Annotated in this window: 52 protein-coding genes, 2 tRNA genes, 2 pseudogenes and 1 riboswitch; of the genes and pseudogenes, 48 read left to right on the top strand and 8 right to left on the bottom strand. The window is 40.7% G+C overall.

Translation table 11 applies throughout. The annotated features are described in order from the left end of the window. The 19 genes from rplR to ACWJAF_RS10230 all read left to right on the top strand — a co-directional run. Positions 1–251 (top strand): 50S ribosomal protein L18 (gene rplR, locus ACWJAF_RS10320; RefSeq protein ID WP_448863694.1); only part of this gene is annotated, 251 nt, incomplete at its 5' end. A gap of 14 nt (positions 252–265) precedes the next feature. Then, entirely contained in the window at positions 266–775 is a 510-nt protein-coding gene (gene rpsE, locus ACWJAF_RS10315) for a 30S ribosomal protein S5 (RefSeq protein WP_006427400.1), read from the top strand. 14 nt (positions 776–789) lie between these two features. After that, complete coding sequence (gene rpmD / locus ACWJAF_RS10310; protein ID WP_006427401.1) at positions 790–969, top strand: 50S ribosomal protein L30; 180 nt, start codon at positions 790–792, stop codon at positions 967–969. Between the two features lie 29 nt (positions 970–998). After that, positions 999–1,439: a 50S ribosomal protein L15 gene (gene rplO, locus ACWJAF_RS10305; RefSeq protein WP_006427402.1), complete on the top strand. Its 441-nt coding sequence runs from the start codon at positions 999–1,001 to the stop codon at positions 1,437–1,439. Then, positions 1,439–2,755, top strand: a complete 1,317-nt coding sequence (gene secY / locus ACWJAF_RS10300; protein ID WP_296030834.1) for a preprotein translocase subunit SecY — start codon at positions 1,439–1,441, stop codon at positions 2,753–2,755. Before rplO ends, secY begins: the two co-directional genes overlap by 1 nt. A 62-nt stretch (positions 2,756–2,817) precedes the next feature. After that, complete coding sequence (locus ACWJAF_RS10295) at positions 2,818–3,462, top strand: adenylate kinase (protein WP_448863691.1); 645 nt, start codon at positions 2,818–2,820, stop codon at positions 3,460–3,462. A 4-nt stretch (positions 3,463–3,466) separates the two neighbouring features. Then, positions 3,467–4,240 (top strand): type I methionyl aminopeptidase, encoded by a 774-nt coding sequence (map, locus tag ACWJAF_RS10290; protein ID WP_448863689.1) that lies wholly within the window; start codon positions 3,467–3,469, stop codon positions 4,238–4,240. A gap of 16 nt (positions 4,241–4,256) precedes the next feature. Then, on the top strand, positions 4,257–4,505 hold the full coding sequence (locus ACWJAF_RS10285) for a KOW domain-containing RNA-binding protein (protein WP_296030843.1): 249 nt from the start codon (positions 4,257–4,259) through the stop codon (positions 4,503–4,505). Positions 4,506–4,517: 12 nt separating this feature from the next. Then, positions 4,518–4,736 carry a translation initiation factor IF-1 gene (infA, locus tag ACWJAF_RS10280; protein WP_004607275.1) on the top strand — a complete coding sequence of 73 codons (219 nt, stop codon included), beginning with the start codon at positions 4,518–4,520 and terminating at the stop codon, positions 4,734–4,736. Between the two features lie 169 nt (positions 4,737–4,905). Beyond that, positions 4,906–5,019, top strand: coding sequence for a 50S ribosomal protein L36 (gene rpmJ / locus ACWJAF_RS10275; protein WP_003022746.1), 114 nt, complete (start codon positions 4,906–4,908; stop codon positions 5,017–5,019). Between the two features lie 258 nt (positions 5,020–5,277). After that, complete coding sequence (gene rpsM, locus ACWJAF_RS10270) at positions 5,278–5,646, top strand: 30S ribosomal protein S13 (protein WP_022415191.1); 369 nt, start codon at positions 5,278–5,280, stop codon at positions 5,644–5,646. Between the two features lie 33 nt (positions 5,647–5,679). Further along, on the top strand, positions 5,680–6,075 hold the full coding sequence (gene rpsK, locus ACWJAF_RS10265) for a 30S ribosomal protein S11 (protein WP_005332330.1): 396 nt from the start codon (positions 5,680–5,682) through the stop codon (positions 6,073–6,075). Positions 6,076–6,141: 66 nt separating this feature from the next. Next, positions 6,142–6,735 (top strand): 30S ribosomal protein S4, encoded by a 594-nt coding sequence (gene rpsD, locus ACWJAF_RS10260; RefSeq protein WP_296030849.1) that lies wholly within the window; start codon positions 6,142–6,144, stop codon positions 6,733–6,735. A gap of 29 nt (positions 6,736–6,764) precedes the next feature. After that, positions 6,765–7,724, top strand: coding sequence for a DNA-directed RNA polymerase subunit alpha (locus ACWJAF_RS10255; RefSeq protein ID WP_296030851.1), 960 nt, complete (start codon positions 6,765–6,767; stop codon positions 7,722–7,724). Between the two features lie 90 nt (positions 7,725–7,814). Then, the gene (locus ACWJAF_RS10250) at positions 7,815–8,351 is read left to right on the top strand and encodes a bL17 family ribosomal protein (RefSeq protein ID WP_006427410.1); all 537 of its coding nucleotides are present in this window, start codon (positions 7,815–7,817) and stop codon (positions 8,349–8,351) included. Between the two features lie 251 nt (positions 8,352–8,602). Then, positions 8,603–10,435, top strand: coding sequence for an NAD(P)-binding protein (locus ACWJAF_RS10245; RefSeq protein ID WP_296030854.1), 1,833 nt, complete (start codon positions 8,603–8,605; stop codon positions 10,433–10,435). After that, positions 10,429–12,165, top strand: a complete 1,737-nt coding sequence (locus tag ACWJAF_RS10240) for a [FeFe] hydrogenase, group A (protein ID WP_448863677.1) — start codon at positions 10,429–10,431, stop codon at positions 12,163–12,165. The genes ACWJAF_RS10245 and ACWJAF_RS10240 overlap by 7 nt, the downstream gene beginning before the upstream one ends. A gap of 173 nt (positions 12,166–12,338) precedes the next feature. Continuing rightward, positions 12,339–14,966 carry a bifunctional acetaldehyde-CoA/alcohol dehydrogenase gene (adhE, locus tag ACWJAF_RS10235; protein WP_296030912.1) on the top strand — a complete coding sequence of 876 codons (2,628 nt, stop codon included), beginning with the start codon at positions 12,339–12,341 and terminating at the stop codon, positions 14,964–14,966. Positions 14,967–15,248: 282 nt separating this feature from the next. Next, positions 15,249–16,004 (top strand): phosphotransferase family protein, encoded by a 756-nt coding sequence (locus tag ACWJAF_RS10230; protein WP_296093828.1) that lies wholly within the window; start codon positions 15,249–15,251, stop codon positions 16,002–16,004. Positions 16,005–16,120: 116 nt separating this feature from the next. On the opposite strand, the gene ACWJAF_RS10225 is transcribed toward ACWJAF_RS10230, so the two are convergent. After that, a complete protein-coding gene (locus ACWJAF_RS10225) occupies positions 16,121–17,329 on the bottom strand; it encodes a cell wall hydrolase (RefSeq protein WP_448863674.1) in 1,209 nt (402 codons plus the stop codon). A gap of 225 nt (positions 17,330–17,554) precedes the next feature. On the opposite strand from ACWJAF_RS10225, the gene ACWJAF_RS10220 reads away from it, so the two are divergent. The 6 genes from ACWJAF_RS10220 to ACWJAF_RS10195 all read left to right on the top strand — a co-directional run bounded on the left by ACWJAF_RS10220 (position 17,555) and on the right by ACWJAF_RS10195 (position 22,352). Further along, entirely contained in the window at positions 17,555–18,136 is a 582-nt protein-coding gene (locus ACWJAF_RS10220) for a hypothetical protein (RefSeq protein ID WP_448863673.1), read from the top strand. Then, positions 18,126–18,959: a Cof-type HAD-IIB family hydrolase gene (locus ACWJAF_RS10215; RefSeq protein ID WP_448863671.1), complete on the top strand. Its 834-nt coding sequence runs from the start codon at positions 18,126–18,128 to the stop codon at positions 18,957–18,959. Before ACWJAF_RS10220 ends, ACWJAF_RS10215 begins: the two co-directional genes overlap by 11 nt. A 14-nt stretch (positions 18,960–18,973) precedes the next feature. Then, on the top strand, positions 18,974–19,801 hold the full coding sequence (locus ACWJAF_RS10210; RefSeq protein ID WP_448863669.1) for an undecaprenyl-diphosphate phosphatase: 828 nt from the start codon (positions 18,974–18,976) through the stop codon (positions 19,799–19,801). Positions 19,802–20,103: 302 nt separating this feature from the next. Continuing rightward, positions 20,104–20,892 (top strand): transporter substrate-binding domain-containing protein, encoded by a 789-nt coding sequence (locus ACWJAF_RS10205; protein ID WP_448863667.1) that lies wholly within the window; start codon positions 20,104–20,106, stop codon positions 20,890–20,892. A 34-nt stretch (positions 20,893–20,926) separates the two neighbouring features. Then, positions 20,927–21,616: an amino acid ABC transporter permease gene (locus ACWJAF_RS10200; protein ID WP_296030870.1), complete on the top strand. Its 690-nt coding sequence runs from the start codon at positions 20,927–20,929 to the stop codon at positions 21,614–21,616. Beyond that, the gene (locus tag ACWJAF_RS10195; RefSeq protein WP_448863664.1) at positions 21,606–22,352 is read left to right on the top strand and encodes an amino acid ABC transporter ATP-binding protein; all 747 of its coding nucleotides are present in this window, start codon (positions 21,606–21,608) and stop codon (positions 22,350–22,352) included. The genes ACWJAF_RS10200 and ACWJAF_RS10195 overlap by 11 nt, the downstream gene beginning before the upstream one ends. 243 nt (positions 22,353–22,595) lie before the next feature. On the opposite strand, the gene ACWJAF_RS10190 is transcribed toward ACWJAF_RS10195, so the two are convergent. Continuing rightward, on the bottom strand, positions 22,596–23,618 hold the full coding sequence (locus tag ACWJAF_RS10190) for a LacI family DNA-binding transcriptional regulator (RefSeq protein WP_448863662.1): 1,023 nt from the start codon (positions 23,616–23,618) through the stop codon (positions 22,596–22,598). Positions 23,619–24,094: 476 nt separating this feature from the next. Between ACWJAF_RS10190 and ACWJAF_RS10185 the strand changes: the two genes are divergently transcribed. From ACWJAF_RS10185 to ACWJAF_RS10160, 6 genes are all read left to right on the top strand, one after another. Beyond that, a complete protein-coding gene (locus ACWJAF_RS10185; RefSeq protein WP_448863660.1) occupies positions 24,095–26,317 on the top strand; it encodes a PTS transporter subunit IIBC in 2,223 nt (740 codons plus the stop codon). Between the two features lie 70 nt (positions 26,318–26,387). Beyond that, complete coding sequence (locus tag ACWJAF_RS10180) at positions 26,388–27,239, top strand: endonuclease/exonuclease/phosphatase family protein (protein ID WP_448863658.1); 852 nt, start codon at positions 26,388–26,390, stop codon at positions 27,237–27,239. A 58-nt stretch (positions 27,240–27,297) separates the two neighbouring features. Next, positions 27,298–28,839: a 4-alpha-glucanotransferase gene (gene malQ, locus ACWJAF_RS10175; protein ID WP_448863656.1), complete on the top strand. Its 1,542-nt coding sequence runs from the start codon at positions 27,298–27,300 to the stop codon at positions 28,837–28,839. Positions 28,840–28,993: 154 nt separating this feature from the next. After that, positions 28,994–30,187, top strand: coding sequence for a helix-turn-helix domain-containing protein (locus tag ACWJAF_RS10170; protein ID WP_296093847.1), 1,194 nt, complete (start codon positions 28,994–28,996; stop codon positions 30,185–30,187). An 81-nt stretch (positions 30,188–30,268) separates the two neighbouring features. After that, a complete protein-coding gene (locus ACWJAF_RS10165; RefSeq protein ID WP_448863654.1) occupies positions 30,269–31,639 on the top strand; it encodes an MFS transporter in 1,371 nt (456 codons plus the stop codon). A 33-nt stretch (positions 31,640–31,672) separates the two neighbouring features. Next, positions 31,673–33,682 carry a beta-galactosidase gene (locus ACWJAF_RS10160; protein ID WP_296030887.1) on the top strand — a complete coding sequence of 670 codons (2,010 nt, stop codon included), beginning with the start codon at positions 31,673–31,675 and terminating at the stop codon, positions 33,680–33,682. Positions 33,683–33,819: 137 nt separating this feature from the next. Here the strand turns inward: ACWJAF_RS10160 and ACWJAF_RS10155 are convergent. Beyond that, positions 33,820–34,230, bottom strand: a pseudogene (locus ACWJAF_RS10155) (D-proline reductase (dithiol) proprotein PrdA); the annotation flags it as partial. Positions 34,231–34,802: 572 nt separating this feature from the next. On the opposite strand from ACWJAF_RS10155, the pseudogene mutY reads away from it, so the two are divergent. Both mutY and ACWJAF_RS10145 read left to right on the top strand, forming a co-directional pair. After that, a pseudogene (mutY, locus tag ACWJAF_RS10150) lies at positions 34,803–35,837 on the top strand (A/G-specific adenine glycosylase); the annotation flags it as partial. A gap of 138 nt (positions 35,838–35,975) precedes the next feature. Further along, positions 35,976–37,655 carry an AAA family ATPase gene (locus ACWJAF_RS10145; protein ID WP_448863652.1) on the top strand — a complete coding sequence of 560 codons (1,680 nt, stop codon included), beginning with the start codon at positions 35,976–35,978 and terminating at the stop codon, positions 37,653–37,655. Positions 37,656–37,780: 125 nt separating this feature from the next. On the opposite strand, the gene ACWJAF_RS10140 is transcribed toward ACWJAF_RS10145, so the two are convergent. The 4 genes from ACWJAF_RS10140 to ACWJAF_RS10125 all read right to left on the bottom strand — a co-directional run bounded on the left by ACWJAF_RS10140 (position 37,781) and on the right by ACWJAF_RS10125 (position 41,042). Beyond that, positions 37,781–38,449, bottom strand: a complete 669-nt coding sequence (locus tag ACWJAF_RS10140; protein WP_448863650.1) for a phosphatase PAP2 family protein — start codon at positions 38,447–38,449, stop codon at positions 37,781–37,783. A gap of 141 nt (positions 38,450–38,590) precedes the next feature. Continuing rightward, positions 38,591–39,412, bottom strand: coding sequence for a glycerophosphodiester phosphodiesterase (locus ACWJAF_RS10135; RefSeq protein WP_296030893.1), 822 nt, complete (start codon positions 39,410–39,412; stop codon positions 38,591–38,593). Positions 39,413–39,488: 76 nt separating this feature from the next. Beyond that, positions 39,489–40,412, bottom strand: coding sequence for a diacylglycerol/lipid kinase family protein (locus ACWJAF_RS10130; RefSeq protein WP_448863648.1), 924 nt, complete (start codon positions 40,410–40,412; stop codon positions 39,489–39,491). A gap of 27 nt (positions 40,413–40,439) precedes the next feature. Further along, a complete protein-coding gene (locus ACWJAF_RS10125; protein WP_448863646.1) occupies positions 40,440–41,042 on the bottom strand; it encodes a TetR/AcrR family transcriptional regulator in 603 nt (200 codons plus the stop codon). 231 nt (positions 41,043–41,273) lie between these two features. Between ACWJAF_RS10125 and ACWJAF_RS10120 the strand changes: the two genes are divergently transcribed. From ACWJAF_RS10120 to ACWJAF_RS10105, 4 genes are all read left to right on the top strand, one after another. Beyond that, a complete protein-coding gene (locus ACWJAF_RS10120; protein ID WP_448863644.1) occupies positions 41,274–43,430 on the top strand; it encodes a Tex family protein in 2,157 nt (718 codons plus the stop codon). A gap of 178 nt (positions 43,431–43,608) precedes the next feature. After that, a complete protein-coding gene (locus tag ACWJAF_RS10115) occupies positions 43,609–44,505 on the top strand; it encodes a YitT family protein (RefSeq protein WP_448863642.1) in 897 nt (298 codons plus the stop codon). Between the two features lie 62 nt (positions 44,506–44,567). Beyond that, entirely contained in the window at positions 44,568–46,187 is a 1,620-nt protein-coding gene (ptsP, locus tag ACWJAF_RS10110) for a phosphoenolpyruvate--protein phosphotransferase (protein ID WP_448863640.1), read from the top strand. A 170-nt stretch (positions 46,188–46,357) separates the two neighbouring features. Further along, positions 46,358–46,518: riboswitch (FMN riboswitch) on the top strand. Positions 46,519–46,740: 222 nt separating this feature from the next. Then, on the top strand, positions 46,741–47,370 hold the full coding sequence (locus tag ACWJAF_RS10105) for an ECF transporter S component (RefSeq protein WP_448863638.1): 630 nt from the start codon (positions 46,741–46,743) through the stop codon (positions 47,368–47,370). 443 nt (positions 47,371–47,813) lie between these two features. On the opposite strand, the gene ACWJAF_RS10100 is transcribed toward ACWJAF_RS10105, so the two are convergent. After that, entirely contained in the window at positions 47,814–48,182 is a 369-nt protein-coding gene (locus ACWJAF_RS10100) for a VOC family protein (RefSeq protein ID WP_448863636.1), read from the bottom strand. Between the two features lie 251 nt (positions 48,183–48,433). On the opposite strand from ACWJAF_RS10100, the gene tsaE reads away from it, so the two are divergent. The 11 genes from tsaE (at position 48,434) to ACWJAF_RS10045 (ending at position 54,997) form a co-directional block, all read left to right on the top strand. Further along, positions 48,434–48,859 (top strand): tRNA (adenosine(37)-N6)-threonylcarbamoyltransferase complex ATPase subunit type 1 TsaE, encoded by a 426-nt coding sequence (gene tsaE, locus ACWJAF_RS10095; protein WP_296034007.1) that lies wholly within the window; start codon positions 48,434–48,436, stop codon positions 48,857–48,859. Beyond that, the gene (gene tsaB, locus ACWJAF_RS10090) at positions 48,847–49,581 is read left to right on the top strand and encodes a tRNA (adenosine(37)-N6)-threonylcarbamoyltransferase complex dimerization subunit type 1 TsaB (protein WP_296093865.1); all 735 of its coding nucleotides are present in this window, start codon (positions 48,847–48,849) and stop codon (positions 49,579–49,581) included. The genes tsaE and tsaB overlap by 13 nt, the downstream gene beginning before the upstream one ends. Further along, positions 49,574–50,608: a threonine aldolase family protein gene (locus ACWJAF_RS10085; protein ID WP_296034009.1), complete on the top strand. Its 1,035-nt coding sequence runs from the start codon at positions 49,574–49,576 to the stop codon at positions 50,606–50,608. The genes tsaB and ACWJAF_RS10085 overlap by 8 nt, the downstream gene beginning before the upstream one ends. Then, positions 50,602–51,066 (top strand): ribosomal protein S18-alanine N-acetyltransferase, encoded by a 465-nt coding sequence (gene rimI / locus ACWJAF_RS10080; protein WP_296093877.1) that lies wholly within the window; start codon positions 50,602–50,604, stop codon positions 51,064–51,066. Before ACWJAF_RS10085 ends, rimI begins: the two co-directional genes overlap by 7 nt. 140 nt (positions 51,067–51,206) lie before the next feature. Beyond that, positions 51,207–51,470 carry a hypothetical protein gene (locus ACWJAF_RS10075; RefSeq protein WP_448863633.1) on the top strand — a complete coding sequence of 88 codons (264 nt, stop codon included), beginning with the start codon at positions 51,207–51,209 and terminating at the stop codon, positions 51,468–51,470. 83 nt (positions 51,471–51,553) lie between these two features. Further along, a complete protein-coding gene (locus ACWJAF_RS10070) occupies positions 51,554–52,462 on the top strand; it encodes a ribonuclease Z (protein WP_448863631.1) in 909 nt (302 codons plus the stop codon). A gap of 10 nt (positions 52,463–52,472) precedes the next feature. Beyond that, complete coding sequence (tsaD, locus tag ACWJAF_RS10065; RefSeq protein WP_296034013.1) at positions 52,473–53,501, top strand: tRNA (adenosine(37)-N6)-threonylcarbamoyltransferase complex transferase subunit TsaD; 1,029 nt, start codon at positions 52,473–52,475, stop codon at positions 53,499–53,501. A gap of 28 nt (positions 53,502–53,529) precedes the next feature. Next, entirely contained in the window at positions 53,530–54,249 is a 720-nt protein-coding gene (gene ispD, locus ACWJAF_RS10060; protein WP_448863628.1) for a 2-C-methyl-D-erythritol 4-phosphate cytidylyltransferase, read from the top strand. A 103-nt stretch (positions 54,250–54,352) separates the two neighbouring features. Next, a complete protein-coding gene (locus tag ACWJAF_RS10055) occupies positions 54,353–54,535 on the top strand; it encodes a DUF6783 domain-containing protein (protein WP_448863626.1) in 183 nt (60 codons plus the stop codon). A gap of 165 nt (positions 54,536–54,700) precedes the next feature. Beyond that, positions 54,701–54,786, top strand: a tRNA-Ser gene (locus ACWJAF_RS10050). Between the two features lie 121 nt (positions 54,787–54,907). Next, positions 54,908–54,997, top strand: a tRNA-Ser gene (locus ACWJAF_RS10045). Positions 54,998–55,445: the final 448 nt, after the last annotated feature.

Raw genomic sequence — 55,445 nt, 5'->3', positions numbered from 1 at the left:
TGTATGCTCAAATTATTGACGATACAGTTGGAAATACACTGGTTTCCGCTTCCACTCTTCAGAAAGATGTGAAAGCAAACCTGGAGAAAACTAACAACGTTGATGCAGCAGCATATTTAGGAAAAGTAATCGCAGAAAAGGCCCTTGAAAAAGGTATTAAAGACGTTGTCTTCGACAGAGGCGGATTTATTTACCAGGGTAAAGTACAGGCATTGGCAGACGCAGCTAGAGAAGCTGGGTTGAATTTCTAGAAGGAGGAGCACACATGAGACAGGAACGTATTGATGCTAATTCATTAGAATTAAACGAAAAAGTAGTATCAATTAAACGTGTAACCAAAGTTGTTAAGGGTGGCCGTAATATGAGATTCACAGCTTTAGTAGTTGTTGGTGACGGAAATGGCCATGTTGGTGCAGGTTTAGGAAAAGCTACAGAAATTCCGGAAGCAATCCGCAAAGGAAAAGAAGATGCAGCTAAAAATCTCATCTCTGTAGCATTAGATGAAAATGACAGTGTAACACATGATTATATCGGTAAATTCGGAGGCGCTTCTGTATTACTTAAGAAGGCTCCAGAAGGTACTGGAGTTATCGCTGGTGGTCCAGCGCGTGCCGTAATCGAGATGGCAGGAATCAAGAATATCCGTACAAAATCTCTTGGTTCTAACAACAAACAGAATGTAGTACTTGCTACAATCGAAGGATTACGCCAGATCAAAACTCCAGAAGAAGTAGCTAAGCTTCGCGGTAAATCTGTTGAAGAGATCTTTGGCTAAGGAGGTAGAACAAAATGGCAGATTTAAAAATCACATTAGTAAAATCTACAATCGGTGCTGTACCTAAGCATAAGAAAACTGTTGAAGCATTAGGACTTAAGAAGCTGAACAAAACTGTTGTACTTCCAGATAATGCAGCAACTAGAGGTATGGTAAAACAGGTTTCTCACCTGGTAAAAGTAGAAGAAGTATAATTAATTTATTCGGATAAGGAGGTGTCACAATGGATTTATCTAACTTAAGACCTGCTGATGGATCAAAGCAGAGTGATAATTTCAGAAGAGGACGTGGACACGGTTCTGGAAATGGTAAGACAGCTGGTAAGGGACACAAAGGTCAGAAGGCTCGTTCAGGCGGTACAAGACCAGGTTTCGAAGGTGGTCAGATGCCATTATATAGAAGAATACCAAAGAGAGGTTTCACTAACAGAAATACTAAGACAATCGTTGGTATTAACGTAAGTGCTCTTGAAGTATTCGAGAATGATACAGTTGTTACTGTAGATACATTAATCGAGCAGGGTATCGTTACAAATCCAAAGGATGGAGTTAAGATCCTTGGAAATGGCGAACTTACTAAGAAGCTTACAGTTCAGGCTGATGCATTTAGCGCAGGCGCTGTAGCTAAGATCGAGGCGTTAGGTGGAAAAGCAGAGGTGATCTAATGTTAGAAGCATTTCGAAAGGCATTCAAGATAAAGGATATCCGTAAGAGAATCGGATATACATTCCTGATGTTAATCGTAATACGAATTGGATCACAGTTGCCGACACCAGGCGTAAATGGTGAATATATTAAGAATTTCTTTGCTCAGAACACTGGGGAAGCGTTTAACTTATTTAACGCTTTCACCGGTGGCTCATTTGAGCAAATGTCTGTATTTGCCTTAAGTATAACACCTTATATTACTTCATCCATTATTGTCCAGCTGCTTACAATTGCAATCCCTCAGTTAGAGGAGATGCAGCGTGACGGCGAAACAGGAAGAAAGAAGATTGTAGCAATTACAAGATATCTTACTGTTGGACTGGCTCTGATCGAATCTGCTGCAATGGCAATCGGATTTGGTCGTCAGGGACTTTTGGTGAAGTATAATTTTGTTAATGCGGCAATTGTTGTATTGACGCTCACTGCTGGATCAGCTTTCCTGATGTGGATTGGTGAGAGAATTACAGAAAAAGGTGTAGGCAATGGTATATCTATTGTCTTGGTGATCAATATTATCTCTCGTATTCCGAGTGATATGACTACATTGTTTGACCAGTTCGTGAAAGGAAAAGCGATTGCTTCCGCAGGTCTTGCAGTATGTGTAATTATTGCAATCATCATTGCGTTGGTTGTATTTACTGTAGTTTTGCAGGACGGTGAAAGAAGAATTGCTGTACAGTATTCCCAGAAAGTTGTCGGAAGAAGATCTTATGGGGGACAGTCTACCAATATTCCATTAAAAGTTAACACTGCAGGTGTTATTCCAATTATCTTTTCATCATCTTTGATGCAGTTTCCAATTGTAATTGCGTCATTCCTTGGAAAAGGTAACGGAAGTGGAATCGGAAGTGAGATTCTTCGCGGATTAAATCAGAGTAACTGGTGTAATCCGGAACAGCTGAAGTATTCCTGGGGACTGGTATTATATATTGTTCTGACGATATTCTTCGCATATTTCTATACATCGATTACATTTAATCCATTAGAGATTGCGAATAATATGAAGAAGAGCGGTGGATTTATACCGGGTATCCGTCCGGGAAGACCGACAGTAGAGTATTTGACAAAGATTTTGAATTATATTATATTTGTTGGTGCATGCGGATTGATTCTGGTTCAGATTGTTCCGATATTATTTAACGGATGGCTTGGAGCGAAAGTTTCGTTTGGTGGAACTTCTCTGATCATCATTGTCAGTGTAATATTGGAAACACTTAAGCAAATTGATTCAATGACACTTGTAAGAACATACAAGGGATTTTTAAATAGCTAATATTTTGACTCGCGGGAAGTATTTTTTTCGCGGGTTAAAATGCTATAAGGAGGAACCGCCAAATGAAAATAATTATGTTAGGTGCCCCAGGAGCGGGTAAAGGAACACAGGCAAAGAAGATTGCTGCAAAATATGATATCCCACACATCTCCACAGGAGATATCTTCAGAGCAAATATTAAAAATGGTACAGAGCTTGGTAACAAAGCAAAAACTTATATGGACCAGGGACTTCTTGTACCGGATGAACTGGTTGTGGATCTGGTTGTAGACCGTGTAAAACAGGATGACTGCAAGAACGGATACGTACTGGATGGATTTCCGAGAACAATTCCACAGGCTGAGGCGCTGGATAAAGCACTTGCTGCATTCGGCGATAAGGTAGATTACGCAATCGACGTAGATGTACCGGATGAAAATATTGTTAAGCGTATGGGCGGACGCCGTGCATGTGTTGGATGCGGAGCTACATATCATCTTGTATATGCACCGACAAAGACAGAAGGTGTTTGCGATGTATGTGGAAAAGACCTGATCTTAAGAGATGATGATAAGCCGGAGACAGTACAGAAGAGACTGAACGTATATCATGATCAGACACAGCCGCTGATCGACTATTATACAAAAGCAGGCATCTTAAAGACAGTAGACGGAACTGTAGATATTAACGATGTATTTGCAGCAATTGTAGAGATACTTGGAGCATAGGATCATGGCAATTACAATCAAATCAGAGAGAGAAATCGAATTGATGGCAAAAGCCGGAGTGATATTGGAAACTGTGCATAATGAATTAGAAAAAGCACTTCATCCGGGTATGAGTACAAAGGATATAGATACTCTTGGCGAAGAGATTATTCGCAGTTACGGATGTATTCCTTCATTTCTGAATTATAACGGATATCCGGCATCTATCTGTGTATCTGTCAATCAGGAAGTTGTACATGGTATTCCTGATAAACACCGTATTATCCAGGAAGGTGATATTGTAAGTCTGGACGCAGGTGTCATCTATAAAGGATATCATTCAGATGCAGCGAGAACCCATGCGGTCGGTGAAGTAAGTAAAGAAGCCCGAGAGCTTATCAAAGTTACAAAAGAAAGTTTCTTTGAAGGTATAAAATATGCAAAAGAGGGGAATCATTTATTTGATATTTCATCTGCGATAGGAAGATACGCATCTGAGAGAGGCTATGGTGTAGTAAGAGACCTCTGCGGACATGGAATCGGAACAGCACTTCACGAATCACCTGAGATCCCGAACTATGAAGTGGGAAGAAAAGGTGTGAAGTTAAGAGCAGGAATGACACTTGCAATTGAACCGATGATCAATATCGGTGGTTATGAAGTAGACTGGCTGGATGATGATTGGACGGTAGTAACCAGAGACGGCTCATTATCAGCGCATTATGAAAATACAATACTGATTACTGAGGGAGAACCAAGAATTCTGTCCTTGACCTGTGATGAAAAACAGACAGATTAGTGAAGAGGATACAGATATGGTGGTATATGAAACAGGAATGCTTGCAAGATCAAAGGCCGGACATGATAAGGCGCAGATGTATATCATAACCAGGGTTGATGATACATATGTATATCTGGCAGATGGACGGATCAGGACATTGGATCATCCGAAAAGGAAAAAAAGGATGCATGTACAGATTGTTCATACAAAGTATAATATAGAAGGCCTTGATGATGCAGGTATAAGAAAGATCATTAAGGATTGGATGAAAGAAGAGAAATAGGAGGAATTAAATATGTCAAAGGCTGACGTAATTGAAATTGAAGGAACTGTAGTAGAAAAATTACCTAACGCAATGTTTCAGGTAGAGCTGGAGAATGGACATCAGGTATTAGCTCATATCAGTGGAAAACTGAGAATGAACTTTATCAAGATCCTGCCAGGAGATAAAGTAACATTAGAGCTGTCTCCATACGATCTTTCAAAAGGAAGAATCATCTGGAGAGATAAATAAAAATAGTCAAAAAATAAATAAAAAATCTATTGACTTATATTGCATAAGAGTGCTATACTATATAAGCACGTTTTCTGGGCGTTTTTTGTGCGCATAAAACCAGTGAGTTGCGGTTTTGAAGAAAATGTGTAGCAACAAAGGCATAGCAATGGATGAAAGGAGGATCCCCGTGAAGGTTAGATCATCAGTAAAACCAATTTGCGAAAAGTGCAAAGTAATTAAGAGAAAAGGAAGCATTCGCATTATCTGCGAAAATCCAAAACACAAACAGCGTCAGGGTTAATTCCAGACAGTAGTTTGATGTAATTAGGCGGCTGATAGTGGACACGCCAGGCGGTGTGGATACTATTTCAAATATACAAGGCGCACCCGAAAGACCGGTGACGATCCTCGTATATTGCTTCTAATGCCGGCTCGTCATTACCGTATAGCTTCCAAACTAAAGCGGTGGCCGGAAAGGGCATGATACCGAACATGCCTGGGACAAACAATGTCCCCTATTAAAGACAATTATCAATGAAAGAAAATGGAGGAAATTCACATGGCTCGTATAGCAGGTGTAGACTTACCAAGAGACAAACGTGTTGAGATCGGATTAACTTATATCTACGGAATCGGTAGAACAAGTGCAACTCGTATCTTAACAGAAGCAGGAGTAAATCCTGATATTCGTTGTAGAGATCTTACAGACGACGATGTAAAGAAAATCAGTGCTGTAATCGATGAGACACAGACAGTAGAAGGTGATCTTCGTAGAGAAATCGCCCTGAACATCAAGAGATTACAGGAAATCGGATGCTATAGAGGAATCCGTCACAGAAAAGGACTTCCAGTTCGTGGTCAGAAGACTAAGACAAATGCTAGAACTAGAAAAGGTCCTAAGAGAACAGTAGCAAACAAGAAGAAATAATTTATTTTAAGGAAAGAGTAGGTTAGTTTTATTATGGCAAAGAAAGTTACAAAAAAAGTGACAAAGAAACGTGTCAAGAAAAACGTTGAACACGGACAGGCTCACATCCAGTCATCTTTTAATAACACAATCGTTACATTAACAGATGCTCAGGGAAATGCTCTGTCATGGGCAAGTGCAGGCGGTCTCGGATTCAGAGGTTCAAGAAAATCTACCCCTTATGCAGCTCAGATGGCAGCTGAAACAGCAGCTAAAGCAGCATTAGTACATGGTTTAAAATCAGTTGACGTAATGGTTAAAGGACCAGGTTCAGGTAGAGAAGCAGCAATTCGTGCCCTGCAGGCATGCGGAATCGATGTAACAAGCATCAGAGACGTTACACCAGTACCACACAATGGTTGCCGTCCACCAAAACGCAGAAGAGTCTAGTACTATTATTATTCACTACGTTAACGGATTGTATGTGTCCGAATTATATAGGAGGAAAACAAAAACATGGCAGTAAATAGAGTTCCGGTTCTTAAAAGATGTAGATCCCTTGGAATGGATCCAGTTTATTTAGGAATTGATAAAAAGTCTAACAGACAGTTAAAAAGAGCGAATAGAAAAATGAGCGAGTATGGTCTCCAGTTACGTGAGAAACAGAAAGCTAAATTCATCTACGGTGTATTAGAGAAACCTTTCGTGAACTACTTCAAGAAAGCATCTAAGATGAATGGTATGACAGGTGAAAACCTGATGGTACTCTTAGAGTCAAGACTTGACAACGTTGTATTCCGTCTTGGACTTGCTAGAACAAGACGTGAAGCAAGACAGATCGTTGACCACAAGCATGTACTTGTAAACGGAAAACAGATCAACATCCCTTCATACCTTGTAAAGGCTGGAGATGTTGTAGAAATCAAAGAAGCTAAGAAGAGCTCTCCAAGATACAAAGAGATCGTTGAGGTTACAGGCGGACGTCTTGTTCCAGAATGGTTAGAAGCTGATCTGGAAAACCTGAAAGGAACAGTTAAAGAACTTCCAAAACGTGAAGCAATCGATGTTCCTGTAGATGAGATGTTAATCGTCGAGTTATATTCTAAATAATAAACCGTAACCCACAGGAGGTGGACTTAGTGTTTGAATTTAATAAACCCAATATTGAAATAACTGATATTTCAGATGATAAGAAATATGGTAGATTCGTTGTAGAGCCTCTGGAAAGAGGTTATGGTACAACTTTAGGTAATTCTCTTAGAAGAATTATGCTTTCATCTTTACCTGGTTCAGCAATCAGCCAGGTTAAGATTGATGGTGTACTTCATGAGTTCAGTTCTATTCCGGGTGTTAAGGAAGATGTCACTGAGATTATCATGAACCTGAAATCTCTGGCAATCAAGAACACATCTGAATCTGATGAGCCTAAAACAGCTTATATCGAGTTTGAAGGCGAAGGAGTTGTAACAGCAGCTGATATTCAGGTGGATCAGGATATTGAAATCATGAATCCGGAAACTGTAATCGCTACATTAAATGGCGGTGCAGACAGCAAATTGTATATGGAACTTACCATTACAAATGGAAGAGGCTACGTGAGTGCTGATAAGAATAAGAATGACGAACTGCCAATCGCAGTGATTCCAATTGATTCTATCTACACTCCAGTGGAACGAGTGAACCTTACAGTAGAGAATACCCGTGTCGGACAGATTACAGACTTTGATAAACTTACATTGGATGTATATACAAACGGCACACTGCTTCCGGATGAAGCTGTAAGTTTGGCTGCAAAGGTACTTAGCGAGCATCTGAAGCTCTTTATCGATCTGTCAGAAGTAGCACAGGCTGCAGAAGTTATGATTGAAAAAGAAGATGACGAGAAAGAAAAAGTTCTCGAGATGAGCATTGATGAATTAGAACTTTCTGTTCGTTCATACAACTGCCTGAAGAGAGCTGGTATCAATACAGTAGAAGAACTGACAAATAGAACACCGGAAGATATGATGAAAGTACGTAACCTTGGACGTAAGTCTCTGGAAGAAGTACTTGCAAAATTAGATGAGTTAGGCTTAAGCCTGAGTAAAGGTGAAGAATAATCTGTCAGTAAGCCCGAAAGTGCATGGCAGAGCATTTGGCTAGTAAGCCCGAAGAAGCATAACCAAGTGTTATAATGGAGGAAATTTAAAATGGCAAAATATAGAAAACTTGGCAGAACATCAAGCCAGAGAAAAGCATTATTAAGAAACCAGGTAACAGCACTTCTGAACAACGGAAAGATCGTTACAACAGAAGCTAAGGCTAAAGAGATCCGCAAGATCGCTGAGGGTCTTATTGCATTAGCTGTTAAAGAAAAAGATAACTTCGAAGAAGTTACTGTAAAAGCTAAAGTTGCCCGCAAAGATAAAGATGGCAAGAGAGTAAAAGAAGTTGTAGATGGTAAGAAAGTTACTGTATATGACGAAGTTGATAAAACAATCAAAAAGGATATGCCAAGCAGACTGCATGCTCGTCGTCAGATGCTGAAGGTTCTTTATCCTGTAAAGGAAGTTCCAACTGCACAGGCTGGAAAGAAGAAAAATACAAAAGAAGTTGATCTCGTAGCTAAATTATTTGATGAGATCGCTCCTAAGTATGCAGATCGTAACGGTGGATACACAAGAATCGTTAAGATCGGTCAGCGTAAAGGTGACGCAGCTATGGAAGTTCTGATCGAACTTGTATAGTTAGATGTCAATTTAAAGCGATATAATAAAAGACTATTGTACTGAATTATTAGTGCAATAGTTTTTTTTTGTTTGTTAAAATTCTGACTATAGCGTTAAATTAACTACTATTATTAAAAATGATTACAAATTCTCAAATAAATGATATAATATCGTTAACACACTTGATGTCGAATAATGCAAAAATCTGATAATTGAAAATTTTTGAATTAAAAGTTGAAAAATTGTAAAGTGGAAGGTAGGAATAAAGAATGAGCAGACTTGAGATAGCCTCTCCAAAAAGAGCAAAGATCGTAATGGAAGGTCTTTATAAGGATCTGGAAAGAAGAATAGAATCAAGTCCACCGGGATTATGTCCGGTAGATATGGCGAGAGCTTTTCTGGAGCTTTGTCATGCGCAGACATGTGGAAAATGTGTTCCATGCCGTATCGGACTTGGACAGCTGAATAATTTTATCCGTGAAGTACTGGATGGAAAAGCAACCATGCAGACACTGGATATTATGGAGCAGACAGCCCTTTCGATTATGGAATCGGCAGATTGTGCAATCGGATACGAAGCTGCAAATATGGTATATAAGGGACTGATCGGTTACCGCGATGACTACGTTGAACATATTCAGAACGGAAGATGTACCTGTACATATAATCAGCCGGTACCTTGTGTATCATTATGTCCGGCACATGTAGATATTCCGGGATATGTAGCACTGGTAGGAGAAGGAAGATATGCAGATGCAATACGTCTGCTTAGAAAAGATAATCCATTCCCGACAACATGTGGATTCATCTGTGAACATCCATGTGAGGCAAGATGCCGTAGAAATATGGTAGATGATTCTATCAATATCAGAGGATTAAAACGTGTAGCAGCAGATTTTGCCGGTGAAGTAGATCCACCTCAGTGTGCACCAAGCACAGGTAAAAAGATTGCCATTCTTGGAGGTGGACCTGGAGGACTCAGTGCAGCATATTATCTGCAGTTGATGGGACATCAGACAACCGTATATGAGATGCTTCCGGAACTTGGAGGAATGCTTCGTTATGGAATTCCGAACTACCGTCTTCCAAAGGAACGTCTGGATGATGATATCCGTGCAATCCTGAAAACAGGAGTCCAGGTGAAAAATGGACTTAAGATCGGTCAGGATATCACGATTCAGGAATTAAGACAGCAGTATGATGTAGTACTGATTACAATCGGTGCCAGCACAGATAAAAAATTAGGTCTGGAGAATGAAGATGCAGACGGTATTCTGTCAGCTGTTCAGTTCCTTAGAAATGTAGGAAAGAACCAGATCATGGATCTGACAGGAAAAGAAGTTGCTGTTATCGGTGGTGGTAACGTATCGATGGATGCGGTACGTACGGCAAAACGTCTTGGTGCTAAGAAAGTAAGCATCGTTTACAGACGTCGTGTAGCGGATATGACAGCACTTCCGGGAGAAATCGAAGGTGCGGTAGCAGAAGGTATCGAATTACAGACTTTAAAAGCACCGGCATCCATTGATGTAGATGAGAACCATCATGTAAAAGGAATCTATGTGACTCCACAGATGGTAAGTTCTATCCGTGATGGAAGAGCAAGTATCAAACCAACGGGAGAAGAAGATATTTATATACCATGTGATGTACTGATCGTTGCAATCGGTCAGAATATTGAGACACATCACTTTGAACAGGCAGGTATTCCGGTAGAACGTGGAAAGATCGTCACAAAGAGTACAGGTGCGTTCGAGAATTTACCTGGTGTATTTGCAGGAGGAGACTGTGCAAGTGGACCGGCATCGGTAATCAAAGCAATTGCAGCAGCTAAGGTTGTAGCAGCGAACATTGATGAATATCTTGGATATCATCATGAAATTTCCTGTGATGTAGAGATTCCGGAAGCACATCTGGATGACCGTACACCTTGCGGCAGAGTGAATCTGACAGAAAGAGAAGCATGCGAACGAGTATGTGATTTTGAAGCAGTAGAAAACTGTATGACAGAAAAAGAAGCAAAGCAGGAAGCAAGCAGATGTCTGCGCTGCGATCATTTCGGATACGGTATATTTAAGGGAGGCAGAGAGACATTATGGTAAATCTTACAATAGACGGAAAGCAGATATCGGTAGAAGAGAATACCACAATCATGGAAGCTGCAGCCCAGAACGGGATACCGATTCCAAAGTTATGTTATCTGAAGGGAATCAATGAGATAGCAGCCTGTCGTGTCTGTGTGGTAGAACTGGAAGGAAAAGATAAACTTATCACATCCTGCAACAATGTGGCAAAAGAAGGTATGGTTATCCATACGAACAGCCCAAAAGTAAGAAAACACAGAAGAACAACAGTAGAACTGATACTTTCACAGCACGACTGCGAATGCGTAACCTGCTCAAGAAGTGGTAATTGTAGTCTGCAGAAGGTAGCAAATGATCTGAATATTATAGAGATTCCATTTAAGATGGAGATAGAAAGACAGCCATGGAACAAAGAATTCCCGCTGATCAGAGATTCGTCCAAATGTATCAAATGTATGCGTTGTGTCCAGGTATGTGACAAAGTACAGGGACTCGGCATATGGGATGTAGAGGGAACTGGATCAAGAACAACGATCAATGTGGCTGGACACAGAACAATTGAAGAAGCAGCATGTACATTATGTGGACAATGTATTACACATTGCCCGGTAGGTGCTTTAAGAGTAAGAGATGATACAGAAGATGTATGGGATGCAATTGCAGATCCGGAAAAGATCGTAGTTGCACAGGTTGCTCCGGCTGTAAGAGCAGCATGGGGTGAAGAATTCGGACTTTCTGATGAAGAAGCAACCGTCGGAAAGATCCTTGATGCTTTGAAGAGAATGGGAGTCGATTATACATTCGACACAACATTTTCAGCCGATCTGACAATCATGGAAGAAGGAACGGAATTTTTGCACAGATTTACTGCAGGGGAATTAAAAGAGCGTCCAATGTTTACTTCGTGTTGTCCGGGATGGCTTAGATTTATCAAATCACAGTATCCACATCTGGTGAGACAACTTTCTACAGCAAAATCACCGCAGCAGATGTTCGGAGCAGTGATGAAAACCTACTTTGCAGAGAAGTTGGGAGTATCACCGGAAAAAATCTATACAGTATCTGTGATGCCATGTGTAGCGAAAAAAGGTGAAAGAGAGATGGAACTGTTCTATCAGGAATATGCAGGTAATGATATCGATGCAGTTATTACGACAAGAGAACTTGCAAAGATGATCAGATCTGCTCATATCAGTCCGGATATGCTGACGGATATTGAGAGTGACAGGCCGATGCAGGATGGAACAGGTGCAGGAGTAATATTTGGAGCAACAGGAGGTGTTATGGAGGCAGCGCTTCGTACTGCATATTATCTTCTCAAGAGTGAGAATCCACCGGAGGATGCATTCAAAGCTGTAAGAAGTACAGGATTCAATGAGAATCAGGGAATTCAGGAAGCAGACTTCCAGATCGACAATGTAACTGTGAGAACAGCTGCTGTCAGTGGGCTGGGAAATGCAAGAGCACTTCTGGATCGAATCAATAAAGGTGAAGTGCATTATGATTTCGTTGAAGTTATGGCGTGCCCGGGAGGATGCGTAGGAGGCGGCGGACAGCCGATTCATGATGGCAGAGAGCTTGCATACGAAAGAGGTAAGAAGCTTTATAGCCTGGATAAGAATGCAAAACGCAGATTTTCTCATGAAAATCAGGATATTCAGAGATTATATCAGGAATATTTTGTAAAACCTAATTCACCAAAATCACACATGCTGTTACATACAGAACACAGACTGGAAGGTTTTTAGAGAGTGAATATAAAGGAGAAGTTGTCTGTGGCGGCTTCTCCGATTGGATAACTAACGGACTGTTAAAGAATTATCAAATATGTGAAAAAAATATCAAAAACAGTATTGACAAAAAAATAACGAGCGAGTATACTAAAACCATCGAAAAACAAACAAAAACTCACAGGAGGATAATCAACATGGCGACAAAGAAAAAAGAGAATGTAGTACCAGAGATTATTGACAATGTAGAAGCTCTCGAAGCAAAAATGAAAGCAATGAGAGAAGCTCAGAAAGTATTTGCTACCTTTACACAGGAACAGGTAGACAAGATCTTTTTTGAGGCTGCAATGGCAGCAAACAAGATGCGTATCCCACTTGCTAAAATGGCAGTAGAGGAAACAGGACGTGGACTCGTAGAAGATAAGATCATTAAAAACCACTACGCAGCAGAGTACATTTATAACAAATATAAAAATGATAAAACATGTGGCGTAATCGAAGAAGACAAAGCGTACGGAATTAAAAAGATTGCAGAACCAGTTGGTCTGGTAGCAGCAGTTATCCCTACTACAAACCCAACATCAACAGCAATCTTCAAAACATTGATTTGTTTAAAAACAAGAAATGCGATCATCATCAGCCCTCATCCGGCAGCAAAAGCTTGTACAATCGCAGCAGCAAAAGTTGTTCTTGATGCAGCAGTAAAAGCTGGAGCACCAGAGGGAATCATCGGATGGATCGACGTTCCTTCATTAGAGCTGACAACAACAGTTATGAAAGACGCAGATGAAATCCTTGCAACAGGTGGTCCTGGAATGGTTAAATCCGCATACTCTTCAGGAAAACCGGCACTTGGTGTTGGACCTGGTAATACACCAGTTATCATCGATGACTCAGCAGACATCAAGATGGCAGTTAACTCAATCATCCATTCTAAGACATTTGATAATGGTATGATCTGTGCTTCTGAGCAGTCAGTAACTGTACTTGACAGCATTTATGATGAAGTTAAGAAAGAATTTGCATATCGTGGATGCTACTTCCTTAAGAAAGGTGAAGAGCTTGATAAAGTTCGTAAGACAATCATCATCAATGGCGCACTGAACAACAAGATTCCTGGAAAATCAGCTTACGAAATTGCTAAATTAGCAGGTGTTGATGTTCCGAAAGCAACAAAGATCCTGATCGGTGAAGTAGAATCTGTAGATATTTCAGAAGAATTTGCACATGAAAAATTATCTCCAGTACTTGCTATGTACAGAGCTAAGACATTTGATGAGGCTCTTGCAAAAGCAGAACAGTTAGTAGCTGACGGTGGATATGGACATACATCATCACTTTATGTACATCCATCACAGACAGAGAAGATTGAGAAACATCAGCAGGCTATGAAGACATGCCGTATCCTGATCAATACTCCTTCTTCACAGGGTGGTATCGGAGACCTTTACAACTTTGGTCTTGCTCCATCTCTTACACTTGGTTGTGGTTCTTGGGGAGGAAACTCTGTATCTGAGAACGTAGGTGTAAAACACCTGGTTAATATCAAGACAGTTGCAGAGAGGAGAGAAAACATGCTGTGGTTTAGAACACCTGAAAAAGTATACTTTAAGAAAGGCTGCATGCCTGTAGCATTAGATGAACTTGGAACAGTAATGCACAAAAAGAAAGCATTCATCGTAACAGATAGCTTCCTGTATAAGAATGGTTATGTAAAACCAATCGAAGAGAAATTAGATCAGATGGGAATCCAGCATACATGCTTCTTTGAAGTAGCTCCAGACCCAACTCTGCAGTGTGCAAGAAGAGGTGTAGAACAGATCAGAGCATTTGAGCCAGATACAATCATCGCTCTTGGTGGTGGATCAGCAATGGATGCCGGAAAGATCATGTGGTTAATGTATGAGCATCCAGAAGCAAAATTCGAAGATATGGCTATGGACTTCATGGATATCCGTAAGAGAGTATACACATTCCCTAAGATGGGTGAGAAAGCTTACTTCGTAGCAATCCCAACATCTTCAGGAACAGGATCTGAGGTAACTCCTTTCGCAATCATCACAGATGCAGACACAGGAGTAAAATGGCCTATCACAGACTACGAATTGATGCCTAACATGGCTATCGTAGACGTTGACAATGCAATGACAGCTCCTAAGGGACTGACAAGCGCATCTGGTATCGACGTAATGACACATGCGATCGAAGCATATGTATCTATCATGGCTACAGACTTTACAGATGGTCTTGCTATGAAAGCTGTAAAAGCTGTATTTGATTACTTACCATCAGCATATGAGAATGGTGCTAATGACCCAATCGCAAGAGAGAAGATGGCAAACGCTTCTTGCATGGCTGGTATGGCATTCGCAAATGCATTCCTTGGACTGAACCACTCTATGGCTCACAAACTTGGAGCATTCCATCACCTGCCACACGGTATTGCTAACGCTGTAATCCTTACAGATGTAATGCGCTACAATGCAGCAGAAGTTCCAACAAGAATGGGAACATTCTCACAGTATCAGTATCCACATGCACTTGCAAGATACGCTGAATTAGGTCGTTTCGCAGGATGCACAGGTAAGACAGATGAAGAAGTATTCGAAAACTTCATCGCTAAACTGGAAGAACTGAAGACAAGAATTGGTATCAAGAAGACAATCAAAGACTACGGTGTAGATGAGAAGTACTTCCTGGATACATTGGATGAGATGACAGAGCAGGCATTCAATGACCAGTGTACAGGTGCTAACCCAAGATATCCACTTATGAGTGAGATGAAGGAAATCTACCTGAAGTGCTACTATGGAAAATAAAACAGGTAATAATATATATCCATGAGTTTTTGTTTGCAGGTTGGATAATGTATTAAATACAGGAAAAGTGTGGCAGGAAACTGTCACACTTTTTCTATACCAAAGTATACAAGAGTATCATAATAGATTTTTTTGAATGTTAAAAAAATAACTAATTATATACAGCACAAAAATTAGCCAAAAAAATAACAAAAAACCATTTAAAAATCTGACAATAAGGTGTATAATACAGACAACGAAAAGGAAATGGGCCAAAGATTCAATAAAAAAGGAGGAATCTGTATGAAGCTCGAGAAGAAAAATGTAATCGTAGAGAGACCTTATAAATCAGTTTATAAGACAGAAGAAGGTATTGTTAAGATATTTGCGACAGATCATCCGAAGTCAGCGGTATTTAATGAAGCTCTTAATACTGTAAAGGTAGAAGAGACTGGACTTGATATACCGAAACTTAAAGAGGTAACTCAGATTAATGGGGAATGGGCACTGATCATTGAGAACAGAGAAGGAAAGACACTGGAAGAGATGATGAAGGTTGACCGTGCAAATCTGGAGAAATACATGTCCGATTTCGTAGATCTGCAGTTAAAAGTACAGAGTAAAACAGCAGCGACATTGCCGAAATTAAAAGATAAACTTGCTTCCGAAATCAAGAATCTGAAAGCACTGGATGCAACGGAAAGATATGAACTTCTGACCCGGTTGGAGAGCATGCCAAAACATACAAAGTTATGTCATGGAGATTTTAATCCAAGTAATGTTATTGTTGAGAAGAATGGTAAGATGACGGTGGTTGACTGGGCACATGCATCACAGGGAAATGCAAGTGCGGATGCAGCGATGACTTATTTGTTATTTGCATTGCATGATCAGGAAAGCGCAGATCTTTATCTGAAGTTATTCTGTAAGAAGAGTGATACTGCAAGACAGTATGTAGAGCAGTGGCTTCCAATTGTAGCGGCAGCAGAATTAGAGAAAGATATCCGGCTCGAAAAAGACTTCCTGATGAAGTGGATCGATGTCATGGAATATGAATAAAAACAAAAAGAATGAGATAAAAATAAGCCTCGTATTGAGGCTTATTTTTATCTTCGTGCATTCGTAAGAAGCTGCCGGTGGCAGCTTCTCTTGCTATTGTACTTGTTATATGTAATTTAGAAAAATACATTTCCACCAACATTGACTCCCGATACACCTGTAGAAGCAGATCTAAACTGCAGACAATTAATTACTGCAGAATGTCTTGCTCCGGCGAGGGCATCCTGTGCAACCTGATATGCGGTTGAAGAAGCACCCTGCTTTAAGACTTTGTTCAGAGAACCGTTCCATGTAGGAGCGAACTGACCGGACTGATAGATTACATCATGCAGGTTATTAGGATAAGCAGGACTTGCAACACGGTTCATGATAACGGTTGCGACAGCGAGCATTCCGTCATAACCACCTGCTTCACACTGAAGGATTGCTGCGAAAAGAGCAACATCCGAAGTAGAAGAAGGCGTAGAAGATGTGTTGTTATTGCCGGTATTTGTTGTTGTGTTCGTTGTTGTATTAGGTTTTGTAGTAGTTGTTGTATTTTTATTCGTTGTTGTCTGTGCTGGTTGAGTTGTTTTATTCGCGTTATTATTATTGTTGTTGTTATTATTGTTACTAGCCGTTGCAGTAGTGTCGGTTTTTGTCTCGGTCTTTTTATCTTCGGCCTTGAGAGAACCAGATACGGCATTATTTTGTGCGATTTTTAAAGCCTCTTCAGCAGCTTTCGCACGTTCCAGCTGAGCCTGATAATTGGCAAGCTCTCCGGAAGTAGAAGAAATCTTTGAATTTAATTCTTCGCGTTTGCTTGTCAGTGTTTTCTGAAGACCAGAAAGCTTACTTTGCTGCTCTTCCAGTTCTTCTTGTTTTTTTTCTACGCTTTTTCTGACATCTTGCAGTTGGTTAAGCATAGAACGGTCATAGTCACTGATGGTTGCAACATATTCAGCCTTATTCAGAAAATCGCCCATATTTTCGGAAGTGAGCAGAATCTGAAGCAGGGATGAGGTACCACCCTCATACATGAATTTGATGCGGTCTTTCATAGAATCGTACTGAGCTTCTTCATCTAATTGAACAGAGGCCAGATCCAGCTTGGATTTTTCGACTTTAGCTGATAACTCTTCAATCTGACTTGAAGTGTCATCCAGTTCCTTACTTAAGGTGGCCAGCTGGCTGTTCAGATCATTTAATTCCCCTTTTAGATTGGAAGTAGTACTTTCTAATTCTTTTGAAGAAGGTGCTGAATATACAGGAGTACTAACAGAAGCAATTGTTACGGTGCAGATGGTGGTTGCCAAAACCGATCGTAATACTCGTTTCTTTTTCATACTTATCATAGACATATCCTTTCCATTCTCGCGAATATTCTAATATTATACACCAAAATGCCAGAGAAAGCAAATTTTGCAGGATATACCAGTAGCTGGCATAGCTGTAAAACAGTAACGCAAAACATTTAAACTTTACATAAACTGAGTGAGAAAGGTTGCCATAAAAAAGATTTCTGTATAAAATAGAAAAGGAATGTTTAAATAGGAGAGGAATATAATTATATGAAAAAATACGAAGAAGAAAAGTATAGATTAGAGAATATAAAAGAACACATCTATCCTTGGGTGAAAGCAGAGCTTTCGGACACACAGGCTCTGAATGGAAAACATTTTTCCGAAAAAGATGCACCGGTAATCGGATTTTTGGGGGATCTGAATGTAGTATTTGCAATAAAAAGAGATGAGGATGTATATGAGATTCTAAAAGATAATATGCTTCCGCCGGAATGCGATGTCATAGAAGTTTATCACAAAGCATGTGAGAATCTGAACCGCGATGTTGAATTTGTTGTTGCCAACACATGGTATGGCGGGTATGGTATTGTGGCAGATGGTCATCACGAGGCAAGCGCAGTCTGCTATAAGCACATCTGGCAGGTATGTGCAGACAAATTAAAGGATGATCTTGTAATCATGATTCCAAGAAAAGATACAGTATTATTTGCACCGGCAGGTAATCAGGAAGTCGTAGATAAGATGATCGCACATGGGGAACAGGCATATGAACAGGGCGAGAATAAGATCAGTAAGAATCTGTTGTTATTTACACAGGAAGGGAAGGAATTAGTTACATATGAACATTAAGACCAGAATGATTGGTGTCGATCTGGATGGAACATTATTAAAATCAAACAAAGAACTGGCACCGTATACAAAAGAAATACTGAAAAAAGCAATTGATCAGGGAATTCTGGTCATGCCATCAACCGGAAGACCATTAACCGGAGTACCAAAGGAACTTTTGGAATTTCCAGGGATCAAATATGCAGTAACAGCGAATGGAGCCAGAGTGATAGATATCACAACCGGAAAGCCAATGGTGGAGGAGCTGCTTGCACATGATATTGCAGAAAAACTGATGGATGTATTTGAACATTATGATTCTTTCAGAGAGATATATTTTGAAGGAGTAGGATATGCATCGAGGGAAGCACTGGAAAATATCTCAAAATATCTGGAAGTACCGGCGATGGCAAATTATATCTCATCTACACGAATTGCTGTGGATGACGTAAGAGAAAAATTCGAAGAAGAAAAAGACAGACCGGTAGATAAAATACAGGCACTGTTTACTTCTGTAGAAGACAGAGATGCTGCCAGGGCAGAGATCCAGGATATATCCGGAATCGAGATCACAGGAGCACTTCCGATGAATCTGGAGATCAATGCTGCCGGTGTTAATAAAGGAAAGGCCATGATAGAACTTGGGAAGGTACTTGGCATTCCAAAAGAGGAGATCATGGCATTCGGAGACGGTGACAATGATCTTAAGATGTTAAAAGAAGTAGGGGTAGGCGTTGCAATGGAAAATGCGATCCCATCGGTAAAAGAAGCTGCTGACTATATTACATTGACAAATGATGAAGAAGGCGTTGCCAGGTTCATAGAAAAATATGTTCTGGTTTAAGAAAGGAAAGCAAAATGTTAGATATTATTAAAGTTATTATTTTAGGAATTGTTGAAGGAATCACAGAGTGGCTTCCAGTCAGCAGTACAGGACATCTGATCCTGGTTGGCAATGTATTAAAGCCGGGGATGAGTGATGCATTTATGGAAATGTTTGATGTCGTAATCCAGTTAGGTGCAATTATGGCAGTTGTAGTATTATATTTCCACAAATTGAATCCATTTTCACCAACGAAGACAGAAAAGCAGAAAATGTTGACATGGCAGATGTGGTTCAAAGTAGTGATTGCATCAGTTCCGGCAGCTATTGTTGGATTACTGTTCAATGACATTCTGAATGAAATTTTTTATAAACCACTTCCGGTTGCAATTATGCTGATTGTATATGGTATTCTGTTTATCATTATTGAGAAAAATAATGCAGGAAAGACACCTTCTGTAACAAGAATCTCCCAGCTGAATCTTCAGATGCTTCTGTGGATCGGATTCTTCCAGATGCTGGCATTGATTCCGGGTACATCCAGATCAGGAGCGACTATTATCGGAGCCCTTATCATTGGTGTATCAAGAGAAGTGGCAGCAGAGTTTACTTTCTTCCTGGCTATTCCTGTTATGTTCGGAGCCAGTCTTCTGAAGCTGATTAAGTTCGGATTCCACTTTACTGGTGCAGAATTTGGTCTTCTGATGCTTGGATGTATCGTATCTTTTGGATTATCGGTTGTTGCGATTAAGTTCCTGATGGGATATATCAAACAGCATGACTTCAAGGTATTCGGATATTATAGAATTGTTCTTGGTGGAATTATTGTAATCTGGACAATTATCCAGACAGCAATGGCATAAAATTATAAATATAAGATAGAAAAATAAAGTCAGACAGGTTTTGGAAAAGAAAAACCGTCTGGCTTTACTTTATGCCAAGGTTCTCTGGATGCCTAAAGATAGATATTCATACCTGAATCTCTTTTTTTGCACAGTGAAACAGTAACATAAAGGGGAAAGGAGTACAGGTTGGGGGTTGCTTTTTGGATAAAACATGATAATATATTAAGTATATATGTATTTTTATACAATATATAAGTATCCGGGGAGAACCTGGCTCCGGGTAGCGAGCATATTATGTCAAAAGGATGGAGGAAAATATTATGAAGATGAAAAAACTCATCAGCGTAATGATGATCGGAGCATGTGTAGTATCTATGGCTGCATGCGGATCTAAAAAAGAAGAAGACAAAAAAATTGAAAGTGCAGATGATCTGAAAGATGCAAAAATCGGTGTACAGACAGGTACAACAGGTGATATCTACTGTTCAGATGATTTTGGTGATGATCATGTAGAGCGTTTTAATAAAGGAGCAGATGCTGTTCAGGCACTGGTAAAAGGTAAGATTGATGCAGTTGTTATCGACAATGAACCTGCAAAAGCATTTGTAGATGCTAATAAAGGTCTTAAAATCCTTGAAACACCATACGTAGAAGAAGACTATGCTATGTGCTTTAAAAAGGGAAATACGGAATTAGAAGATAAGTTCAATGAAGCAATCAAAGAACTGAAATCTGATGGAACATTTGATAAGATCATCGGATACTATATCGATGGAACAGAAGATAAAGGATATGAGTCACCAGCAGATGTTGACCGTTCTAATGGTAAGCTTGTAATGGCTACAAATGCAGCATTCGAGCCATATGAATATTATGAAGATAACAAGATCGTAGGTATCGATGCAGACTTTGCACAGGCAATTGCAGATAAGCTTGGTATGGAACTGACAATCAATGATATGGAGTTTGATTCAATCATCGCTGCTGTAGACAGTGGAAAAGCTGATTTTGGTGCAGCTGGTATGACTGTAACAGATGAAAGAAAACAGCAGGTAGATTTTTCTGATTCATATTACACAGGAAAACAGATGATTATCGTAAACGAATAGTAACAACGAATAATCTGAAAAGTGGGAAGAAAAGATGCAGGAATTAAAAGATACGTTTATTCTGAATTTCATAGATGACAACCGTTGGAGATATATTGCCGATGGATTGAAGGTTACATTGATTGTAACTGTATTTGCAGTATTGATTGGTGTGTTACTTGGTTTTTTGATTGCAATTGTGCGTACGACACATGATAAGACCGGAAAACTTAAGATACTGAACGCAATATGCAAAGTGTACCTGACGGTAATCCGTGGAACACCGGTTGTTGTACAGCTGATGATCATTTACTTTATCATATTTGGAAGTGTAGATATCAGCAAAGTACTGGTAGCGATCGTCGCATTTGGTATCAACTCAGGAGCGTACGTGGCGGAGATTTTCCGTTCGGGTATTATGTCGATTGATAATGGCCAGTTTGAAGCAGGACGAAGCCTTGGATTTAATTATGCGCAGACAATGATGTATATTATTATGCCACAGGCATTTAAGAACGTTCTGCCGACATTATGTAACGAGTTTATCTCTCTTTTGAAGGAGACATCTGTATCCGGTTATATTGCACTGCAGGACCTGACAAAAGGTGGAGATATCATTCGAAGCCGTACATACGATGCATTTATGCCGTTGATTGCTGTTGCGCTGATCTACCTGGCAATGGTAATGATATTTACAAAACTTGTAAGTCTGCTGGAGAGGAGGTTGAGAAACAGTGACCACTAATAATGGGGATGTACTGATCAAAGTAGAAGGTCTGCATAAGATTTATGGGGATTTTCATGCGTTAAATGGAATTGATGAAGAGATCCGTAAAGGAGAAGTGGTTGTTATCGTAGGACCATCTGGTTCCGGTAAATCAACTTTCCTGCGGTCATTGAACCTTCTGGAAGTTCCGGATAAAGGACATATATATTTTGAGGGTGTAGATATTACAGACAAGTCTGTAGATATTAATAAGCATCGTCAGAAGATGGGAATGGTATTCCAGCATTTTAACCTGTTCCCACATAAGACTATTAAGGAAAATATCACACTTGCGCCGATTAAGCTTCTTGGAAAGAGCAAAGAAGAGGCAGATAAAAGGGCAATGGAACTGTTGGAGAGGGTAGGACTTGCTGAGAAGGCAGATTCTTATCCATCCCAGTTATCCGGTGGACAGAAGCAGAGAATCGCAATTGTACGTTCTCTGGCAATGGATCCGGACGTGATCCTGTTCGATGAACCAACATCAGCACTCGACCCGGAGATGGTTGGAGAAGTTCTGGAACTGATGAAACAGCTTGCCAGAGAAGGAATGACGATGGTAGTTGTAACACATGAGATGGGATTTGCAAAAGAGGTTGGCTCAAGAGTCATCTTTGTAGATGCCGGACAGATTAAAGAACAGGCAAAACCGGATGAATTTTTTGATCATCCGAAAGATCCACGGTTGAAGGAATTTTTGTCTAAGATATTGTAAGACGGACGAACCCGTGCAAAATATAATACAAACGGTGCCGCTTCCTGCGGTCAATGTCACCTTATTGTATTATATTTTGCACGGGTTCTGTGTCTTATAAAAAGGAAAATTTTTCAGATAGATTGTTGTAATATACAATAGAGCATATCAAAAAACAGCCCCATCCGAATATATATGAATAAGGTGACATTGACCGCAGGGAGCGGCACCGTTTCATATATATTCGGATGGGGCGTCCTCTTGTTAGCATATATTACAACAACTATCCCTCTCTATCAGCCTGTGCGGCACGATGATTTTTGTCGCCAGCAGGTTTGGATTCTCGATGTGGTTGATGATCTGGGAAGCGGCTTCGCTTCCGAGCTGTCCGGAGTTGATGTCAATTGAGGTCAGCTGTGGTGAGGTCAGTCTTGCAAAGAGTGAGTTGTTGAAGGATATAATGGACAGGTCTTCCGGGATGGACAGGTGATTTTCCAGGCAGACTCTTTCCAGAGAGACTGCAAGGATATCATCACTGACAAGAATCGCTGTCGGGCGGTCTTCCTGCATGAGAAGTCCGTGGATGGCGTTTTCATTATTCACTGAGACATTCTTCACTTCTACACAATATTCCGGCCGCACAGGAATCTGATGGCTTGTAAGAGCCAGCTGGTATCCTGCTTTTCTGTCAGCTGAGAACATCAGGGCGCTGTCAGAACCAAGATAAGCAATCTTACGGTGTCCGAGCTGATACAGATATTCCGTTGCTTCCCGGCCGGCCAGAAGATTGTCGTTATCAATATAGATCGTCTGATTCGTATAACTGGTTGCTTTTCCAATCAGGATATATAAAAGTCCCTCATTAAAAAGAAAATCAATCACAGGATCGTCTTTTCTGGAATATAACACAATAAAGCCGTCAACTTTTCCGCTTCTGGACATGGAGCGTACAGCATCCAGAATCTCTTCTTCGTCCTGTCCAGTTACAATCGTTGTCATATATTGTCTGCCATTACAATAATGGCTGATGCCCTGGATGGCCTCTAGATAAAAAGAGTTTTCGTAGACCTCTTTTGCAGAAGCCGGAAGGATGATACCGATTGTACGCGAGTTCTGGGAAGCCAGATTACTTGCCTGGAAATTCGGTTCATAGCCAAGTTCCAGCATCGCTTTTCTTACACGTTCTTTTGTCTCTTCGCTGATCGAAGCGTTATTCTTACAGGTTCTGGATACGGTGGAAGGAGATACACCTGCCAGCGCAGCCACATCCTTGATCGTTACTGCCATATCAATAGCCTCCGTTATTATAAGATGTACCAGGTAGAGAATATTTCTGTCAGTACATCCGGTATTTTTATATGATGGTATTTATTTTACTGCAAAAAAAAGAAAATTGCAATCTGTTTGCATGGTTTGTTGCGCAAACATGTGCATGAATTGTGCTGTGAGAAGAAAGGTATACAGATATGGAAATTTTGGATTGTAAAGCAACATCCATGGATGCAGTAAAAGTTTGAATGAGTTTTAAGGCACGTTCCAGTCAGTGGAGTTTGCTTATGTAAAGAATGAAAAAAGATGAGATTAGCGTATAGATAGTAGACGTTGTGGGAAAAGTGCATAAAAACATGATGGTAAAATTGTGTAAAAAGTAGAATCGAAAAGTATCTGGAAAAATGAATTGCAAATCGTGCAAAAGATGAATATAATTAATGCAAACGGTTGCATAAATAAATGCAAAACGGAAAACATGAGGAGGTTTCGTTATGAAAGAGAATGAGAGTAATAAGGTTCCAGATATAATTCTTGCGCCGGTAACAGGAAAAGCAGTAGCTTTAAGTGAAGTTCCAGATCCGGTATTTGCAGATAAGGTTCTGGGAGACGGAGCAGCAATTATTCCAGCAGAGGGTAAGATTGTAAGTCCGGTAAATGGAGAGATTTCAACAGTGGCAGAAACCGGTCATGCATATGGATTTACATCAGAGGACGGACTGGAAATATTAGTTCATGTCGGACTGGAGACAGTGTCATTAAACGGGGAGTGTTTTAAAGTATATGTAAAACCAGGAGATAAGGTAAAAGCCGGAGATCTGGTTGCAGAAGTGGATCTTAAGTATCTGGAAGAGAAAAAGATCAATCCGGTCACGCCGGTACTTCTTTGCTCAGATACTGAAGGAAAAGAACTTCAGTACACAGAAGGTGAAGTAAAAGCCGGAGAGTCAGCAGTGTTAACACTGGTGGCTGAGGAAGAAAGTAGTAAAGAAAACAACACAGAAGAAACAACAAAGACAGAGGAAACGAAGACTGCAGCTACAGAAAACGATGCGCAGGCGGGAAAGAAAAAGAAATTCAACTTTAATTTTGATTTCCTTCAGAAGCTTGGAAAAGTTCTGATGACGGTTATCGCAGTTATGCCGGCAGCAGGTCTGATGATCAGTCTTGGTAAGCTGGTTCAGATGGCAGGCGGAGACCTGTCACTTATAATGACAATCGGAAGCACAATGGAGAACATCGGATGGGCCGTGATCAATAACCTGCACATCTTATTTGCAGTAGCAATCGGTGGTTCCTGGGCAAAAGAAAGAGCCGGTGGAGCATTTGCGGCAGTTATTACATTTATCCTGATCAACCAGATTACCGGTTCGATCTTTGGGGTAACTTCAGAAATGTTAAATGATGCATCTGCAGTCACACATACATTATTTGGACAAGAGATTCTTGTAAATGGATATTTCACATCGGTTCTTGGAGTGCCGGCGCTGAATATGGGTGTATTCGTCGGTATCATCTCAGGTTTTGCCGGTGGAGTCATCTATAATAAATATTATAACTACAGAAAACTTCCGGATGCGCTTGCATTTTTCAATGGAAAACGTTTCGTACCAATGGTATGTATCGCATGGTCAGTGATCATTTCCCTGATTCTTTCCGTAGTATGGCCGGTTGTACAGTCCGGAATCAATGCATTCGGTGTATGGATTGCCAATTCATCCTCTACATCACCGATCCTTGCACCATTTATCTACGGTACATTAGAGCGTCTGCTGCTTCCGTTCGGACTGCATCATATGCTGACAATTCCGATGAACTACACTTCATTCGGAGGTACTTATACAATTGCAACCGGAATCAATGCAGGAAAACAGGTATTCGGACAGGATCCGTTATGGCTTGCATGGGTAACTGATCTGATCAACTACAAAGATGCAGGAAATATGAGTGCATACCAGCATCTGTTAACAACCGTTACACCGGCACGTTTCAAAGTCGGACAGATGATCGGGGCAACCGGACTGTTACTTGGTGTTGCTCTTGCAATGTACAGAAGAGTAGACCAGGACAAAAAGGCAAAATACAAATCCATGTTCTTCTCTACTGTACTGGCTGTATTCTTAACAGGAGTTACAGAGCCGCTGGAATTCATGTTCATGTTCTGTGCACTGCCATTATATATCGTATACGCAGTACTTCAGGGATGTGCATTTGCAATGTCAGGAATTATTCACTTAAGAGTACATTCCTTTGGTAACCTTGAATTTATCACAAGAATTCCGATGAGTATCAAAGCAGGACTTGCAGGAGATGTGATCAACTTCGTAATCTGCTGTGTGGCATTCTTTGTAATTGGATATTTCGTAGCATACTTTATGATCGGTAAGTTCCAGTTTGCAACACCGGGAAGACTTGGTAACTACATGGATGATAATGCAGAAGAGGCAGAAAGCACGTCCGGATCTTCAGAAGGAAAAGGCAGCAACAGCCAGGCAGAGAGAATCATAGCCCTCCTTGGCGGGCGTGAGAACATCGTTCTGGTAGATGCCTGCATGACCAGACTTCGTGTAACAGTAAAAGATGTGGAAAAAGTCGCAGAACTCGAAGCATGGAAAAAAGAAGGTGCGTTAGGACTGCTTAAAAAAGATGAAGGAATCCAGGCAGTATACGGGCCAAAGGCAGACGTATTAAAGTCAGACATCAATGATATTCTGTAAGAAAGAAATAATAGTTACTGTTCATATATTGTGTAAACAATAACGAATAATATTCTTTAGGAGCATGTAAATGAAATTATTAACATTAAATACGCATAGTCTGGAAGAACCGGACTATGCAAAAAAGACAGAAAAGTTCATAGAGATGCTGGAAAAAGAACAGCCGGACATCATAGCATTACAGGAAGTCAATCAGACAATTCGGGAAAATGAGATTCCGGATATCATGCTGGATGGTTATATCCGCTGCGGAACTTTTAACCGTCCGGTGAGACAGGATAATCATGCAAGATACGTAGTAGAAGAACTGAGAAAAAGAAACGTCTATTACTACTGGACCTGGACCAGTGCCAAGATCGGATATGGAAAATATGACGAAGGAATGGCATTACTTTCAAAGAAACCAATCAAGAGAGCGCAGGAATTCCTGATCAGCAAAGGTGATGACTATGAAAACTGGAAGACAAGAAAGACGCTTGGAATCCAGGTGGAAGGATGTAAAGACTGGTTTTTCACTGTACATATGGGATGGTGGAATGACGAAGAAGAGCCATTTACAGATCAGTGGAAATGCATGAGTCACACATTTGACGATTCCATGTATCAGGAAGGCAGCATATGGCTGATGGGTGATTTTAACAGTCAGGCAGATGTAAGAGGCGAAGGTTACGATCTGATCCGGAATGCCGGATGGAAGGATACTTATCTTTTAGCAGATGAAAAAGACTCTGGAATTACAGTGGCAGAAGAAATTGACGGATGGCGCAAGGAAGATAAAAGAAGCGGGGTATACAAAAACGAAAAGAGACTGGATTACATTTTCGTTAATAAGCCGGAATGCGTCAAAAGTTCTAAGGTAATCTGCAATGGGGATCATTATCCGGTGGTATCAGATCATTATGGAGTTGAGATAACCGTATAGTAAAAGGTCCGCAAAAACTGCGGAACAAGACAGAAGAATAGTAGAAGGGGAACATAGAATGAGCAATCGAGCAGCAGGCATCTTAATGCCAATCAGCAGTCTCCCATCAGAGTATGGAATTGGCTGTTTTTCAAAAAGTGCATATGAATTTGTAGACTGGTTAAAAAAAGCAGGACAGAGTTACTGGCAGATCCTGCCACTTGGACCGACAAGCTATGGAGATTCACCATATCAGTCATTCTCAACATTTGCAGGAAATCCGTACTTTATCGATCTGGATACACTGATCGAGGAAGGCGTCCTGACAAAAAAAGAATGTGATGCAGTAGACTGGGGAAGAGTAAAAGGGAGTATTGATTATAAAAAGATATACGAAGGACGGTATCCACTTCTTCGTAAGGCATACGAAAGAAGTAAGGTTCAGGAGAATACAGGATATCAGAAATTCGTAGAAGAAAACAGCTGGTGGTTATCAGATTATGCCCTGTTCATGGCAGTAAAGGACAGATTTGGCGGCGTAGAGTGGAAACAGTGGGCTGACGATATTAAGCTCCGCTGGGGACCGGCAATGGATTATTACCGCGAGGAACTGTATTTTGACATCGAATTCCAGCAGTATATGCAGTTCAAGTTCTACGAGCAGTGGATGAAATTAAAAGCTTACGCCAACAAAAAAGGCATCCAGATCATCGGAGATATTCCGATCTATGTTGCGATGGATAGTGCGGACACATGGGCGCATCCGGAACTTTTCCAGTTAGATGAGGAAAATGTACCGGTAGCAGTAGCAGGATGCCCGCCGGATGGATTCTCCGCAACAGGACAGTTATGGGGAAATCCTCTGTACCGCTGGGGATATCACAGAGAAACCGGTTATCAGTGGTGGTTATCTCGTCTGTCTTATGTGTTCCGTCTGTATGATGTGGTAAGAATCGATCATTTCCGTGGATTTGATGAGTATTTTTCTATTCCATACGGAGCAGAGACAGCAGTTGACGGACATTGGGAAAAAGGACCTGGTATTGAATTATTCTGGAGAGTAAGAGAAGCACTGGGAGAGAAACCGGTTATCGCAGAAGATCTTGGATATGTGACCGATACAGTACGTGACCTGGTAAGAGACAGTGGATTCCCGGGAATGAAAGTTCTGGAATTCGCATTTGACTCCAGAGATTCCGGATGTGCAAATGACTATCTTCCGCACAACTATCCGGAAAACAGTGTGGCATACACAGGTACACACGATAACGAGACATTGGTTGGCTGGTGGGGAAGCATCAGCAAAGAAGAGCAGAAACTTACCAGAGAATATCTGTGCGATGCGTATACACCGGAAAAGGAGCTTTATAAGTCACTGATCAGTCTGGTCATGAGAAGCGCAGCAAAATTATGTGTGATCCCGATGCAGGATTATCTGGGACTGGATAACAGATACCGTATGAATACCCCATCGACAGTCGGAACAAACTGGAAATGGAGAATTAGAAAGAATCAGTTGTCTGTAAAACTTCAGAAGGAAATTCATGGAATTGCACTTCGTTATGGAAGAATGAACTGGATAGAAGACGAAGAGGAAGCAGTTACAGTAACAGGAAAATAAAATAAAGAGATGAAAAAGTGTGTTACAATAATTACAATACAGTAACACACTTTTTTTATACCAAAGTATGCAAGAGAAGTTACCAGAATATGGGAAAGACGCTGTAACAGTGGTATATCAGACAAGTGTGAATAAAGAATAAAGGTGGAACTGCATGGAATATAATATGAATCTGCTTGCAAAACTTCTACATACATCTATTTCAAGACTCGATCCAGAGAGAAATATAATAAAAATATATGGTAATCTGACAGATTTTCATATCGATTACGTAGTGAAAAAATACAGAGAAGAAAAAAAGGATACAAAAAACGTACCATATCTTATTAATCTGTGTCCGGGCGTAACAACGGCAGTAATTGAGGATGCAGAAAGTGGACTATATCTGATCGGTCCGGTATCCTTCGCAGAATATGAGCAGGCAGATCTGCAAAAATTCATGACACAGGAGTGTGGGATTCAGAAAGATTCGTTTGTGCTTCCAAAGATTCCATATTGTAGCCGGGACCGGTTCGGTACGACGGTACTGCTTGCATATCATATGCTGACAGGAGCAGAATTATCACTGGAAGATCTCTGGAGAGAGAATGGGGAAAAAGTAAACGAAGATCATATCCATGAACGTAAAGTCGGCTCTGTATTATTTGATCGTATGGAGTTTGAAAACCCACATAATCCATATGATCAGGAAGTAAGAGAACTGAATAGTATAAGAAATGGAGACATGGAAAGTTTCCAGAAAAGCTTAAGGGAAACATATGCGGGATCAGAAGGACGACTTTCAGAAAACCAGATCCGTCAGGAAAAGAACATTGCCATCTGTGTGATCACGTTGGCGTCCCGTGCAGCAATTGAAGGAGGCGTCCTCCCGGAAATGGCGTTTTCCATGGTAGATGCATATATTATGCAGGTGGAAAAGATGTCAAATATTGTCGAAATACGCTCGTTCATGAGAAAAGCGGAACAGACATTTCTGGAAAGAGTACAGGAAAATAAAAAGCCGAAAGTAAAAAATATGCTGGTAGAAGATACAAAAAAATACATTTTTCAACATTTACACAGCAAAATTGAGATCGGAAATATTGGAAATGAAATAGGAGCCAATACAACTTATCTGTCAGAATTATTTCACAAGACGGAAGGAATCACGATTCAGAAATACATTCAAAGAGAAAAAATCAAGCTTGCAAAAAACATGTTACAGTATTCGGAATACAAGACAGAAGATATAGCAAACTATCTTGGATTTTGCTCTCAGAGCTACTTTGGAAAGGTTTTCCGGGAGTACGAAAATCTGACACCGAATCAATTTCGTAAAAAATATGGAAGAAATACCAGAAATAAATGATAAATGAACGAAATAATTGATAGATTATTCTCTGACTGATTGATAAGATAATGCTATCAAAAAAGAAAGGGAGAAAATAAGATGTCACAAAATGTAACAGATAGTAATGGAAAAATAAGTGTAAAAGAACGTATTGCTTATGGATTTGGAGATTTCTCAAGCAATATTATGTATTCAGCAATGTCCGCATTTCTGATGTTCTATTATACAGATATTGTCGGCGTAGGAGCGGCAGCGGTCGGAGTGATCATGCTATGTTCCAGACTATTTGACGGAGTCAGTGATCTGATCATGGGGATTATCATCGACAGAACCAATTCAAAATACGGAAAAGCGAGAGTATGGATTTTAAGGCTGGTGATTCCGTATGCGATCGGTACGGTTCTTTTATTCGCAGTGCCGACAGGTTGGACACAGACGGCAAAGCTGATCTACATATTCTTCAGTTATAACCTTGCATTTACTGTATTATTTACAGGAATCAATCTTCCGTATGCAACACTGACAGCACTGATGACACAGAATCAGTATGAAAGATCAGTACTTAGCATCTTCCGTATGATCCTTGCGACAACAGGAACATTATTTATTAAGACTTGTACATTACCAGTTGTAAAATTCTTTGGAAATGATGCACATGCATGGACATATACATTTATCGTGTTTGGTATTTTAGAGATCATCACATTTATGATTACATTCTTTGGAACAAAAGAACGTGTTGGAAATGATCCAGAAGCGAAGAAAGAGAATGTTTCAGTTAAAGATGGATTTAAAGCACTTCTAAAGAATAAATACTGGTTTATGGCAACATTGAACCTGATTCTGATTTTCGTTGCACAGGGTGTGAATGGATCGGCAGAAGTATATTATACAAAGAATGTACTTGGTAACAGTAACCTGATCGGAACATTTTCGGTAGCACTTCAGGTAACACAGATTATTTGTATGTTCTTCATTGCAATCTTTGTTAAGAAATATGGAAAGAGAAATGTTCTGATGGCAGGAGCCGCAATTATGATCATCGGATATGGAATTATGGCTGTTGCGGGAACTAGCGTACCGGTACTGATTATTGGATGTGCGGCAAGAGGAATCGGTAACTCGGGAATCTCGGCTTGTATGTTTGCAATGGTTACAGATACGATCGAATATGGTGAGTGGAAGACTGGCGTACGTACAGAAGGACTGATCAACAGTGCAGCAAGTTTCGGACAGAAGTTAGGAAACGGACTCAGTACAGTACTTCTTGGAGTAATTCTGAATATCGGAGGATATGTAGGTTCTGCGAAAGTACAGACAAGTGGTGCACTTACGGCAATCAAAGCAGGATATATCTATGTGCCGATTATATTGACACTGATCCAGATCGGAGTACTGTATTTTTATCATCTGGATAAAGAATATGAAGGTATTCTGTCAGACTTAAACGAACGTAAGGCAGCAAAATAAGAGTCAGATAAAAAGATTGAAGGGGAATAAATAATGGAAAAGCTAATTTATGGAACTGCATATTATGATGAATATATGCCGTATGACAGACTTGCAGAAGATGTAAGAATGATGAAAAAAGCAGGCATCAATACAGTCAGGATTGCAGAATCGACATGGAGTACCTGTGAGCCGCAGGAAGGGGTTTTTGATTTTTCGCATGTGGAACGTGTGCTGGATGCGATGGAAAAAGAAGGAATCCAGGTGATCATTGGTACTCCGACGTATGCGGTTCCAACCTGGATGGTAAAAACATATCCGGATGTCATTGCAGCAACAAAACAAGGACAAGGCATCTATGGTGCAAGGCAGATTATGGATATTACACATCCGGTTTACCGCTTTTATGCAGAACGTGTGATCCGTAAGCTGATGGAAGTATCTGCACATAGAAAATGCGTCATAGGTTTTCAGGTGGATAATGAGACAAAATATTATGGAACAGCAGGAAAGAATGTACAGCTTGGTTTTATAAAATATTTAAGAAAAAAATTCCACGATGATCTGGATGCGATGAATCATGAATTCGGATTGGATTATTGGAGTAACAGGATTAATGCATGGGAAGATTTTCCGGATGTAAGAGGTACGATTAACGGAAGTCTGGGGGCAGAGTTTGAAAAGTATCAGAGAAGCTTGGTGGATGAATTCCTTGGATGGCAGGCGGATATTGTGTCGGAATATAAAAGACCGGATCAGTTTATTACACACAACTTTGATTTTGAGTGGCGAGGATATTCATATGGTGTACAGCCTGATGTCAGTCACTTCAAGGCAGCAAAGAAGCTTACAATGGCAGGCGTTGATATCTATCATCCGACGCAGGATGATTTGACCGGTATCGAGATTGCATTTGGCGGCGATATGACAAGATGCCTGAAAAATGATAATTATCTGGTTCTTGAAACAGAGGCTCAGGGCTATCCGGGATGGACACCATATAAAGGCCAGTTAAGACTTCAGGCATACAGCCATCTGGCATCCGGGGCAAATGGTGTAATGTACTGGCACTGGCATTCAATCCACAATTCCTTTGAAACTTATTGGAAAGGAATTTTAAGCCATGATTTCAAGGAAAATGCGGTGTATAAAGAAGCTCAGATAATAGGAAATGAATGGGCAGAATACAGTGATAAGCTTTGCGGACTTAAAAAAGAAAATAAAGTTGCAATCATGGTAAGTAATGAAGCATTAACAGCACTTAACTGGTTTGGAATTGAGGCGACAGCAGCAGGAAATGAAGGTATCCGTTATAACGATGTAGTAAGATGGATCTATGATGCACTATATAAAATAAATGTGGAATGCGACTTCATCTGGCCGGAAAGCCAGAACATCGAAAATTATGATGTAATCATTTTACCTGCACTTTATGCAGTAGAAGAAAAAGTTCTGAATCGTCTGAAAGAATATGTAAAACAGGGCGGTACACTGGTTTCAACCTTTAAGACAGGATTTGCCAATGAAAATGTAAAAGTCTATGCAGATGATCAGCCTCATAACATGACAGATGTATTTGGGATGCATTATCAGCAGTTTACATTCCCGAAAAAAGTTACATTATCAGGAATGGGAGAGGTTCATCCGGAAGCAGAAGTATTCATGGAATTACTGATTCCGGATACGGCAAATGTACTTTCTTCTTATGAACATTATAATTGGAAAGAATACGCGGCAATTACAGAAAATCAGTATGGAGACGGATATGCATATCATATCGGATGTATGTTTGAAGAAGCGGAATTACAGAGACTCTTCAGATATATACTGGAAAAAGCAGGTGTATCCTGTGAAGAAAAAGCAACGTTCCCGTTGATTATAAGAAAAGGGAAGAATGCACAGGGAAAAGAGGTTACATTTTATCTGAATTATTCGAAACAAGAGCAAAGCATCGTACTGGAGCTGGAAGAAGAAGTTGTGATTGCGAAAGGCAGCCAGGAGAACTGTGTGGCAGATAGAAGCTATGTACTGGAACCATGGGGCGTATGTGTGACAGAGAGATAAGATAAATGAAATATAAAAAATGATCTGAAATCAGATAACAGATATAAAAAGGGCAGATATCGTTGCGTGATATCTGCCCTTTAGAGTTGTCATAATGGATTAAGAAGCTGCCAGAGGCAGGAACTTCATAATGACTAGATAGGAAGCTCAAGATAAATATCTTTTCCTTCTTTAATAGAGATTACTACCTTACCATGTTTGATAGTAGTAACAGCACCCTGAACGCTTGCAGCAGGTGCAGCTTCTGCTGGAGCTTCTTCTTCTGCAGGAGCTTCGTCAGCAGCTAATTCATCATCAGATTTGAATCCCTCTACGTTGTCTGCTGTCAGTGGACAGAGAGAATCACTTGTCTTTGTTAATTTTGCCCCAAGAACCTGTCCGATTTTCAGACATCCGTCCAGATTTAAAAGTCCTGAATCTACTAATTCATCGAAGATTGCAGGATCCTCTAAGTTTGCAGGTTCAATTGTGATTCCACCCTCTGCTCTACAACATAATACGGCAGGGTCATTTGCATGAGCTTTCGCTGTTTCAGCTGTAATTGACATACCGAATACCTCCTAATCATATTCATATTTATTTTCTATGAATAGTATAGGCTTTTATTCATAAATTTTCCAATTGCTTTTTTCTATAATAAAGAATACATATAGAAAATGATAATAGAAAAGAAAGATGATTTATAGATATATTCTATAAACACATGAGAATAACCGATTGGTAATTTCAATAAAACAGGCATATAATGTAATCAAACGATAATATTGTTCGTGGCAAGGATCAGCCACATTCCCTTCTAAGAGCCCTTTTCCTGAAGGTGTCGGACCCAAGACGACATTTCCAGGAAAAGGGCTTTGACGTTATATAGAAGTGTAAGTTATAATAAATTCGATAGTATGTTCGAAATACATTAAAGATGCACAGTAAAAGTATGTCATGCGTTATATGATGGAGTCTTTAGAGTGTGTCTGGAAATAATGAAGGACTGTGAGAGCAGAGTAGCTGTGGAACAATCCGTGACATCATATAATTAGGAAGAGTGAAAATGAAAGAAAGAAAAAATCAGATAAATAATAATACGAACACACAAAAAACGGATAAGCTGGCCAATATCGTAACCCCGCTGACAGACTGGTACAGAAAGAATAAGCGTGACCTTCCGTGGCGCCACAACCCGGATGCGTACCGCGTATGGGTATCAGAGATCATGCTGCAGCAGACAAGAGTAGAAGCAGTAAAAGGCTATTATGACAGGTTCTTAAAAGCACTTCCGACGGTAAAAGATTTGGCGGAAGCACAGGAAGATAAGCTGTTAAAGCTATGGGAAGGACTGGGATACTATAACCGTGTAAGAAACATGCAAAAAGCAGCGCAGCAGATCGTGGTAGATTATCATGGTGCATTTCCAGATACTTATGAGGAAATACTGAAACTAAAAGGGATCGGGAATTATACAGCAGGAGCCATCAGCGCATTTGCCTATGGAATCCCAAAACCAGCAGTGGACGGGAATGTACTCAGGGTAATATCAAGAATCATCGGAAGTTACGAAGATATTATGAAGCAAAGCGTCAGAAAAAAGATAGAAACAGCACTAGAAGGAATCATTCCGGAAAATGCGGCGAGTGATTTTAACCAGGGACTGATCGAACTTGGCGCAATTGTATGTGTGCCAAATGGAGAGCCAAAATGCGAAGAATGTCCGGTGAAAGAAATGTGTGTGGCACACAAAGAAGATCTGACCGCTGAGATACCAGTGAAAAAGAAAGCGAAAGCCCGGAAAATTGAAGATAGAACAGTTCTTATTTTCAAAGATGATGATAAGATCGCCATCCGTAAACGACCGGCAAAAGGATTGCTTGCAGGACTATATGAATTCCCGAATCTGGATGGACACTTATCCATGGATGAAGTAACGGAATATAGTAAGAACATCGGTCTCATGCCAGTAAGAGTACAGAAGCTTCCGGAAGCAAAGCATATTTTCAGTCACATAGAATGGCATATGACAGGATATGAAGTGATCGTGGATGAACTGGAAAAGACGAATGAGAAAGGATTTTTATTCATCCACCCGGAACAGATAAAGAAGGAATATTCGATCCCGTCGGCATTTGAAAAATATACGGTTTATGCAGGGATTGAGCGGAGATAAATTTTTGAATGTAATTCCTGGTTTTATGCTATAATTAATATAGATTATTGGAGAAAATTGAAAATTCTGATTTTTGAGACATGATAATGGACTATTAAAATTTGATATATCAAAGAGAAGACAAAAAGGAGGGAGAAAGTGAAGGACAGACTTAATATTCCTGTAGGAATTTCCGATTTTAAGAAAATTCGGGAAAATGGATATTATTATGTAGATAAGAGTGGATTGCTGAAAGAACTATTAAAAAGAGAATCTGCAGAAGTTACACTGATTACCCGTCCAAGACATTTTGGAAAAACAATGGGAATGAGCATGCTGGCTCATTTTTTGGATATACGTTTTGATAATAAAAAGTTATTTGATGGTCTTGAAATTGCAAAGGATGAGACATTATGCAACGTATGGATGAACCAGTGTCCGGTTGTATTTCTGACATTGAAAGATATTGACGGGCTTACATTTGAAGATGCTTATGAAAGGCTTGCAGTTCAGATATCTAATCTGTATAAAGAACACGCATACTTGCTGGAAAATGAAAAAATGGATCTGGATGACAGGCAACTTTTTAAAGATTTGAAAAGTGGGAATTCCGGAAAAATCCAGGTTGGACAATCGCTCTATACATTGATCAGACTGATGAGAGATTATTACGGCAAACAAGTTATTTTGCTGTTGGATGAATATGATGTACCAATGGCAAAAGCGAGCAGCAATGGTTATTATGAACAGATGCTGGACATCATGAAAGAGATTATGAGCACAGCATTAAAAGATAATGCAGCACTTCAGTTTGCTGTAATTACAGGATGTCTTAAGATTGCGAAAGAAAGTATCTTTACAGGAACGAATAATTTTGTGTCAGATAATATTACAGATTCCAGATTTAATGAATATTTTGGTTTTACACAGACTGAAGTGGATACTATTCTTTATGATGCCGGCACGACAGAACATGCGGAAGAAGTGAAAACATGGTATGATGGATATCATTTTGGACAATTTGATGTATACTGTCCATGGGATGTCATGAATTATATGCGTGATCTTCAGCGTGATCCCAAAGCAGCACCGGCAGGATACTGGAAGAATACGAGTGATAATGCAGTAATCCGGTCTTTTATCGATTATGCAGGAAGCAATATTACTAAGAAACTGGAAACGTTGCTTGCCGGAGGATATATTGTACAACGGATTGATGAAAATCTCACGTATGATTATCTGCATTCATCGGAAGATAATCTTTGGAGTATTTTATATCTGACAGGATATCTTACGAAAGTGAGGGAGGATAATCTAACGGGATCTGTAAGAGATGGGATGGCGGCACTGGTGATTCCAAACGCAGAAATCCGGGAAATATTTGAAACGACAATTATAAAATGGTTTGATGACAGTGCAAAAACCTGGAGTAGAAAAGGACTTTTTGATGCAGTATGGTCCGGGAACAGTGAAAGATTGACCCATGAAATGAATACATTATTACGGAAAACAATCAGCTATCATGATTATAAAGAAGATTTTTATCATGCGTTTCTTGCCGGAATATTTACAGGAGCGGGTTATTCAGTGGAATCGAACCGTGAACATGGAGAGGGACGAAGTGATGTCGTCGTATATGATATCGCAAATGGAAGGGCTGCTGTTTTTGAGGCGAAAGTATCTAAGAATATAGAAAAAATGGAAGCGGATAGTGATACAGCAATAAGACAAATAGCAGACCGTATGTATACAAAAGAGCTGGAAGAAGAGTATGATCAGATATTCAGTTATGGGATTGCATTCTTCAAAAAACGTTGTCTGGTAAAGAAAAGCAAATAGATATTAGAATGCATGGCGATACAAAAAGAGGGGTATGAATGATTATAAATTCATACCTCTCTTTTTCTTGTTACATGCCAAAGCATACAGGAGAAGCTGCCAGTGGCAGGTCCTCTGTATACCATTTAAGTCGGCTGCTGGGAAAGCTTAGGAGCCTTCTTGTCAGCTGTTACATACACGAATGGATAAATGACACAAGCCATCGTAACGGCTGCAATCACGTCTGTTACCGAATGCTGTTTTAAGAACATGGTAGACAGAACGATAAGACCTGCCAGAACATAGGCACTGATCTGAATCCATCTGTGCTTTTTAAGATCATTACTGTGTGAAATTGCAATGCAGGCACCAAGCGAATTAAATACGTGAATACTAGGAAGTACGTTGGTTGGTGTATCTGCCTTATATATCATCTTTACCAGATCTGTAAATACATTGTCCCTTGGAAAAACGGTTGGTCTCAAGTTTAATGCATTTGGGAAAATGGTGCAAATAATCAGGAAAACTGTCATTCCAGAGAATAAAAAAGCACACAGCCTGTAAAATCCCCATTTATCCTTAATCAGGAAATAAGCCACTGTAACAGCGATAAATACAAACCATAATAAATATGGAACAATGAAATATTCTATAAAAGGAATATGATTGTCAATTGGAGAATGAATCATGTAATGCCGTACATTTGTACGCCGCTCCAGGTAAACAAACCATGGCATATAGATCAGGAAGTATAACAGTACCCAGGCGTGACGATATTTCTTCAAAAAACTATTTGCTTTATCAATGGCCTTCATATGAACTACCCCTTTTTCAAAGCCTTTGCTATTATCTTATCTTGTTTCAAAGCGCATTATAACATGAAAAAATTGAATCAACAACCAAGTTCATGGAATCTTAACATTTTTCGAGTTTGCATGTCGTGCAATATTAATATATTAATAATACGCTTTCTTCCTCTCAAAAATCTGCATATCATAATGCATCTTTCCTTTTTTTAGTGCATCCGGTGTACGAAGCGTCCACACAGCAATCGGAAGACGGAGGAATCTCTTAAGAAACCAGACTTCAAAGGACGGGAGATCTGCAAGTTTATAAGAGATGAAATCAGGTCTTCCAAGCACATTTCCAAGTAAATGCTTTACAACAAAGGTCAGGATCCATGGTTCCGGGAGATTATCTGCTGTCAAATTGGAAGATAACTGACCGCGCAGTACATGTGGAACATGGCGCCTGAACCACCAGATGCCGAGTGTGTTAAAAGACTGTACCATAAAAGGTCCCTGATATCTGGAGAGCACATCCCAGGTCTTCTGACAGATTTTGAGTGAAGTTTTTGGAATCTTAAGTTCGATCAGCAGAGGAACCCGGCCGTCGACGAGAGAGAGCACATCCGTTAACAGAGGAATGGTCTCATCTGTGTTGGAAAGCCGGCAGGTCTTAAGTTCTTTGAGTGACAGATTTTCAATCTGTTCCGGTCGTCCGCAGATGCGTTCCAGAGTATCATCGTGAAAAACGATCAGCTGTCCGTCTTTGGAAAGATGAACATCCAATTCGATTCCGTAACCACGGGAAATAGCTGCGCGGAAAGATGGAATCGAGTTTTCGGGGATTCCTTTTTCGATACAATGGTAACCTCTGTGAGCAAACATCGTATGAAGAAACGGATGAATCTGTCGCTTCCTGGAACGTCTTGGCCAGATCAGATAAAAATACGAAGCAACGAAAAATGTAATAATTCCGAAAATCAACAAAAGCATAGTAATGTCCTCCTATCACAGGATCGCCGTAAACATAGAATTATATGGGCAATCCAAAACAATCAGAATGTGTACATTATTTGCATGGTGTGATGATACGAAGTTTCTGATCTTCCAGGTGAACATGGATTCCTTTTTGTAAGAATACAGGTTCGCCGTCAGTATGTACAGGAAGTGCACGGTCACTGGTGACTGTAACTTCCGTGCAGGTATCGATATTGATTCCCCGGAAGCGTGTATGCCAGCCTTTAAAGGCAGTCGGCAGCAGGCAGAGAACCTTAAGCCTTGGAAGATCTGAGACAGTAATGATATCCAGCCTGTCATCACTGCAGTCGGCAGCAGGGCAGAAGCGGAAGCCTCCTCCTTCATAGCCGAGATTCATAACAGCTGTAAAGTAGACTTTGTGATAAGTCTTTGTAATACCGTCTTCGGTTGTAATGGTCATCGTTACAGGTTTTAATGTCAGAAGTTTATGAAGTGCAACGCCAAGATAAGTAAGTTTTCCAAGTTTCAGACGATTTAGGAATGCTTTCAAAGGAGTCACCATCACCTGATGGCAGACAGCAGCATCAAATCCAAGACCGGTACTTACAGCGAAGCGGCGGTGCTTATCTTCATAATCAAGCACACCGATGTTCATATAAGTATAATGCGACGGTGCGAGGATTTCGTCAAGAGTTTCCTGGATATCTGTCGGAAGACCGACACCTCTTGCAAAGTCGTTGCCGGAACCAAGCGGAAGATATCCAAGCGTAACCTTGTCAAGAAAGGCGATTCCATCGATAACCTCATTCAAAGTCCCGTCGCCGCCAAGCACAACGATGGTATGATGTTCCCCGTCAGAAGTAAGATCGTGCACCAGTCTGGTAGCATGGTGCTGGTATTTGGTAAATAGAACCTGATAGGTAATCTTTCTGTCTTTTAAGATCTGCTCAATCTGCTTCCAGAGCAGGATACCCCTGCCGGATCTGGCATTGGGATTGGCAATAAATGTGTACATATTATAATCATCCTTTGTATACAATAATTAAAATAATCCGTTCAGGTACGTTTCTAAAGAACGCTGCATATTTCCTTCAAAGTCAGCATTTCCACTTTTCAGACACCATTCGAATACATTTCCGATGACGATCATACGGATGTCGGTGGTAATATCTTCCAGATCCGCAGAAGGAGAGATGATGCCGGCGTCAATCACACGTTTCAGATAATTATGAACCGTGATGATTGGATAAGGACGTTCTGTACGGCTTAAAGGGTTCAGGGACTGATTCTTTGGTGTATAGTAATTGGCCATAAATTCAACTCCGAGCTCTTCACAGTAGTGGACATAATTAAGGTAGACAGAGATAATCGCTTTCTTTGTCTCACCGGCATCAGCAGGAAGACCGAGCAGATCCGGGTCCATGCTTGGCTGTTCTTCAATATAATAGGAAAGAAGATCATCCTTTGTTTTAAAATGATGATAAAAGCTCCCGTTAGAAACACCTGCTTCTTCGCAGATGTTTTTAATAGAAAGCTGTTCATATCCCTGCTTTTGCAAGATGCGTTTGGCTGCCTGGAAGATTTTTGCCTTCGTTTCTCTGGATTTGATTTGTTGTTTTGAGAGTCCCTGTGTTTCCTGATTCATAAGTAAAACCTCTTTTTAGTCTTTATATTTCCTAATAAGTTCAATTATGTTCAGTATAACATAGGAAATATGTATTTTCAAGAAAACAGAGTGAACTCTGTATTGTCCATTCCATTGCATAGAGTAGTGAATTCAGTTATAATTATCCGCGGTGACAAGGGGAAATTTTGCTGTTGTACACACAGTGCTGAAAACCCCTTTTGAATACAGCAGAAAGGTATAGGCAAATGTATGGATATTAATCAGGTGATTACCGGAGAACTTGGTGTCAAAAGATGGCAGGTAGATGCTGCGGTAAAATTAATTGATGAAGGCAACACGATTCCATTTATCGCAAGATATAGAAAAGAAGCAACGGGAACGCTGGACGATGCACAGCTTAGAACCCTGTATGAAAGATTGTTATATCTGCGCAATCTGGAAGAAAAGAAAGAACAGGTATTGGCAAGCATCGAAGAACAGGGGAAGCTTACAGAAGACCTTAAGAAGCAGATCCTGGCAGCAGAGACGCTGGTTGTAGTAGAGGATCTGTACCGTCCGTACCGACCGAAAAGGCGGACACGTGCAACCATCGCAAAAGAAAAAGGACTGGAACCACTGGCAGCACTTATTACATTACAGAAGGCTGATAAGCCGGTAGAGACTTATGCGCTCGAATATGTGAATCCGGAAAAAGAAGTTGCTACTGCAAAAGAAGCAGTTGACGGGGCAAAGGATATCATTGCAGAATCTGTATCAGATGAAGCAGATTACAGAAGCTGGATCAGAAAAGCAACCATGCAGAAGGGAAAAGTCATTTCCCAGGCAAAGGATGAAAAGGCAGAATCGGTCTATGAGATGTATTATGACTTTGAAGAGCCGGTCAGCAAGCTTGCAGGACACCGCGTGCTTGCACTCAACAGAGGGGAAAAAGAAAAATTCCTGAATGTTAAGATCGAAGCACCACAGGAAGACATCATCCGTTATCTGGAAAAGAAGATGATCCATGGGGACAATCCATATACAACTCCAATTCTACAGGAAGTAGCAGAAGACAGTTATAAGCGTCTGATCGCGCCGGCAATCGAAAGGGAAATCCGCAGTGAATTGACAGAAAAAGCAGAAGATGGGGCAATCAGTGTATTTAAAAAGAACCTGCACCAGCTTCTGATGCAGCCTCCGATCGTCGGACGGACGGTTCTTGGATGGGATCCGGCCTTCCGTACAGGTTGTAAGCTTGCAGTAGTAGATCCGACCGGAAAAGTCATTGGAACGACGGTTATCTATCCGACGGCACCGACAACACCGAAGAAGATCGAAGCGTCCAAAGATTTATTAAAGAAGATTATTCCAAAATACAATATCACACTGATCTCAGTGGGAAATGGAACCGCATCCAGAGAATCAGAGCAGTTCATTGTAGAACTCTTAAAAGAAATTCCACAAAAAGTGCAGTATGTAATTGTAAATGAAGCAGGGGCTTCGGTATATTCAGCAAGTAAGCTTGCGTCGGAAGAATTTCCGAAATTTGACGTAGGACAGAGAAGTGCGACGTCCATCGCAAGAAGACTGCAGGATCCGCTTGCCGAACTTGTAAAGATTGATCCAAAATCAATCGGAGTCGGTCAGTATCAGCACGATATGAATCAGAAAAAGCTAAGCGAGGCATTATCAGGAGTTGTAGAAGACTGTGTGAATAAAGTAGGAGTTGATCTCAACACGGCTTCAGCACCGCTTCTTTCATATATTTCCGGAATCTCTGGTGCAATTGCTAAGAATATTGTGGCATACAGAGAGGAAAACGGAAGATTCACAGATCGTAAACAGCTGTTAAAGGTTGCAAAACTTGGACCAAAAGCATTCGAACAGTGTGCCGGGTTTATGAGAATCCAGGGCGGAGACAATCCGTTAGACGGAACAAGCGTGCATCCGGAATCTTACGAAGCAGCAGAAAAACTTCTGAAAAAACAGGGATTTTCACTGGATGATATCACAGGTGGAAAACTGACAGGTCTTTCGCTTACAATCGGTGATTATGCGAAGGTTGCAAAAGAACTGGAGATTGGTGAGATTACCTTAAGAGATATCGTAAAAGAGCTTGAAAAACCAGGCCGTGATCCACGTGACGAGATGCCAAAACCAATCTTAAGAACAGATGTCCTGGATATGAAAGACTTAAAAGAGGGCATGATCTTAAAAGGAACAGTAAGAAATGTAATTGACTTTGGTGTATTTGTCGATATCGGAGTACATCAGGATGGACTGGTTCACATTTCCGAAATTACAGATAAGAAATTTATTAAGCATCCACTGGAAGTAGTAAGTGTAGGAGACATTGTGGATGTAAAGGTCATGAGCGTAGATCTCAAAAAGAAGAGAATCCAGCTTACGATGAAGGGGATTAATTAAAAGTAATATCAGATGTAAAGCGTGTCTGAATCACCATGCGTTCGGAAGGAGCTGACGGTGGCAGGTCCTGCAGATATAAAGAATTTTATACAGGCGGAGAATAAAAAAATAAATATGAAGGTGTGGCGTAATGGGGAATGCCACATTTGTACAAAGTATACAGAGAGGATTGGAAACAATGAAGAATAATTGGGGAAAAACTTTGATGACACTGCTCGGTGTACTGGGCGGAAATCTTACGCTGGCTTTTGCAGTAGCAGCTTTTATCATACCTAATGGAATTATTATGGGCGGGGCAACAGGTATCGGTCTTACAATCAGCCATTATTTACCGGTTAATCTGTCTGTGATCATATTTGCAGTCAATGCGATGCTGTTCATTTTAGGAGCGGTATTTCTTGGAAAAAAATTCGCACTGACAACGATTATAAGTACATTTACCTATCCGGTATTTTTATCGGTTGTACAGTCGATTCCGGGGATTGATCACGTGACAGATAATGCAATGCTGGCAGCTTTGTATGGAGGTGTGATACTTGGAATCGGAATTGGTCTTGTGGTAAGAGTTGGAGCTTCCACAGGAGGAACAGATATCCTTGCACTTGTGTTACACAAATGGTTCCATATCCCGGTTGCTGTATTTTTATATATTGTAGATTTTTCTGTTCTGGGAATCCAGATGCTGTTTTCTGATTCGGAACAGATTCTGTATGGTATTTTGAACCTGGTTTTAAGTACCATCGTTTTAAACCGTATGATGCTCCTTGGAAAATCACAGATCCAGCTCTTTGTAATATCGGATAAATATAGAGAAATCCGTGAAAAAGTGTTAAAAGAAATCGATGCAGGAGTAACGATGGTAGATATCGAGACCGGATACGGAGAAAAGAAGCAGCAGGGGGTATTATGTGTCATCCACAGCAGAAAACTATATTCTGTAAAGGAAGCAATCCAGGAGATTGATCCGAAAGCATTTATTACGATCACACAGATCAACGAAGTAAGAGGACGTGGATTTACCATGGAAAAGCTTCGTTATGATGAGGTGAACGAGAACAAAATTACGAAAAACTAGACTTTACTCGTATTGTGAGTTAGAATGTTAACAAAGAATGAAGGAAGGAAGAGGTATCATTTATGGAGACGTATACTGGCAAATCAATATTTAAAGGAATTGCAATTGGAAAAATATTGTTCTACCAGAAGGGAGAACAACCTGTAAAACGTATGAAAATAGAAGATACTGCTGAGCAGATCAAACGTTATGAGGATGCCCGCGCAAAAGCAGCAGAGCAGTTACAGGGACTGTATGAAAAAGCGTTAAAAGAAGTTGGAGAAGCGAACGCAGCTGTATTTGAAGTACATCAGATGATGCTGGAAGACGATGATTATATCGATTCTGTTGTTAATATCATCGAGACACAGCAGGTAAATGCAGAATTCGCTGTGGCAACTACCGGAGACAACTTCGCGAAAATGTTTGCTGAAATGGAAGACGATTACTTCAAGGCAAGAGCGGCAGACGTAAAAGACATTTCCGAGCGTATGGTAAATATCTTAAGCGGTAATGAAAGCGGCGGAGCAATCGGAGACGAACCTGTAATCGTAGTAGCAGAAGACCTTGCACCAAGTGAAACAGTTCAGATGGACAAAGAAAAACTTCTGGCATTTGTAACAAGACTTGGATCTGCAAACTCTCATACAGCAATTCTTGCCAGAACAATGAATATCCCGGCATTGATCGAAGTAGACATCAAAGAAGAGTGGAATGGTAAGATGGCAGTTGTAGATGGCTATACAGGCACATTCTACATTGATCCGGATGAAGAGACTCTTAAGAAAATGCAGGAGAAAAAGGAAGAAGACATCAAAGCAAGAGAACTTCTTCAGAAATTAAAAGGAAAAGAAGACGTTACTGTAGATGGAAAACATATCAAATTATATGCCAATATCGGTGGAGTAAAAGACGTTGCAAGTGTACTTGCCAATGATGCAGCCGGAATCGGTCTGTTCAGAAGTGAATTCTTATATCTGGAAGCAGATAATTATCCGGATGAAGAAGCGCAGTTCCAGGCATACAAGACAGTTGCAGAGAACATGGCAGGTAAAAAAGTAATCGTACGTACACTTGATATCGGAGCAGATAAGCAGGTAGATTACTTCAACCTGGATCACGAAGAGAACCCGGCTATGGGATACCGTGCAATCCGTATCTGCTTAGACAGAAGAGATATCTTCCGTACACAGCTTCGTGCACTGTTACGTGCCAGCGCTTATGGTAATATCGGAATTATGTATCCAATGATCATCTCTGTAGATGAAGTAAAAGAAATCAAGAAGATCGTAGAGTCTATCAAGGCAGAACTGACAGAAAAAGGAATCGAGTATGGTAATGTAGAACAGGGTATCATGATCGAGACACCTGCAGCAGTTATGATCAGTGACCTTCTGGCAGAAGAAGTAGACTTCTTCAGTATCGGAACAAACGATCTGACCCAGTATACACTGGCAATCGACAGACAGAACAGTAAACTTGACAACATCTACGATGCACATCATCCGGCAGTACTCCGCATGATCCAGAAGACGATCGAAAATGGACACAAGGCAGGATGCTGGGTTGGTATCTGTGGAGAACTCGGAGCAGACATGACTCTGACAGAGACATTCCTTAAGATGGGAATCGACGAATTATCCGTATCACCAACATTCGTACTCCCAATCAGAAAACTGATCCGCGAGATGAGCACAAAATAAGAATGATTCAAGTTATGAATCAAATTATTATTCGCTTGAATTTTATTGCGTAAGAAAGTGATTCAGGCGAGAAGGGTGTTCCTTTTGAACAGCAATCCAAATATAAATGTGATTGGAGTTAATTAGCTGTTGCGAGGGAGAGTAATCTGTATTATAATATCTGAGAAAAGAAGATTCTTCGGGGCAGGGTGCAATTCCCAACCGGCGGTAAAGTCCGCGAACTGATTTAAAAAAATGACTGTTCAGTAATAACAGGACAGGTATCAGAAAAATCAGCCGATCTGGTGAAATTCCGGAACCGACAGTAAAGTCTGGATGAGAGAAGGATGATGCGATAATTGCAGAATTAATATTTGAAAAATCATAGCCCCGGTACTTCAAGTGCCGGGGTTTTTGCTGTAAGTGACAGGAGAGATGATATACCAACGTGTACATCCACTTTCTAAGATGCAGGATTATTTCAAATAAATTACAAGTGACAATTTGCTAATCGCATGGTTCGAATTAAGAAGTTTCTTCCTTTAGAAATTTATAAGTTTAAAGGAGAAGAAAGATGAGTACAGAAGTAATGGCAAAACAAAATGAAAGAAACAGAAACAAGATCAGAACGATGGCACAGATCGGTATGCTCTCAGCAATTGCAACCGTATTGATGCTGTTCGAGATCCCGCTTCCATTTGCACCATCGTTTTACGAGATTGACTTTAGTGAAGTACCGATCCTGATCGGAAGCTTTGCAATGGGGCCGCTCGCAGGAGCTGCAATAGAATTTATCAAGATTTTATTAAACTTTGCAATCAACGGAACCTTAACAGCAGGAGTCGGTGAAATCGCAAACTTCCTGATTGGATGTTCCCTGGTTGTGCCGGCAGCAATGATATACCGCAAAAAACACACCAGAAACGGCGCCTTGCTTGGCATGGTGACAGGAACCGTCTTCATGACCGTAGTCGGATGCTTCATGAACGCCTACATCCTGCTCCCTGCATACGCCAAAGCCTTCGGAATGCCACTTGATGCGCTGGTAGGAATGGGAACAGCAGTCAACAAACATATCACAGACATCAAGACATTTGTGATTCTGGCAGTAGGACCGTTTAATCTGCTGAAAGGAACATTGGTGTCATTGATAGTGTTCCTGGTTTATAAAAAAATAAGTCCGATCTTAAAAATGAATGCGTAGGATTGCTGTTTAATACACTAGTTCATGGTGGCCTCCCGGTCCATGAGAAAGCGCTGGTATCCTATTTGCTGCTAGATGTCACGATGCAGAAGTTCTAAGGAAGTCCGACTTTCCTAAGGACGAAAGGGACTCCGCTCCAAACTCGCCGTTCGGCTCAAACAGTGTCGCTCCGTCCCTTTAACGGAAAGTCAAACTGCCTAAGAACTTCTACACATCGCGCCAAAAAACGCTGCAAACAGGATACCAGCGCTTTCTCATGTCGTGATTGGCAGGCGATAGTGTATGAAATAGTTGGAGGGCGTAACCGTGAATGCTTACCCCGGGAGTATCATAAAAAGAACTACCGGGGTAAGCATTCTCAGTTACGCCCTCCATTTAATACATTAAGTATCGCATACGCAAGGACCGGGAATCCACCCCAAATTAATGTATTAAACAGCAATTTATTCTGCCGGACAAATCTCCACCCAATACCCATCCGGATCATTGATAAAGTAAATACCCATCTCAGGATTTTCAAAACAGACACAATCCATTTCCTTATGGAATGCAAACGCCGCATCCATATCATCTGTCTGCATAGCCAGATGAATCTCGTTATCTCCAAGATCATAAGGTCTGTCCATATCACGAAGCCATGTAAGCTCTAATTTGTGCGGGGTAGTATCATCGCCTAAGAAGACAAGCTTAAAACTTCCGTCATCTGCAACCGTTTCTTTTGTAACTTTCAGTCCAAGAGCTTTTTTGTAGAACTCAATAGACTTATCAAGGTCAGCAACATTGATATTATTGTGATAAAAAGTGAATTTCATAAGTATTCCTCCTGATAAAATAATGAATTGTAATTGTCAGACAATATGTACAGACAGCCGGTATCTTTAGTGTTATTATTCATGATACCTAAGTATGCAATAGAAGCTGCCGATGGCAGATCCTATGTATTACCTTATGTTTCTGAGTATAACATGAGTAGCAGAAGAAAAAAAGATGTGTTATACTTAAAGATACTGAATAATAATAACAATGTAACATAAAAAGTGTGAAATATAGAAAGGGAGCGCTTATGATAATAGAGACAAACAGCGAAAAAGAGACATGGGATCTTGGCTTTAGGCTGGGTGAAAAGGCCTGCGCTGGACAGGTGTATACACTGGTGGGAGATCTTGGAGTAGGAAAGACTATATTTACCAAAGGACTTGCCAAAGGACTGGGAATAGAAGAACCGGTCAGCAGCCCGACATTTACTATTGTGCAGATCTACGAAGAAGGAAGACTTCCTTTTTATCATTTTGATGTGTACAGAATCGGTGATGTGGAAGAGATGGATGAGATCGGTTACGAAGATTATATCTATGGAGAAGGCGTAAGTCTGATTGAGTGGGCGAATCTGATTGAGGAAATATTGCCGGAACATTATACAGAGATTAAAATAGAAAAGGATCTGGAAAAAGGATTCGATTACCGGAGGATTACGATATGCGAATATTAGCATTAGACAGCTCAGGCCTGGTTGCCAGCGTAGCTGTAGTAGAAGACGGGGCAATGGACGACCAGGTCGTTGCCGAATATACAGTTAATTATAAAAAGACACACTCCCAGACATTGCTTCCAATGCTGGATGAGATTGTAAAGATGACAGAGATGGATCTTAACACCGTTGATGCAATCGCGGTTGCAGGCGGACCGGGATCGTTTACCGGGCTTCGTATAGGATCAGCAACAGCGAAGGGGCTTGGACTGGCACTTAAGAAACCACTGATTCATATTCCTACATTAGAAGGCCTTGCATATAATCTGTGTGGAATAACAGATATCGTATGCCCGATCATGGACGCAAGACGCGGACAGGTATATGCGGGTATCTATGAATTTAAGAATCAGGAGATTCAGGTACTGGAAGATCAGATGGCAGTTCCGATCGAAGAATTGGGAGAAAAACTGAAGAAATATCTGAAAGAAGGAAGAAGAGTAACATTCCTCGGGGATGGAGTGCCTGTGCATAAGGCAAAATTAACAGAAGAGATCCTTCCGGGAGAAAATATTACATTTGCTCCGGCGAATATGAACCGTCAGAGAGCCGCATCCGTAGGAACACTGGGAATGCAGTATTATAAAGCAGGAAAAACAGAAAGTGCAATAGAGCATCAGCCGGATTATCTCCGCGTGTCTCAGGCAGAAAGAGAACGGAAGGAGAGACTTGGACATGTATAGATTTCAATGTGATTATACAGAAGGTGCGCATCCGGCAATTATGCAGCGCATGGTAGAGACTAATTTTGAACAGACAAATGGATATGGACTGGATCCATATTGTGACAGCGCGAGAAAAAAGATAAAAGATTTATGTGAATGCCAGGAGGCAGATGTGCATTTTCTCGTGGGAGGAACACAGACGAATACAACAGTGATCAGTGCAGCACTTCGTCCATACCAGGGAGCAGTTGCGGCTGTCAGTGGACATATCAATGTACATGAGACAGGAGCGATCGAGGCGACCGGCCATAAAGTTATGCCACTTCCAAGTGAGGATGGAAAGATCAGCGCCGCACAGGTAGATGAACTGTGCCATGCACACTGGACGGATGGAAGCCAGGAACATATGGTACAGCCAGGTATGGTATATATTTCTCATCCGACAGAAAATGGAACATTGTATACAAAAAAAGAACTGATGGATCTTTATGAAGTGTGTAAGAAATACGACATCTACCTCTTCCTTGACGGGGCAAGACTCGGATACGGACTGATGGCAGAAACAAATGATATTACACTTGCAGATCTTGCAAAGTATACAGATGTATTTTACATCGGCGGAACCAAGGTGGGAGCATTGTTTGGTGAGGCAGTCGTGATCACAAATGATGCACTGAAAAAAGATTTTCGTTATATGATCAAACAGAACGGCGGCATGCTCGCAAAAGGACGTCTTCTGGGAATCCAGTTCGATACACTGTTCACGGATGATCTGTATTTTAAGATTTCTGCACGGGCAGATGAGTTTGCCATGAAGCTTAGAAAAGCATTTACAGATAAGGGCTACGGTCTTTTGTACGATTCCTATACGAACCAGCAGTTCCCGGTGATCCCGGATGCAGATCTTGAAAAGTTAAAAGAAAAGTATGTATTCGAGTTCTGGAGCAAGGTGTCAGAGTCAGAAAGTGCCGTAAGATTCTGTACAAGCTGGGCGACAAAGCCGGAAGCTGTAGAGGCACTTATCAGGGACATAGAAGCATGTTAGACATACGAAGAGCGCAACAGGAAGACCTTCCGGGGCTGGCGGTTCTGGAAAAAGAAATATTTTCAGATGCGTGGAGTGAAAAAAGCCTGTTGGAGACATGGAATCAGAAAAATGCAGAGATTTTTATCGCAAATAATGCGCAAAAAGAAGAAGTAAAAGACAGATGCCGGATTGCAGGTTATGTGATCTTTTATTATGTGCTGGATGAAGGAGAAATCGCGAGAATAGCGGTATCCCCTGACATGCGTCGCTGCGGTGCTGCCACACAGATTTTCCAGTTCCTTAAGGAATTTTGTAAGAAAAAAGAAATAAAAAAAATCATGCTGGAAGTCCGGGAAAGTAATGAACCTGCAAGAGCATTTTATAAAAAATGCGGATTTACAGAAGATGGAATCAGAAAGAATTATTATGAAAATCCAAAAGAAAATGCAGTATTAATGTCAATAATACTGGACTAGAGCGTGTCTGCGAAATCATTTCTTAAAGATACACTCTAAACAATGGAAATTCTTACAACACTTTCCACTAGGCAGTACAGAAGTGGAAAGCTATAATATAGGCGTATCCGAAGAAAAAGTGTGACTACAGGAGGAATGGTATGCGCCAGTTTGTAGAACAGACAAGAGAAACAAAAGAATTAACACAGATCATATGTAATAAATGCGGTAAGAGGATTCCTGTTATACAGGGGGTTCCCCGTGAGGATGTCTTAAGTATAGATAAAAGATGGGGATATTTTTCTGAAAAAGATAACAGGATAGATCATTTTGACTTATGTGAAGAATGTTACGATGAACTGACAGCCGGATTTAAGATCCGGCCGGATAATATAGAAAGATGCCAGGATTGCAGGAGCGTGTAGCGCGGAACAATCCGCAGGTATCGAAGCTGTGGACTTTTGACCCCGGCATCAGAGAAATATAAAAATAGAAATAGAGGAAAATTATGTTAGATGTATGTTTGTTAGGAACAGGAGGGATGATGCCGCTGCCATACCGGTGGCTGACATCCCTGATGGTTCGATATAATGGCAGCAGTCTGTTAATTGACTGTGGAGAAGGCACACAGATTGCAGTAAAAGAAAAAGGATGGAGCTTTAAACCAATCGATGTCATCTGTTTTACCCACTATCACGGGGATCATATCAGTGGACTTCCGGGACTGCTCCTTACTATGGGAAATGCAGACCGTACTAAGCCGCTTACACTAATCGGACCAAAAGGACTGGAGCGGGTAGTGAATTCACTGCGTGTAATCGCACCAGAACTTCCATTCCAGATTAAGTACAAAGAAATCACAGAGCCGGAGCAGACATTCGAGATGAATGGTTACCGGCTAAAAGCATTTCGTGTCAACCACAATGTAATATGCTATGGCTATACCATGGAAATTGACCGTGCCGGCAAATTCGATGTGGAAAGGGCAACGGCGTCCAATATTCCGCAGAAATACTGGGGATTATTGCAAAAAGGTGAGACAGTAGAGACGCAGAGACATGTCTACACACCGGATATGGTACTTGGACCGGCAAGAAAAGGGATTAAGCTTACATATTGTACAGATACAAGACCGACAGAGTCGATCAGGGAAAATGCAAAAAAATCAGATCTGTTCATATGTGAAGGTATGTACGGGGAAAAAGATAAACAGAAAAAAGCCAAAGAATACAAACACATGACTTTTTATGAAGCAGCACAGCTTGCAAAAGATGCACAGGTAAAAGAGATGTGGCTGACACACTACAGTCCGTCACTTACAAAGCCGGAGGAATACATGGATGATGTTAAAGCAATATTCCCGAATTCGATCGCTGCAAAAGATAAAAGATCTGTAGAACTGGTATTTGAGGATTAGGAGGAAGAACATGAGCGAGACAAAAGACGTATTAATACTGGCGATTGAAAGCTCCTGCGATGAGACAGCGGCAGCAGTCGTAAAAAACGGAAGAGAAGTATTGTCCAATGTGATTTCTTCGCAGATTGCACTGCATACTCTTTATGGGGGTGTTGTGCCGGAGATCGCATCCAGAAAACATATAGAAAAGATCAACCAGGTGATTGAGGAAGCACTAAAAGAAGCAGATGTTACCCTTGAGGATATTGATGCAATCGGTGTTACTTATGGACCAGGGCTGGTAGGTGCACTGTTAGTAGGTGTGGCGGAAGCAAAAGCTATCGCTTACGCAGCAGGAAAGCCACTGGTAGGTGTACACCATATAGAAGGACATATTGCGGCCAATTTTATTGAACACAAAGAACTGGAGCCGCCATTCTTTTCACTGGTTGTATCCGGAGGACATACACACCTGGTGCGTGTAAAAGACTACGGAAAATTCGATATTATCGGAAGAACCAGGGACGATGCGGCAGGAGAAGCATTTGATAAAGTAGCTCGTGCAATCGGACTTGGATATCCCGGTGGACCAAAGATTGATAAAGTAGCAAAAGAAGGAAATCCGGATGCCATAGCATTTCCACGTGCAAATGTAGAAGATGCGCCTTATGATTTTAGCTTCAGTGGATTAAAATCAGCCGTATTAAATTATATCAATGGATGCAAGATGAAAGGCAAAGAGTACAATCAGGCAGACATAGCAGCGTCTTTCCAGAAAGCAGTTACCGATGTACTGGTTGCAAAAGCCATGCATGCAGTAGAAGAGTACAAAGTAGATAAATTTGCCATAGCAGGCGGAGTTGCATCCAACAGTGCACTACGTGCGGCCATGAAAGAAGCATGTGAAGAAAGAGGCGTGAAGTTTTATTACCCGTCTCCGATCTTCTGTACGGATAATGCAGCGATGATCGGTGTGGCAGCCTATTATGAATATATGAATGGAACCAGAAGTGGATGGGATCTGAATGCAGTTCCGAATCTGAAGCTTGGTGAGCGCTAATCAGGTGAATTAAGGCAGGGAAGAGCAAATGAAAAAGAGATGCGTGGCAATTGTGCTTTCGGCAGGACAGGGAAAAAGAATGGGAACATCTATTCAGAAGCAGTATATTGAACTGTGTGGAAAACCAATTATCTGTTATTGCCTGGAAGCATTTGAAAAATCAGAGATTATTGATGATGTGATCATGGTGGCCGGAGCCGGACAGGAAGATTATGTGACGGAAGAGATTGTGAATAAATATCACTTCGGAAAAGTACGTGCAGTAGTTCCGGGTGGTAAAGAACGCTACGATTCTGTCTGGAGTGGATTAAAGGCTATCCGTGACGGTATGGCAGGAGAAGAGGCAAAAGAAGGCTACGTGTATATTCATGATGGCGCCAGACCGTTTGTAGACGAAGAAATTATAAAGAGAGGTTATACATGTGTGGAAGAAAACCGTGCATGTGTTGCTGGTATGCCGAGTAAGGATACAGTAAAGATCGTAGACGAAAATCAGTTCGCAGTTACTACGCCTGTACGCAAATATGTATGGATCATACAGACCCCGCAGGTATTCGAAACAGCACTTATTACACAGGCGTATGAGAAGCTGATGAAGCATGACCGTGAAAATGTAACAGACGATGCCATGGTAGTGGAACAGGAAATGCAGATACCTGTAAAGCTGTTTGAAGGCTCTTATTGTAATATTAAGATTACGACACCGGAAGATCTGGAGACAGCGAAAGGATTTATTGAAAGTATATAAGAACTGTCTCTTTTGATCTGATACCACGAATTGCCTGACGGCTATGCTTTGGGAATAGTCTTTTTGTGAGCACAGTAAACAAATCGTAATAGCCAGGCAATTTATGGCATCGTCACATAGGGCATGTCGGGAAAGACATTCATACAATCTATATGTCCCGCTTTGTGGTATATTTTGTCTTCGTTCGGTTGACGTAGCCCACTATGCCGTCCTCATTCAGACAAAATCACACACAAATTGTGACGTACATCTTGCGGGAAGCATTTTTCAGACATACTCGAACTAATATACTCCGAAATAGAAGTGTATACATATGTCAGAAATACCTGAAAATAAGAAAAATAGAAAAAAACAAAAAAAGTTTGAAAAAAGTGTTGACGACAGTGAAAAGCTGTGCTAGAATACATCTTGTCGCTGAGGTGATGCGGAAGCGACAGACAAGTTAATAGATGGAGAGGTATCGAAGTGGTCATAACGAGGCGGTCTTGAAAACCGTTTGTCCGAGAGGGCGCGTGGGTTCGAATCCCACCCTCTCCGCTTTATAAAAACTACCAAGTTTATCCTGGTAGTTTTTTATATGTCAAAGTATGTGAGGTGACATAGAGGTCTGACGCATACAAAGAGTTGAATTGTACGATGATGATCGAGCAGTTTATGTGGAGAAATACCCAAGCTGGCCGAAGGGGCTCCCCTGGAAAGGGAGTAGGTCGTTAATAGCGGCGCGAGGGTTCAAATCCCTCTTTCTCCGTTTGTTGATATATAAGTGGTACGAATAAAAAAGTTTAGAAAAACTTATTGACAAAGTTCGACTGCTGTGATATATTAACTGAGTCGTCGCGAGAGACAAGGCCGTGAGGCAACAGAGTCAACGCAGAAGACGGCAACATACATCTTTCAAAATAGATGAAAAACAATTTTAAAAAAAGAATAAAATAACAGTTGACAAACACAACTGAGTATGATATTCTAAATAAGCTGTCGCTGAGGCAAACGAATGTTTGAAACAAAGATAGCGATGACCGGTTGAAAAGCTGATCGAAAAAAGTTTAAAAAGTTCTTGACAAACGTCAATGAATATGATAAACTAAATGAGCCGATTTTAAACGGCGAAACAAAAAGAACCTTGATAATTAAACAATAGACAACAACCCTGAAAATTCTAAAGAGAATTATTCAGAACAGACATTTAGATGTCG

The organism is Dorea sp. (genome assembly GCF_977044405.1).
The sequence above is the reverse complement of the archived record's forward strand: the minus strand, read 5'-3'. Positions and strand labels throughout refer to the sequence as shown.

Excerpts from the sequence above, each read along its gene's own strand:
- ACWJAF_RS10120 (WP_448863644.1), top strand. The coding sequence starts at position 41,274 with ATGGATATTAATCAGGTGATTACCGGAGAACTTGGTGTCAAAAGATGG.
- rimI (WP_296093877.1), top strand. The coding sequence starts at position 50,602 with ATGTTAGACATACGAAGAGCGCAACAGGAAGACCTTCCGGGGCTGGCG.
- rpsD (WP_296030849.1), top strand. The coding sequence starts at position 6,142 with ATGGCAGTAAATAGAGTTCCGGTTCTTAAAAGATGTAGATCCCTTGGA.
- ACWJAF_RS10240 (WP_448863677.1), top strand. The coding sequence starts at position 10,429 with ATGGTAAATCTTACAATAGACGGAAAGCAGATATCGGTAGAAGAGAAT.
- ACWJAF_RS10220 (WP_448863673.1), top strand. The coding sequence starts at position 17,555 with ATGAAAAAATACGAAGAAGAAAAGTATAGATTAGAGAATATAAAAGAA.
- ACWJAF_RS10250 (WP_006427410.1), top strand. The coding sequence starts at position 7,815 with ATGGCAAAATATAGAAAACTTGGCAGAACATCAAGCCAGAGAAAAGCA.
- ACWJAF_RS10285 (WP_296030843.1), top strand. The coding sequence starts at position 4,257 with ATGGTGGTATATGAAACAGGAATGCTTGCAAGATCAAAGGCCGGACAT.
- ACWJAF_RS10215 (WP_448863671.1), top strand. The coding sequence starts at position 18,126 with ATGAACATTAAGACCAGAATGATTGGTGTCGATCTGGATGGAACATTA.
- rpmD (WP_006427401.1), top strand. The coding sequence starts at position 790 with ATGGCAGATTTAAAAATCACATTAGTAAAATCTACAATCGGTGCTGTA.
- ACWJAF_RS10140 (WP_448863650.1), bottom strand. The coding sequence starts at position 38,449 with ATGAAGGCCATTGATAAAGCAAATAGTTTTTTGAAGAAATATCGTCAC.
- ACWJAF_RS10075 (WP_448863633.1), top strand. The coding sequence starts at position 51,207 with ATGCGCCAGTTTGTAGAACAGACAAGAGAAACAAAAGAATTAACACAG.
- ACWJAF_RS10200 (WP_296030870.1), top strand. The coding sequence starts at position 20,927 with ATGCAGGAATTAAAAGATACGTTTATTCTGAATTTCATAGATGACAAC.
- ispD (WP_448863628.1), top strand. The coding sequence starts at position 53,530 with ATGAAAAAGAGATGCGTGGCAATTGTGCTTTCGGCAGGACAGGGAAAA.
- rpsK (WP_005332330.1), top strand. The coding sequence starts at position 5,680 with ATGGCAAAGAAAGTTACAAAAAAAGTGACAAAGAAACGTGTCAAGAAA.
- ACWJAF_RS10100 (WP_448863636.1), bottom strand. The coding sequence starts at position 48,182 with ATGAAATTCACTTTTTATCACAATAATATCAATGTTGCTGACCTTGAT.
- ACWJAF_RS10070 (WP_448863631.1), top strand. The coding sequence starts at position 51,554 with ATGTTAGATGTATGTTTGTTAGGAACAGGAGGGATGATGCCGCTGCCA.
- rpsM (WP_022415191.1), top strand. The coding sequence starts at position 5,278 with ATGGCTCGTATAGCAGGTGTAGACTTACCAAGAGACAAACGTGTTGAG.
- rplO (WP_006427402.1), top strand. The coding sequence starts at position 999 with ATGGATTTATCTAACTTAAGACCTGCTGATGGATCAAAGCAGAGTGAT.
- ACWJAF_RS10210 (WP_448863669.1), top strand. The coding sequence starts at position 18,974 with ATGTTAGATATTATTAAAGTTATTATTTTAGGAATTGTTGAAGGAATC.
- ACWJAF_RS10165 (WP_448863654.1), top strand. The coding sequence starts at position 30,269 with ATGTCACAAAATGTAACAGATAGTAATGGAAAAATAAGTGTAAAAGAA.
- tsaB (WP_296093865.1), top strand. The coding sequence starts at position 48,847 with ATGCGAATATTAGCATTAGACAGCTCAGGCCTGGTTGCCAGCGTAGCT.
- secY (WP_296030834.1), top strand. The coding sequence starts at position 1,439 with ATGTTAGAAGCATTTCGAAAGGCATTCAAGATAAAGGATATCCGTAAG.
- tsaE (WP_296034007.1), top strand. The coding sequence starts at position 48,434 with ATGATAATAGAGACAAACAGCGAAAAAGAGACATGGGATCTTGGCTTT.
- tsaD (WP_296034013.1), top strand. The coding sequence starts at position 52,473 with ATGAGCGAGACAAAAGACGTATTAATACTGGCGATTGAAAGCTCCTGC.
- ptsP (WP_448863640.1), top strand. The coding sequence starts at position 44,568 with ATGGAGACGTATACTGGCAAATCAATATTTAAAGGAATTGCAATTGGA.
- ACWJAF_RS10245 (WP_296030854.1), top strand. The coding sequence starts at position 8,603 with ATGAGCAGACTTGAGATAGCCTCTCCAAAAAGAGCAAAGATCGTAATG.
- ACWJAF_RS10115 (WP_448863642.1), top strand. The coding sequence starts at position 43,609 with ATGAAGAATAATTGGGGAAAAACTTTGATGACACTGCTCGGTGTACTG.
- ACWJAF_RS10170 (WP_296093847.1), top strand. The coding sequence starts at position 28,994 with ATGGAATATAATATGAATCTGCTTGCAAAACTTCTACATACATCTATT.
- ACWJAF_RS10125 (WP_448863646.1), bottom strand. The coding sequence starts at position 41,042 with ATGAATCAGGAAACACAGGGACTCTCAAAACAACAAATCAAATCCAGA.
- rpsE (WP_006427400.1), top strand. The coding sequence starts at position 266 with ATGAGACAGGAACGTATTGATGCTAATTCATTAGAATTAAACGAAAAA.
- ACWJAF_RS10180 (WP_448863658.1), top strand. The coding sequence starts at position 26,388 with ATGAAATTATTAACATTAAATACGCATAGTCTGGAAGAACCGGACTAT.
- malQ (WP_448863656.1), top strand. The coding sequence starts at position 27,298 with ATGAGCAATCGAGCAGCAGGCATCTTAATGCCAATCAGCAGTCTCCCA.
- ACWJAF_RS10085 (WP_296034009.1), top strand. The coding sequence starts at position 49,574 with ATGTATAGATTTCAATGTGATTATACAGAAGGTGCGCATCCGGCAATT.
- ACWJAF_RS10190 (WP_448863662.1), bottom strand. The coding sequence starts at position 23,618 with ATGGCAGTAACGATCAAGGATGTGGCTGCGCTGGCAGGTGTATCTCCT.
- infA (WP_004607275.1), top strand. The coding sequence starts at position 4,518 with ATGTCAAAGGCTGACGTAATTGAAATTGAAGGAACTGTAGTAGAAAAA.
- ACWJAF_RS10130 (WP_448863648.1), bottom strand. The coding sequence starts at position 40,412 with ATGTACACATTTATTGCCAATCCCAATGCCAGATCCGGCAGGGGTATC.
- map (WP_448863689.1), top strand. The coding sequence starts at position 3,467 with ATGGCAATTACAATCAAATCAGAGAGAGAAATCGAATTGATGGCAAAA.
- ACWJAF_RS10185 (WP_448863660.1), top strand. The coding sequence starts at position 24,095 with ATGAAAGAGAATGAGAGTAATAAGGTTCCAGATATAATTCTTGCGCCG.
- ACWJAF_RS10055 (WP_448863626.1), top strand. The coding sequence starts at position 54,353 with ATGGCATCGTCACATAGGGCATGTCGGGAAAGACATTCATACAATCTA.
- ACWJAF_RS10160 (WP_296030887.1), top strand. The coding sequence starts at position 31,673 with ATGGAAAAGCTAATTTATGGAACTGCATATTATGATGAATATATGCCG.
- ACWJAF_RS10205 (WP_448863667.1), top strand. The coding sequence starts at position 20,104 with ATGAAGATGAAAAAACTCATCAGCGTAATGATGATCGGAGCATGTGTA.
- ACWJAF_RS10225 (WP_448863674.1), bottom strand. The coding sequence starts at position 17,329 with ATGAAAAAGAAACGAGTATTACGATCGGTTTTGGCAACCACCATCTGC.
- ACWJAF_RS10135 (WP_296030893.1), bottom strand. The coding sequence starts at position 39,412 with ATGCTTTTGTTGATTTTCGGAATTATTACATTTTTCGTTGCTTCGTAT.
- ACWJAF_RS10230 (WP_296093828.1), top strand. The coding sequence starts at position 15,249 with ATGAAGCTCGAGAAGAAAAATGTAATCGTAGAGAGACCTTATAAATCA.
- ACWJAF_RS10105 (WP_448863638.1), top strand. The coding sequence starts at position 46,741 with ATGAGTACAGAAGTAATGGCAAAACAAAATGAAAGAAACAGAAACAAG.
- ACWJAF_RS10295 (WP_448863691.1), top strand. The coding sequence starts at position 2,818 with ATGAAAATAATTATGTTAGGTGCCCCAGGAGCGGGTAAAGGAACACAG.